The sequence below is a fragment of the Paraburkholderia guartelaensis genome (genome assembly GCF_004353905.1).
GTDB classification, from domain to species: domain Bacteria; phylum Pseudomonadota; class Gammaproteobacteria; order Burkholderiales; family Burkholderiaceae; genus Paraburkholderia; species Paraburkholderia guartelaensis.
The window spans coordinates 1-57,671 of record NZ_SMOD01000025.1; the positions used below are offsets into that span (position 1 = coordinate 1).

General features: G+C 65.7%; 46 protein-coding genes, 3 tRNA genes and 1 pseudogene. 30 read left to right on the forward strand and 20 right to left on the reverse strand.

All coding sequences use genetic code 11. From position 1 onward, the window contains the following. The 3 genes from E1N52_RS27770 to phaR all read left to right on the forward strand — a co-directional run. Positions 1-553: acetyl-CoA C-acyltransferase (locus E1N52_RS27770; RefSeq protein WP_133186006.1), on the forward strand; the 553-nt coding region annotated here is incomplete at its 5' end. Positions 554-661: 108 nt separating this feature from the next. After that, entirely contained in the window at positions 662-1,402 is a 741-nt protein-coding gene (locus E1N52_RS27775; protein WP_028206947.1) for a 3-ketoacyl-ACP reductase, read from the forward strand. Positions 1,403-1,549: 147 nt separating this feature from the next. Then, a complete protein-coding gene (gene phaR / locus E1N52_RS27780; protein WP_133186007.1) occupies positions 1,550-2,155 on the forward strand; it encodes a polyhydroxyalkanoate synthesis repressor PhaR in 606 nt (201 codons plus the stop codon). Positions 2,156-2,311: 156 nt separating this feature from the next. Here phaR and E1N52_RS27785 read toward each other — a convergent pair whose 3' ends face one another. Next, positions 2,312-2,611, reverse strand: coding sequence for a helix-turn-helix domain-containing protein (locus E1N52_RS27785; RefSeq protein WP_133186008.1), 300 nt, complete (start codon positions 2,609-2,611; stop codon positions 2,312-2,314). Between the two features lie 317 nt (positions 2,612-2,928). On the opposite strand from E1N52_RS27785, the gene rimO reads away from it, so the two are divergent. The 5 genes from rimO to E1N52_RS27810 all read left to right on the forward strand — a co-directional run bounded on the left by rimO (position 2,929) and on the right by E1N52_RS27810 (position 8,416). Further along, positions 2,929-4,266 carry a 30S ribosomal protein S12 methylthiotransferase RimO gene (rimO, locus tag E1N52_RS27790; RefSeq protein WP_205965675.1) on the forward strand — a complete coding sequence of 446 codons (1,338 nt, stop codon included), beginning with the start codon at positions 2,929-2,931 and terminating at the stop codon, positions 4,264-4,266. 5 nt (positions 4,267-4,271) lie between these two features. After that, positions 4,272-5,222 carry a sugar kinase gene (locus E1N52_RS27795; RefSeq protein ID WP_133186010.1) on the forward strand — a complete coding sequence of 317 codons (951 nt, stop codon included), beginning with the start codon at positions 4,272-4,274 and terminating at the stop codon, positions 5,220-5,222. Between the two features lie 37 nt (positions 5,223-5,259). Next, the gene (gene bktB / locus E1N52_RS27800) at positions 5,260-6,444 is read left to right on the forward strand and encodes a beta-ketothiolase BktB (RefSeq protein WP_133186011.1); all 1,185 of its coding nucleotides are present in this window, start codon (positions 5,260-5,262) and stop codon (positions 6,442-6,444) included. 59 nt (positions 6,445-6,503) lie between these two features. Next, a complete protein-coding gene (locus E1N52_RS27805) occupies positions 6,504-7,109 on the forward strand; it encodes a hypothetical protein (protein WP_133186012.1) in 606 nt (201 codons plus the stop codon). A gap of 101 nt (positions 7,110-7,210) precedes the next feature. After that, a complete protein-coding gene (locus E1N52_RS27810; RefSeq protein ID WP_133186013.1) occupies positions 7,211-8,416 on the forward strand; it encodes a cystathionine beta-lyase in 1,206 nt (401 codons plus the stop codon). 81 nt (positions 8,417-8,497) lie between these two features. Here E1N52_RS27810 and serB read toward each other — a convergent pair whose 3' ends face one another. Then, on the reverse strand, positions 8,498-9,337 hold the full coding sequence (gene serB / locus E1N52_RS27815; protein WP_133186014.1) for a phosphoserine phosphatase SerB: 840 nt from the start codon (positions 9,335-9,337) through the stop codon (positions 8,498-8,500). A gap of 364 nt (positions 9,338-9,701) precedes the next feature. On the opposite strand from serB, the gene ligD reads away from it, so the two are divergent. Both ligD and E1N52_RS27825 read left to right on the forward strand, forming a co-directional pair. Beyond that, on the forward strand, positions 9,702-10,754 hold the full coding sequence (ligD, locus tag E1N52_RS27820; protein WP_133186015.1) for a non-homologous end-joining DNA ligase: 1,053 nt from the start codon (positions 9,702-9,704) through the stop codon (positions 10,752-10,754). A 302-nt stretch (positions 10,755-11,056) separates the two neighbouring features. Beyond that, positions 11,057-11,626 carry a DUF6013 family protein gene (locus tag E1N52_RS27825; RefSeq protein WP_133186016.1) on the forward strand — a complete coding sequence of 190 codons (570 nt, stop codon included), beginning with the start codon at positions 11,057-11,059 and terminating at the stop codon, positions 11,624-11,626. Between the two features lie 54 nt (positions 11,627-11,680). Here the strand turns inward: E1N52_RS27825 and E1N52_RS27830 are convergent, their stop codons facing one another. Both E1N52_RS27830 and E1N52_RS27835 read right to left on the reverse strand, forming a co-directional pair. Then, positions 11,681-12,493 (reverse strand): ABC transporter permease, encoded by an 813-nt coding sequence (locus E1N52_RS27830; protein WP_133186017.1) that lies wholly within the window; start codon positions 12,491-12,493, stop codon positions 11,681-11,683. Further along, a complete protein-coding gene (locus tag E1N52_RS27835; protein ID WP_133186018.1) occupies positions 12,490-13,236 on the reverse strand; it encodes an ABC transporter ATP-binding protein in 747 nt (248 codons plus the stop codon). Before E1N52_RS27835 ends, E1N52_RS27830 begins: the two co-directional genes overlap by 4 nt. 128 nt (positions 13,237-13,364) lie before the next feature. Between E1N52_RS27835 and E1N52_RS27840 the strand changes: the two genes are divergently transcribed. Then, positions 13,365-15,902: an AsmA family protein gene (locus E1N52_RS27840; RefSeq protein ID WP_133186019.1), complete on the forward strand. Its 2,538-nt coding sequence runs from the start codon at positions 13,365-13,367 to the stop codon at positions 15,900-15,902. 83 nt (positions 15,903-15,985) lie between these two features. On the opposite strand, the gene E1N52_RS27845 is transcribed toward E1N52_RS27840, so the two are convergent. Then, positions 15,986-16,486 (reverse strand): hypothetical protein, encoded by a 501-nt coding sequence (locus E1N52_RS27845; RefSeq protein WP_028206958.1) that lies wholly within the window; start codon positions 16,484-16,486, stop codon positions 15,986-15,988. Positions 16,487-16,965: 479 nt separating this feature from the next. Here E1N52_RS27845 and E1N52_RS27850 point away from each other — a divergent pair, with 479 nt between their 5' ends. The 3 genes from E1N52_RS27850 to E1N52_RS27860 all read left to right on the forward strand — a co-directional run bounded on the left by E1N52_RS27850 (position 16,966) and on the right by E1N52_RS27860 (position 21,304). Then, positions 16,966-18,618 (forward strand): sensor histidine kinase, encoded by a 1,653-nt coding sequence (locus tag E1N52_RS27850; protein WP_133186020.1) that lies wholly within the window; start codon positions 16,966-16,968, stop codon positions 18,616-18,618. A 77-nt stretch (positions 18,619-18,695) separates the two neighbouring features. After that, on the forward strand, positions 18,696-19,196 hold the full coding sequence (locus E1N52_RS27855; RefSeq protein WP_133186021.1) for a response regulator: 501 nt from the start codon (positions 18,696-18,698) through the stop codon (positions 19,194-19,196). A 110-nt stretch (positions 19,197-19,306) separates the two neighbouring features. After that, positions 19,307-21,304, forward strand: coding sequence for a hybrid sensor histidine kinase/response regulator (locus tag E1N52_RS27860; protein ID WP_133186022.1), 1,998 nt, complete (start codon positions 19,307-19,309; stop codon positions 21,302-21,304). Positions 21,305-21,382: 78 nt separating this feature from the next. On the opposite strand, the gene mscL is transcribed toward E1N52_RS27860, so the two are convergent. The 4 genes from mscL to mfd form a co-directional block, all read right to left on the reverse strand. After that, on the reverse strand, positions 21,383-21,829 hold the full coding sequence (gene mscL / locus E1N52_RS27865) for a large conductance mechanosensitive channel protein MscL (RefSeq protein ID WP_069268109.1): 447 nt from the start codon (positions 21,827-21,829) through the stop codon (positions 21,383-21,385). Between the two features lie 188 nt (positions 21,830-22,017). Further along, positions 22,018-23,028: a threonine/serine dehydratase family protein gene (locus E1N52_RS27870; protein ID WP_133186023.1), complete on the reverse strand. Its 1,011-nt coding sequence runs from the start codon at positions 23,026-23,028 to the stop codon at positions 22,018-22,020. A gap of 24 nt (positions 23,029-23,052) precedes the next feature. Continuing rightward, positions 23,053-24,273: an acetylornithine deacetylase gene (gene argE / locus E1N52_RS27875; protein WP_133186024.1), complete on the reverse strand. Its 1,221-nt coding sequence runs from the start codon at positions 24,271-24,273 to the stop codon at positions 23,053-23,055. 183 nt (positions 24,274-24,456) lie between these two features. Next, complete coding sequence (mfd, locus tag E1N52_RS27880; RefSeq protein ID WP_133186025.1) at positions 24,457-27,936, reverse strand: transcription-repair coupling factor; 3,480 nt, start codon at positions 27,934-27,936, stop codon at positions 24,457-24,459. A 237-nt stretch (positions 27,937-28,173) separates the two neighbouring features. Between mfd and ispD the strand changes: the two genes are divergently transcribed. The 3 genes from ispD (at position 28,174) to E1N52_RS27895 (ending at position 30,724) form a co-directional block, all read left to right on the forward strand. Next, positions 28,174-28,893 carry a 2-C-methyl-D-erythritol 4-phosphate cytidylyltransferase gene (gene ispD, locus E1N52_RS27885; RefSeq protein WP_133186026.1) on the forward strand — a complete coding sequence of 240 codons (720 nt, stop codon included), beginning with the start codon at positions 28,174-28,176 and terminating at the stop codon, positions 28,891-28,893. A gap of 34 nt (positions 28,894-28,927) precedes the next feature. Then, a complete protein-coding gene (gene ispF, locus E1N52_RS27890; RefSeq protein ID WP_069268105.1) occupies positions 28,928-29,407 on the forward strand; it encodes a 2-C-methyl-D-erythritol 2,4-cyclodiphosphate synthase in 480 nt (159 codons plus the stop codon). A gap of 171 nt (positions 29,408-29,578) precedes the next feature. After that, on the forward strand, positions 29,579-30,724 hold the full coding sequence (locus tag E1N52_RS27895; protein WP_133186027.1) for an acyltransferase family protein: 1,146 nt from the start codon (positions 29,579-29,581) through the stop codon (positions 30,722-30,724). An 18-nt stretch (positions 30,725-30,742) separates the two neighbouring features. On the opposite strand, the gene E1N52_RS27900 is transcribed toward E1N52_RS27895, so the two are convergent. The 3 genes from E1N52_RS27900 to ompR form a co-directional block, all read right to left on the reverse strand. Beyond that, the gene (locus E1N52_RS27900; RefSeq protein WP_133186028.1) at positions 30,743-31,291 is read right to left on the reverse strand and encodes a peroxiredoxin; all 549 of its coding nucleotides are present in this window, start codon (positions 31,289-31,291) and stop codon (positions 30,743-30,745) included. Positions 31,292-31,446: 155 nt separating this feature from the next. Further along, on the reverse strand, positions 31,447-32,796 hold the full coding sequence (locus tag E1N52_RS27905; RefSeq protein ID WP_133186029.1) for an ATP-binding protein: 1,350 nt from the start codon (positions 32,794-32,796) through the stop codon (positions 31,447-31,449). A 53-nt stretch (positions 32,797-32,849) separates the two neighbouring features. Further along, complete coding sequence (gene ompR / locus E1N52_RS27910) at positions 32,850-33,584, reverse strand: osmolarity response regulator transcription factor OmpR (RefSeq protein WP_027814652.1); 735 nt, start codon at positions 33,582-33,584, stop codon at positions 32,850-32,852. A 251-nt stretch (positions 33,585-33,835) separates the two neighbouring features. Here ompR and E1N52_RS27915 point away from each other — a divergent pair, with 251 nt between their 5' ends. From E1N52_RS27915 to E1N52_RS27925, 3 genes are all read left to right on the forward strand, one after another. After that, positions 33,836-34,150, forward strand: coding sequence for a hypothetical protein (locus E1N52_RS27915; RefSeq protein ID WP_133186030.1), 315 nt, complete (start codon positions 33,836-33,838; stop codon positions 34,148-34,150). Between the two features lie 275 nt (positions 34,151-34,425). Next, positions 34,426-35,925, forward strand: a complete 1,500-nt coding sequence (locus E1N52_RS27920) for a DUF1800 domain-containing protein (RefSeq protein ID WP_133186031.1) — start codon at positions 34,426-34,428, stop codon at positions 35,923-35,925. A 68-nt stretch (positions 35,926-35,993) separates the two neighbouring features. Further along, positions 35,994-37,226 carry a DUF1501 domain-containing protein gene (locus E1N52_RS27925; protein ID WP_133186032.1) on the forward strand — a complete coding sequence of 411 codons (1,233 nt, stop codon included), beginning with the start codon at positions 35,994-35,996 and terminating at the stop codon, positions 37,224-37,226. Positions 37,227-37,240: 14 nt separating this feature from the next. On the opposite strand, the gene E1N52_RS27930 is transcribed toward E1N52_RS27925, so the two are convergent. Next, positions 37,241-38,083, reverse strand: coding sequence for a squalene/phytoene synthase family protein (locus E1N52_RS27930; protein WP_133186133.1), 843 nt, complete (start codon positions 38,081-38,083; stop codon positions 37,241-37,243). Positions 38,084-38,519: 436 nt separating this feature from the next. Between E1N52_RS27930 and E1N52_RS27935 the strand changes: the two genes are divergently transcribed. Further along, a tRNA-Leu gene (locus E1N52_RS27935) sits at positions 38,520-38,606 on the forward strand. 141 nt (positions 38,607-38,747) lie between these two features. Here the strand turns inward: E1N52_RS27935 and E1N52_RS27940 are convergent. Then, the gene (locus tag E1N52_RS27940; protein ID WP_133186033.1) at positions 38,748-39,194 is read right to left on the reverse strand and encodes a MarR family winged helix-turn-helix transcriptional regulator; all 447 of its coding nucleotides are present in this window, start codon (positions 39,192-39,194) and stop codon (positions 38,748-38,750) included. A gap of 257 nt (positions 39,195-39,451) precedes the next feature. After that, positions 39,452-40,609, reverse strand: a complete 1,158-nt coding sequence (locus E1N52_RS27945; protein WP_133186034.1) for a glycerate kinase — start codon at positions 40,607-40,609, stop codon at positions 39,452-39,454. A 406-nt stretch (positions 40,610-41,015) separates the two neighbouring features. Between E1N52_RS27945 and tig the strand changes: the two genes are divergently transcribed. The 8 genes and pseudogenes from tig (at position 41,016) to E1N52_RS27985 (ending at position 50,235) form a co-directional block, all read left to right on the forward strand. After that, on the forward strand, positions 41,016-42,362 hold the full coding sequence (tig, locus tag E1N52_RS27950) for a trigger factor (RefSeq protein ID WP_133186035.1): 1,347 nt from the start codon (positions 41,016-41,018) through the stop codon (positions 42,360-42,362). 160 nt (positions 42,363-42,522) lie between these two features. Then, the gene (gene clpP, locus E1N52_RS27955) at positions 42,523-43,176 is read left to right on the forward strand and encodes an ATP-dependent Clp endopeptidase proteolytic subunit ClpP (protein WP_028206978.1); all 654 of its coding nucleotides are present in this window, start codon (positions 42,523-42,525) and stop codon (positions 43,174-43,176) included. A 256-nt stretch (positions 43,177-43,432) separates the two neighbouring features. Continuing rightward, complete coding sequence (gene clpX, locus E1N52_RS27960) at positions 43,433-44,704, forward strand: ATP-dependent Clp protease ATP-binding subunit ClpX (protein ID WP_028216418.1); 1,272 nt, start codon at positions 43,433-43,435, stop codon at positions 44,702-44,704. 191 nt (positions 44,705-44,895) lie between these two features. Further along, a complete protein-coding gene (gene lon / locus E1N52_RS27965) occupies positions 44,896-47,322 on the forward strand; it encodes an endopeptidase La (RefSeq protein ID WP_069268095.1) in 2,427 nt (808 codons plus the stop codon). A 315-nt stretch (positions 47,323-47,637) separates the two neighbouring features. Continuing rightward, positions 47,638-47,928 (forward strand): annotated as a pseudogene (locus E1N52_RS27970) (HU family DNA-binding protein); the annotation flags it as partial. Positions 47,929-47,999: 71 nt separating this feature from the next. Then, positions 48,000-48,075, forward strand: a tRNA-Val gene (locus E1N52_RS27975). A 33-nt stretch (positions 48,076-48,108) separates the two neighbouring features. Beyond that, positions 48,109-48,185, forward strand: a tRNA-Asp gene (locus E1N52_RS27980). Between the two features lie 103 nt (positions 48,186-48,288). Continuing rightward, positions 48,289-50,235 carry a SurA N-terminal domain-containing protein gene (locus E1N52_RS27985; RefSeq protein ID WP_133186037.1) on the forward strand — a complete coding sequence of 649 codons (1,947 nt, stop codon included), beginning with the start codon at positions 48,289-48,291 and terminating at the stop codon, positions 50,233-50,235. A gap of 92 nt (positions 50,236-50,327) precedes the next feature. On the opposite strand, the gene E1N52_RS27990 is transcribed toward E1N52_RS27985, so the two are convergent. Beyond that, positions 50,328-50,675, reverse strand: coding sequence for a hypothetical protein (locus tag E1N52_RS27990; RefSeq protein WP_028206982.1), 348 nt, complete (start codon positions 50,673-50,675; stop codon positions 50,328-50,330). Positions 50,676-50,879: 204 nt separating this feature from the next. Then, a complete protein-coding gene (locus E1N52_RS27995; RefSeq protein WP_425468145.1) occupies positions 50,880-51,533 on the reverse strand; it encodes an arylesterase in 654 nt (217 codons plus the stop codon). 123 nt (positions 51,534-51,656) lie between these two features. On the opposite strand from E1N52_RS27995, the gene E1N52_RS28000 reads away from it, so the two are divergent. Next, complete coding sequence (locus E1N52_RS28000; protein ID WP_133186038.1) at positions 51,657-52,397, forward strand: ABC transporter ATP-binding protein; 741 nt, start codon at positions 51,657-51,659, stop codon at positions 52,395-52,397. Positions 52,398-52,451: 54 nt separating this feature from the next. On the opposite strand, the gene pgi is transcribed toward E1N52_RS28000, so the two are convergent. The 3 genes from pgi to E1N52_RS28015 all read right to left on the reverse strand — a co-directional run bounded on the left by pgi (position 52,452) and on the right by E1N52_RS28015 (position 57,346). Next, complete coding sequence (gene pgi / locus E1N52_RS28005; RefSeq protein WP_133186039.1) at positions 52,452-54,071, reverse strand: glucose-6-phosphate isomerase; 1,620 nt, start codon at positions 54,069-54,071, stop codon at positions 52,452-52,454. 260 nt (positions 54,072-54,331) lie between these two features. Continuing rightward, positions 54,332-55,924: an NAD(P)H-hydrate dehydratase gene (locus E1N52_RS28010; RefSeq protein ID WP_133186040.1), complete on the reverse strand. Its 1,593-nt coding sequence runs from the start codon at positions 55,922-55,924 to the stop codon at positions 54,332-54,334. Between the two features lie 126 nt (positions 55,925-56,050). Next, on the reverse strand, positions 56,051-57,346 hold the full coding sequence (locus tag E1N52_RS28015) for an FAD-dependent oxidoreductase (RefSeq protein ID WP_133186041.1): 1,296 nt from the start codon (positions 57,344-57,346) through the stop codon (positions 56,051-56,053). Between the last annotated feature and the right edge of the window lie 325 nt (positions 57,347-57,671).

The window sequence follows — 57,671 nt, forward strand, 5'->3', positions numbered from 1 at the left end:
GCCGCTGCAGTTCAGGACCGACGAATTCGTGCGTCACGGCGTGACGGCGGAATCGCTCGCGGGCCTGAAGCCGGCGTTCAACAAGGAAGGCACGGTGACGGCGGCGAACGCGTCGGGCATCAACGACGGCGCGGCTGCGGTCGTGGTGATGTCGGCGAAGAAGGCCGAGGCGCTGGGCCTGAAGCCGCTCGCACGCATCAAGGCGTACGCCAGCGGCGGCGTGGACCCGAAGGTGATGGGCATGGGCCCGGTGCCGGCGTCGAAGCGTGCGCTGGAGCGCGCGGGCTGGTCGGTAAACGACCTCGATCTCATGGAGATCAACGAGGCATTTGCTGCGCAGGCGCTGGCCGTGAACAAGCAGATGGGCTGGGACACGTCGAAGATCAACGTGAATGGCGGGGCGATTGCGATCGGTCACCCGATCGGCGCGTCGGGCTGCCGGATTCTCGTGACGCTGCTGCACGAAATGCAGCGGCGCGACGCGAAGCGCGGTCTTGCCTCGCTGTGCATCGGCGGCGGCATGGGCGTGGCGCTCGCGCTCGAACGCGCTTGATGTCACTGCCGCAGCGGACCGCTACCGGTCCGCTCCGGCGCTCGTGACCAGCGGGGCGACCAATAACCGCGAACGGCGCAGCCGGAAAACGATAATGGAGTGTGGTTTATGTCAGAGCGTATTGCGTATGTAACGGGCGGGATGGGCGGCATCGGAACTGGCATTTGCCAGCGCCTTGCCAAGCAGGGTTTCACGGTGGTCGCAGGCTGCGGCCCGCATTCGCCGCGCCGCGTGAAGTGGCTGGAAGATCAGAAGGCGCTCGGTTTCGACTTCGTGGCCTCGGAAGGCAACGTGGGCGACTGGGATTCGACGCGCCAGGCGTTCGACAAGGTCAAGGCCGAGGTCGGTGAAATCGACGTGCTCGTGAACAACGCTGGCATTACGCGCGACGTCGTTTTCCGCAAGATGACGCGCGAAGACTGGACGGCTGTGATCGACACCAATCTCACGAGCCTCTTCAACGTCACGAAGCAGGTGATCGACGGCATGGTCGAGCGCGGCTGGGGCCGCATCATCAATATCTCGTCGGTGAACGGCCAGAAGGGCCAGTTCGGACAGACCAACTATTCCACGGCCAAGGCCGGCATTCATGGCTTCACCATGGCGCTGGCCCAGGAAGTGGCGACCAAGGGCGTGACGGTCAATACCGTTTCGCCGGGCTATATCGGCACGGACATGGTGAAGTCGATCCGTCCCGACGTGCTGGAAAAGATCGTCGCGACGATTCCCGTGCGCCGTCTCGGCGCGCCCGAGGAAATCGCGTCGATCGTGGCGTGGCTCGCGTCCGACGAGTCAGGCTTTGCAACCGGTGCTGACTTCTCGCTGAATGGCGGGTTGCACATGGGCTGATCTCAGCGCAGCGCGCCTGCAGGGGACGCGCGAAGCTGGGATCGAGGACGGCAGCGGGCCTGTTTGCTCACCGGGGCAGGCCGTTTCCGGGTAGACCAACGCGCGACGGCAGCGGCCGCCGCGCGTTGGCGCTAACAAGGGCGACACATGACGACTACAAAGAAAACCGCCGAACGTCTCATCAAGAAATATCCGAATCGTCGGCTGTACGACACGGAGACGAGCACGTACATCACGTTGACGGACGTGAAGCAACTCGTGCTGGAGCAGGAGGAGTTCAAGGTCATCGACGCGAAGACCAACGAGGATCTGACGCGCAGCATCCTGCTGCAGATCATTCTCGAAGAGGAAAGCGGCGGTCTGCCGATGTTCTCGTCGTCGATGCTGTCGCAGATCATCCGTTTCTATGGTCATGCGATGCAGGGCATGATGGGCACCTACCTGGAAAAGAACATCCAGGCGTTCATCGACATCCAGAACAAGCTCGCGGACCAGTCGAAGAGCCTCTACGAAGGCAACGCGATGAACCCCGAGGTCTGGTCGCAGTTCATGAACATGCAGGCGCCGATGATGCAAGGCATGATGACGAGCTACATCGAGCAGTCGAAGAACATGTTCGTGCAGATGCAGGAGCAGATGCAGAACCAGGCGAAGAACATGTTCAGCAGCTTCCCGTTCAAGCCCGTGACGCCGGGCGGCGCAGCGGCGCCGGCGCAGGGCGCGCCCGAGGGCGGCGAGGAAGAGAAGAAGTAAGCGGCGCGGCGCACTCGGCGGGTGGCGCGCGCTGCGGCAAATCGCGGTGCGCTGTCGCTTTCCCGGCGCGCCGTGGCGGCGCGTTGCCGCGCGAGCGTTGTGTTTCGCTTTGCGAGGCGGCTGGCGCGGGCGCAATGCCGCCGCCCTCATTTTCCCTCAAACGCTTTGCAGGTCCCGCAAGGCTTCAGGGTGCGCCACGGCCACCCGCAAGAGGGTTTGCGCGGCGCCGGTCGGCTTGCGGCGGCCTTGCTCCCAGTCCTGTAGCGTGCGCGTGGAAACGCCCAGCAATGCCGCGAACGCGCTTTGCGATAGGCCGGCCCCAGCACGTGCGAGCGCGGCGGCGGTGGGCTTGTGGCCGGTGACGCGCAACGCGCCACTCGAAACGCGGCGGCACGCTTTCAACTCGCGCAGCGGCTTTAGCAGTTCGGCCTGAAGCGGCTCTATTTTCTCGTTCATGTTTTCGCTCTCTCCGCGCAACCGGTTGAGGTTGCGTTTGACCGTGCGCCGGACGCACGCGGCGAAATTATCCGGATGCGCAGATCGCAAGCGAGCGATAGCTGAACAAAGTTTGATTCTGTCCATATTCCATCCGACCCCGGCGCTACGAGGCGCGCACTCACCATGCTGCGCCGCACGATACGCCAAACGGGTAAAATGGCGGATTGGCTTGACCCCGCGCGGCGCTACCTTCGCTCTGCGCCCCACATCCGGACGTACACGTGAAAAACCCTGTTGAATCAACCACCTCCCGCAATCCTGCTCCGCGCGTCGGGATGGTTTCCCTCGGCTGCCCGAAGGCGCTTGTCGACTCCGAGCAGATCATTACCCAGCTGCGTGCCGAGGGCTACGAAATCTCGGGGTCTTACGACGGTGCGGATCTCGTGGTCGTCAATACCTGCGGCTTCATCGACGAAGCCGTGCAGGAAAGTCTCGACGCCATCGGCGAAGCGCTTTCCGAGAACGGCAAGGTGATCGTCACCGGGTGTCTGGGCAAGAAGGCGAGCGCGAGCGGCTCGAACCTGATCGAGGAAGTGCATCCGAAAGTGCTCGCCGTGACGGGCCCGCACGCCGTGGGCGAGGTCATGCAGGCCGTGCACAGCCACCTGCCCAAGCCGCACGATCCGTTCGTCGACCTCGTGCCGGCGGCGGGCATCAAGCTCACGCCGCGCCATTACGCGTACCTGAAGATCTCCGAAGGCTGCAATCACCGCTGCACGTTCTGCATCATCCCGTCGATGCGCGGCGACCTCGTGTCGCGCCCCGTCGCCGAGGTCATGCTCGAAGCAGAAAACCTCTTCAAGTCCGGCGTGAAGGAACTGCTCGTCATTTCGCAGGACACGAGCGCCTACGGCGTGGACGTGAAGTACCGCACCGGCTTCTGGAACGGCAAGCCGATCAAGACGCGCATGACCGACCTCGTCGCCGCACTGGGCGAGCTGGCCGCGCAATATGGCGCCTGGGTGCGCCTGCACTACGTCTACCCGTATCCGAGCGTGGACGAAGTCATTCCGATGATGGCCGAAGGTCCGTTCAAGGGCCACGTGCTGCCGTATCTCGATGTGCCGTTCCAGCACGCGCATCCTGAAGTGCTCAAGCGCATGAAGCGTCCGGCGAACGCGGAGAAGGTCATGGAGCGCGTGAAGGCATGGCGCGAAATGTGCCCGGATCTCACGATCCGCAGCACGTTCATCGCCGGCTTCCCCGGCGAGACCGAAGAGCAGTTCGAAACGCTGCTCGACTTCATCCGCGAGGCCGAACTGGACCGCGTGGGCTGCTTCGCCTATTCGCCGGTCGAAGGCGCAACGGCGAACGAGCTCGACGGCGCGCTGCCCGACGAAGTGCGCGAGGAACGCCGCGCGCGCTTCATGGAAGTGGCGGAGCAGGTCTCGGCCAAGCGCATCCAGCGCAAGGTGGGCAAGACCCTCAAGGTGCTGATCGACGAGATCAACGTCGATGGCGGCATTGGCCGCACCGCGGCGGATGCGCCCGAGATCGACGGCGTGGTGTATGTCGCGCCTGCGACCAAGGCGTCGAAGCGCTACAAGGTCGGCGATTTCGTTTCGGTGAAGATCACCGGCGCGGATGGCCACGATCTGTGGGGCGAGGTCTGAGCGGCATGACGAGCGTCGCCCCGCAAGTCCTCGCTTATGGCGAGGCCATGGTCGAGTTCAACCAGGCGTCGAAAGACCGTCCGGAGTATTTGCAGGGCTTTGGCGGCGACACCTCGAACTTCGCTATCGCAGCGGCTCGCCAGGGCGCACGCACGGGCTTCGTCTCGGCCGTCGGCGACGATCATTTCGGACGCCTCCTGATCGACCTGTGGACGCGCGAAGGCGTCGACACCTCGACGGTGCGTGTGGACGCTTCGGCGCCCACGGGCGTCTACTTCGTCTCGCATGGCCCGAGCGGCCACGCCTTCGACTATCTGCGCAAGGGCTCGGCCGCCAGCCGGTACACGCCGCGCGATCTGCCGCTCGACATCATCGCGGCTGCGCGCGTGCTGCATCTTTCCGGCATCAGCGTGGCGATCAGCGATAGCGCCTGCGACGCGGCACTCGCCGCCCTCGAGCATGCGCGCGCCAACGGCGTGCGCGTGAGCTTCGACACCAACTTGCGCCTGAAACTGTGGCCGCTCGCGCGTGCACGCGCCGTGATGAACGAGGTGCTGCGCTTGACCGATATCTGCCTGCCCAGCTGGGACGACGTGGCGGTGCTCACGAGTCTCGAAGACCGCGATGCGATCGTCGACTACCTGCTCGCGCGCGGCGCCCGCGTCGTCGCGTTGAAGCTTGGCAAGGACGGCGCCTATGTGGCGACGCCCGACGAACGGCGCGTCGTGCCGGGCCACGTGGTCGCGGCTGTGGATGCCACGGGCGCGGGCGACTGTTTCGGCGGCGCATTCGTCGCGCGGCTCGCGGCCGGCGACGATCCGTTCGCGGCCGCGCGCTATGCGAACGCGGCCGCCGCGCTTTCGACACTCGGTTTTGGCGCGGTTGCGCCGATCCCATATCGCGAGGATGTCGAGCGTTTGCTGGCAAATCAGCCTGCAAACGCAGCACACGAATAACAAGATTCATCCATCCAGGAAGACGAGGAGCAAGACTATGGAACGCGAAGTAGTGGTGGCAAGTGGCGTGCGCACGGCAGTCGGCGACTTCGGCGGCAGCCTGAAGGACTTCTCGCCGACGGATCTCGGCGCGCGCGTGGTGCGCGAAGTGCTCTCGCGCGCGAACGTCGAAGGCGACGCGGTGGGTCACGTGGTGTTCGGCAACGTCGTGCACACGGAGCCGAAGGACATGTATCTTGCGCGCGTGGCCGCGATCAACGGCGGCGTTGCCCAGCACGCGCCGGCACTGACCGTGAACCGTCTGTGCGGCTCGGGCCTGCAGGCGATCGTTTCGGCGGCGCAAACCATTCTGCTCGGCGACGCCGACATCGCGATCGGTGGCGGCGCGGAAAACATGAGCCGCGCGCCGTACTCGATGCCGGCCGCGCGTTTCGGCCAGCGCATGGGCGACACGCAGCTCGTCGACATGATGATCGGCGCGCTGCACGACCCGTTCCAGACGATCCACATGGGCGTGACGGCGGAAAACGTCGCGAAGAAGTTCGGCATCACGCGCGAGGCGCAGGACGCGCTCGCGCTCGAATCGCATCGCCGCGCCGAGCGTGCGATTGCCGAAGGCCGCTTCAAGGATCAGATCCTGCCCATCTCGATCAAGTCGAAGAAGGGCGAAGTGCTGTTCGAAGCCGACGAGCACGTGCGCCACGGCGCGACGCTCGAGGACTTCTCCAAGCTCAAGCCGGTGTTCGCGAAGGAGAACGGCACGGTCACGGCGGGCAACGCGTCGGGCATCAACGACGCGGCCGCCGCGGTGCTGCTGATGAGCGCGGACGCTGCCCGCGCGCGCGGCGTGAAGCCGCTCGCGCGCCTCGTCTCGTACGCGCATGCGGGCGTCGATCCGGCGTACATGGGCATCGGCCCTGTGCCGGCCACGCAGAAGGCGCTCGAGCGCGCGGGTCTAAAGGTCAGCGACCTCGACGTGATCGAAGCCAACGAAGCCTTCGCGGCGCAGGCCTGCGCGGTGTCGCAGGAGCTCGGGCTCGATCCGGCCAAGGTCAATCCGAACGGCTCGGGCATCTCGCTCGGCCATCCGATCGGCGCGACCGGTGCGCTGATCACCGTGAAAGCGCTTTATGAACTGCAGCGTGTCGGCGGGCGCTACGCGCTCGTGACGATGTGCATCGGCGGCGGCCAGGGTATTGCGGCCATCTTCGAACGGATTTGACGCCGGCTCGTGACGCGCGGCTCGCGCAAGGCCGCTGTGCAAGTGAAGGAAGGATGCAGATGGAAGTATTGACGCAAGCACAGCGGCCGCCGCGCGCGGCCGCCCGACAGGGCAACGCCAGCAAGGCGCGCGGCTGGATCGTGGCCGCGGCAGCTGCGGCCATGGTCCTCGCGCTGCCGCTCGCGGCGCACGCGCAGGACGCAGGCACGCAGCCGCCGCTCAAATCCACGCTCAAGCCGAACCCCGAGTTCGCGAAGCTGCCGCAATACGTCGGCACGCTCGGCAAGCGCCAGATTGTCATGCGTCTCGGCGCGAAGGCCGGCGACGACGACCCGACCGGCGTGCATGGCGAATACCAGTTCACGGACACTGGCGAAGTGATCCTGATCGCCGGCGACCGCGCCGACGCCACGCTCGAAGCCGAGGACTCGAACGACGGCACGCATATCACCGGCAACTGGGTGGGCACGTTCGCCGAGGACGGCTCGCTTTCGGGCGACCGCATGGACCCGGACGATTCCCATCCGGTGCCGTTCGATCTGAAGCCGCTCGCGGCGGGCGCTGCTGCTCCGGCCGTGTCGACCGGCGCGGCGAGCGCGCCCGCGTCGACGCCGAACGGCGCGCATGTCGTGAACGGCGTGAGCAATCTCATCATCGGGCAATAAGCGCCGCTGCGGGTGTTACTCTTCGGTATGCGGCGTTGCGCGCGCCCCTGCGCAAGCCGCGCGCCGCAACGGCATCGCGCCTCAACCGAATACGCTCCGACATGACCAAATCCGACTCCAGCCGCGCATTGCAGACGCGCATCGTTCACCCGCAAGACGACCTCACGCCCGGCTTCGAGTCGTTCGCCGCGCCAGTCACGCGGGCGTCGACCGTGGTGTTTCCCGACCTCGCTTCGGTTCGCGCGCTCGACTGGCGCAACGACGCGCAATGGCGCTACGGCCTGCACGCCACGCCCACCTCGGCCATGCTGCAAAAGCGCATCGCCGAGATCGAAGGCGGCCAGCATGCGCTGCTGCAACCCTCGGGCCTCTCGGCCATCTCGAACGTCTACTTCGGACTGCTGAAGTCGGGCGACGACGTGCTGATCCCCGATAACGTCTATTCGCCGAACCGCGACCACGGCGACTGGCTCGCGCGAGATTTCGGCCTCACGGTGCGCTATTACGATCCGATGATCGGCGCGGGCATCGCCGATCTGATCCAGCCGAACACGAAACTGATCTGGCTGGAAGCGCCCGGCTCGGTGACGATGGAAGTGCCCGACGTGCGTGCGATCACGGCGGCGGCGCGCGCGCGCAACGTCGTGACGGCGATCGACAATACGTGGTCGGCGGGCCTCGCCTTCAAGCCGTTCGAGCACGGCATCGACATCTCGGTGCAGGCGCTCACGAAGTATCAGTCGGGCGGCAGCGACGTGCTGATGGGCGCGACCATCACCGCGGACCGCGATCTCTATCTCAAGCTCAAGGCCGCGCGCATGCGGCTTGGCATTGGTGTGTCGGTCGACGACTGCTCGCTCGTGCTGCGCGCACTGCCGAGCATGAAGGCGCGCTTCGAGGCGCACGATCGCACCGCGCTCGGACTCGCGAGCTGGCTCAAGACGCGCCCCGAAATCGCGGCGATGCTGCATCCGGCGTTCGAAGACTGCCCGGGCCACGAGTTCTACAAGCGCGACTTCACGGGCGCGGGCGGACTCTTTTCCGTGGTGTTCGACGAGCGCTACAGCGCGGCGCAGATCGACACGTTCTGCGAGTCGCTCGAACTCTTCGCGCTGGGCTGGAGCTGGGGCGGGGCGCATAGCCTCGCGATGCCGTACGACGTCGGTTCGATGCGCACGGCTGCGAGCTGGCCGCATCGCGGCACGCTGGTGCGTTTCTACATCGGCCTCGAAGACGAAGCCGATCTGCGCGCCGATATCGAGCGCTCGCTCGCAAGGCTTGCGGAAAAAACAAGCACCCCTGAATAACCGGCGCAATACAACAACGGCCGCTCGCGTCCACCAGGACACGAGCGGCCGTTGGCGTGTCTGACCGCTGCGAAACCCGAATCAGAACAGACGCAGCAACCCGTCGAGCCCGACGAAGTTGAACGCGACGCTCGCGGCCTCGCGCACCACCGGCTTCGCGCGGAACGCGACCGACAAACCCGCCACGCCCATCATCTTGAGGTCGTTCGAGCCGTCGCCCATCGCGATTGCGCGGCGCGGATCGATGCCGATCTCTGCACAGGTTTCGGCGAGCGTACGCGCCTTCACGTCGGCATTGACGATCTCGCCCGTCACGCGGCCCGTGAGCTTGCCGTCGATGATTTCGAGCGTGTTCGCACGCGTGTAGTCGAGCCCGAGCCGCGCTTTCAGGCGCTCGGTGAAGAACGTGAAGCCCCCGGAAACGAGCAGCGTCTTCAGTCCCGCGGCCTTCGCGCCCGCGAGCATCTGCTCGGCGCCCGGCGAGAGCTGCAGGCGTTCCTCGTACACGCGCTCCAGGGCGCTCGCGTCGAGCCCCTCGAGCAGCGCCACGCGGCGCTTGAGGCTTTCGTTGAAGTCCTTGATCTCGCCGCGCATCGAGGCTTCGGTAATCGCCGCGACCTCGGCCTTCAGGCCGCAGAAGTCGGCGATTTCGTCGATGCATTCGATCGTGATGAGCGTCGAGTCCATGTCCATCGCCACGAGGCCGAAATCGGCCAGCTTGCGGCCGGCGTCGACGAACGCATAGTCGAGTTGATGCGTGCCGCAATAGACCTCGAGGTCGGCGCGCTGGGCCGGCTCGGCGTTCTCGATACGCAGCGCGTGGGCGTCGATGGGCGCGAGGCGGCTGCCGCGGGCGAGGCCGAGGAGCGGCTTGTGATGGACGGTGTCGAGCGGGGCGGGACTCTGGATGACGAGGTTCATGGCAGGACGGGCAAAGCCGACGCACGGCGTCGTCGGATCGATCGGATGAATAAGGGCGCAGTCGCGCGTGTGCGTGCAAGACCTCGCAGTGCTCCCTGCAGTGCGCGGCAAAGCCCGTTATTGTAACGTCCCGCCGACTGCTGCGGTCGCATGCGCCATCCGTCTCGCTTGTCCGCATGGCGGATGCTTCCCCGTTTTTGGCGTGCGTTTGCGAACACCTTACAGCGACGAAAGCGCCCATTCGAGGCACAATGAAAGCTCGTGCGGCGATCCGACGGGGGCGGCCGCCGCGTGCGTCAACCGAACGTGTCGCGACTCGCGTCGCGCGACGCGTCATGTGCGCCAAGGCGCCAGGGGAACCGGTATGCAGGACGCTCGCAAGGCCCCAACCACGAAATCTGCCCGAACGCCGCGCGGCGAGCGGGCCCCGACATCGGACGCCGCCGCACCGGCCACGCCTGGCGCGTTCGTGCACCGCTTGCCTCGTAGCGCCCGGCGCCGGCGCGACGACTCCGCCGACAGCGAAATCGACGGCATACGCATCACGAGCGCACGGCGCGTCATCGATGCGGACAGCGGCACGCACAAGCTCGAACTCGTGCGCTACTACGAGCGCGCCGCGCGCTGGATTTTGCCGCACCTGCGCGATCGCCCTGTGTCGCTCGTGCGTGCACCGCGCGGCTTGAGCGGCGAAATGTTCTTCCAGCGCCATCGCGCTCGCGCGCCGCTGCCCGAGCTCACCGAACACGAAGGGCTCGACCCGGGCCATCCGCCGTTGCTCACGATCGATACGGCGCGAGCGCTGATCAGCGCCGCGCAGATGGATGTCATCGAGCTGCACACCTGGAACGCCTGCGTCCACGACATCGAACGGCCCGATCGGGTCGTGTTCGACCTCGACCCCGATCCGGCACTGGGCTGGGACCGCATGATCGAGGTGGCGCAGTCCACGCGCGCCTTGCTTGCGGAACTCAGGCTGGAATCGTTTTGCAAGACGAGCGGCGGCAAGGGGCTGCATATCGTCGTGCCGCTCACGCCGGAGGCGGGCTGGGATGACGCGAAGGCGTTCGCCCGTGCGGTTGCACAGCATCTGGCCTCCGTCTGGCCCACGCAGATCACGGCCACCATGGGCCCCGAACACCGCAAGAAGAAGATCTTCGTCGACTATCTGCGCAACGCGCGCGGCGCGAGCACGGCGCTCGCGTACGGCGTGCGGGCGCGGCCGGGCATGGGCGTGTCGGTGCCGATCGGTTGGGACGAACTGGAGGCGACGACGGGCGGTGCGCAATGGACGCTTGCGACGATCGACGCGCGCCTCGCCCAGGTCGAGCAAGCCGACCCCTGGGCGGCCTATGCGAGCGTGCGCCAGACGTTGACGGCGGAGCTGACGTTGAGTCTCGAAACAGCCGGCAAGTAGCGGTGCGTTGTGAGGTTTGCGTGCCGTGTATGCACGGCGAGTCGGCAATGCAGGCGCCGCGCGGGCGCATCACCGCGCGCTCTCGCACGGCAAGCAAATTGCTCGCGATGACAAGCAGGATAAAACCTGGTCCGTTCGATGCATGTGCTCGGCGCAAGGCAGCGCGCAGCGCGCTAGACTGCTAACAGACCATCCGCCGCACGGGAGCGGAGCGTCGTACCTGGCGGTTCGCGGCTCGCCGCGTTCGTTGCGTACACCGCTTTTCGCTCGTGGGCGCGGCCGTTCCCGCCAGGAGGTGACGCATGCCTTGCCGCAGCTCCCGCCACACTCGCCGCCGCCACGCGGCGCTCGTCCAGTTTGTCCTCGCCGCTTCCTGCGCGATCGCGCTGCCGGCACTCGCGGCCACGCCGATCACGGTCACTTCGAAAGCCGCAACCGACGGGCCGATCCGCTATACGGTTCGGGTCGCGTCGAAGGCGTTCGGCGACGCCCAGGAGACCCGCACGCTGCGCTCGGGCGATACCGACGACTTCACCTGGCGCACCACGCCGCCGGGCGGCGCGGTCGCGACGCCGCAAGGCTGCCCGGACTACGCCTCGTTGCCGCTCGACGCGAACGGCGCGATGGTCCGGCAGACCCAGGTGCGTCTCGCGCCTATCGTCGCGAGCAACGGCACGGCCACCGTGCAGGTGAGCTTCCGCGCCCAGGCGCCGCACGGCACGCAGTCGGTGTCGAGCAACGGCGCTTCGATCACGTGCCCCGCCGTGGTCGCGCATAGCGAAGTCGCCCACCTTACGATGCCCACAAACGGCACCGCGAAGACGCTCAAGCTCAGCGACGGCACGCAAATCACGATCTCGGCGCAGCGCTAGGGCGCGCCGCGAGCGCGATGGCCGGCGGGGCGCACAAGGTGCGCCGCTCAGGCTTTAAACGCGTGCCTTGCGCTCGATGAGCCGGGCAACGAGAAAGCGATGCTCCGACGAGAAGAGGCGCTGGTACGCGAGCAGCACCGCGCCTACGGTGCCGAGCGCCGACGAAGCCGCGATCAGGAACATGATCACGATCTGATAGCGCACGGCCTGTAGCGGCGATTGTCCCGCGAGCACCTGGCCCGTCATCATGCCGGGCAGGCTTACCACGCCGACCACGGCCATCTGGTTGAGCGTCGGGATCATGCCGGCGCGCACGGCTTCGCGGGCGCTCGCCTGCGCGGCTTCCCAGCGTGTCGCGCCCAGCGCGAGCGCGCTCTCCACACGGTCGCGCCGCGCGGTCAGTTCCTGCATCATGCGCTCCACGCCGAGCGACACCCCTGTCAGCGTGTTGCCGAGAATCATGCCGAGGATCGGAATCGCATATTGCGGCTCGTACCATGGCCGGATGCGGATCACCACGAAGAGCCCGACTGCCGCGACGAGCCACGCGCTCACCCAGATCGACACGATGCTGTCCGCACGCTGGCCGCCATAGGTGCGCGCGCCGCGCTGCGCCCCCGCAAAGCCCGCGATCAGCGTCATGAGTACCATGAGCGGCAGCACGACGTACCAGCGGTTGAACGCGAACACCCAGCCGAGCACGTAACCGATCGCGAGCAGCTGCACGACGGTGCGCACGGCGGCCCACGCCAGCTTGCGCTCGAGGTCGAGCTTGAGCAGCACGGAGACCGCGCCGTTGACGAACACGAGCAGTGCCGCAATGGCGACGTCGCCGATGCCGAGGTTCTGCAGCACGCCCGGGCTCATTGTGCGGCTCCCTGTGTGAATGCCGCGTGCGTGGCCGGTTCTTCGAGCACACCCGTGCGCATCGTCAGATGCCGTGCGCCTACGCGCTGCGCCTGGGCGGGATCGTGCGAGACCCAGACCGTGGCGCGCGCCGTACGCGCCTCATCGAACCAGCCCGCGACGAGCGCTTCGACGGCGCGCGCCGATTCGGGGTCGAGAGACGCGGTCGGCTCGTCGAGCAGGAGCGCTTCGGGATCGAGCTGGAGCACGCGCACGAGCGCCACGATCTGCGCTTCGCCGCCAGAAAGCTCCGAGGTGTCGCGGGCGAGGAAGTCGCTGGAGCGGCCGATGGCGGCGAAGAGCGTGCCGGCGCGCGCGGCGTCGAATCGCACGTCGCGGTATGCCGCTAGCGTATAGGGGTAGCGCAGATTGTCCTCGACGCTGCCGTCCAGCAGCGCGGGCCGCTGCCGCAGGTACGCAATATGCCGCCGATAGTGGACAATGCGCCCGCGCGTGACCGGTTCGCCATGCCAGCGCACGTCGCCGCCGTCGAGCGGGTCGAGCAGCGCTAGCGCGCGCAGGAACACACTCTTGCCGGAGCCGGACGGTCCCGTCAGCACGGCGCGCTCGCCCGCCTGCAGGGCGAAGTCGGTGGGGTGCAGCAGCCACTGGCCGCGTTGCGCGTCGCGCCGCGCGATCTGGCGCGCTTCGACGAGGGGCGCTGTCGCCGCGTGGGGTGGGGAGGAATGATGGTGCTTGAGCATCGAAGATTGCAAACAAGGCTAGCGTACAGGTCGCCGGAGGCAGTCAGGCCGTGTAACCGGGCACGCTGACTGCTCTTGCGGTATTGCAACATAGCAGGCCAAACAACAATGCATAACGTGGAGTACGCATGACGTCAACGCAGCCCAAGCCCTTCCGCCTCGGCCGCACGCTCGCCAGGATCATCGCATGGCTCGTCGCGGTTGTGGTCGTGTTGATAGCCGTGCTTGTCGTCTTCATTCTGACTTTCGACTGGAACCGCGCCAAACCCTACGTCAACGAGAAGGTCACCGAGGCCATTGGGCGGCCGTTCGCGATCGAAGGCGACCTCAAGGTGGGCTGGCAAAGGCCGCCCGGCGAAACGGGCTGGCGCGCATGGGTGCCCTGGCCGCGGTTTTCGGCCACCCAGATCGAGATTGCCAATCCCGACTGGACGAAGTCCCCGCACTTCGCCACGCTCGACGAAATCGACTTCGAGGTGGCCGTGCTGCCGCTTCTCGCACACGACATCGTGATCCCGGCGATCAATCTCGTGAATCCGTCCATCGACGTCGAGCGTCTTGTCGACGGACGCAACAACTGGACCTTCAAGCTGCCCGCCTCGAGCGGGCCGTCGACGTGGCGGCTCGATCTGCACGACATCACGTTCGCGAGCGGTAATATCGCCGTGAGCGACCAGCAGACGAAAACCGACGTGAAAATCGGGGTGAGCCTGCTTGGTCATGGCATCCCGATCGGCAAGGTGATGGAGGAGCAGGAAGCGGCGTCGCGCCAGGGCTCCGCACAGGTCATCGGGCGCGCGGGCGCGAACCGGCTGACGCAGCAGGTCAACAAGGAGCAGGCGTCGGAGGCGGCGGCCGCCAGCGCTGCAAGCGAGGCGAGCGGGGCGGCAGCTTCGGGCGTGCCAGCGGCCTCGAGTGTTGCCGGCACAACGACGGGCGCGATGGGCACGGCTGCCGCAACTAGCGCGCCCGCAGCCGGCTCGCAGACGCTCGCCGCGAGCGGAGCCAGCGGCGCCGTCGCGGGCTCGGGCGCGGCGCCCGCGCAGCCGCCCATGAAACAGCCGTTCTACGCGATCGGCTGGACGATCAAGGGCACGTACGGCAAGACGGCGCTTTCGGGCGACGGCAAGCTCGGCGGCGTGCTCGCCCTGCAGGACGCGAAGCGTCCGTTCCCGATCCAGGCCGACGTGCGCGTGGGCGACATGCACATCGCGCTGGTCGGCACGGTCACCGACCCGATGCATCTGGCCGCCGTCGATCTGCGCCTGTGGCTGCAGGGGCAAAGCCTGGCGCACCTTTACAACCTCACCGGCGTGACGTTGCCCGAAACGCCGCCGTATGCTACCGAAGGCCGCTTCGTCGGCAATTTCAGGCGCGGCGCGAGCGTGTTCCGCTATGAGAACTTCACGGGCCGTGTGGGCGGCAGCGATCTGAACGGCACGGTGGTCTACGAGCAACGCACGCCACGGCCGCTCCTGTCCGGCGAGCTGGTCTCGAACCTGCTGCAGTTCTCGGACCTCGCGCCGATCATCGGTGCCGACAGCAAGGCTAGCAAGGAAAAGCGCGGCGACACCGTGACGCAACCGGCCGATCGCGTGATCCCGGTCGAGCAGTTCCGCACCGACCGCTGGAACGCCATCGACGCCGACGTCAAGTTCACGGGCCGGCGCATCATCAAGCAGGGCAGCCTGCCGGTTCAGGACCTCTACACGCACGTCGTGATGACCAACGGCGTGCTCGTGCTCGACCCGTTGCAGTTTGGCGTGGCAGGCGGCACGCTTGGCACGCGTCTGAACCTGGACGGCAGCGCCGCGCCGCTCAAGGCGCGCGGCACGCTCGAGGCGCGCCACTTGAAGCTCAAAGAGCTATTCCCGAACTTCAAGACGATGCAGTCGGCGCTCGGCGAAATCAACGGCGACGCTTCGCTCACGGCGACCGGCAACTCGCCGGCGGCGCTCGCGGCGACCTCGAACGGCGAAGTGAAACTGCTCGTCACGCAGGGCACGATCAGTATGCTGCTCATGGAGGCGGCGGGCCTGAACGTGGCGAACGTGGTCTACGAAAAGCTGTTCGGTTCGCGCGACGTGAAAATCAATTGCGCGGCGGCCGACTTCGTCGCGACCAACGGCGTGCTCGATCCACGCGTGTTCGCGCTCGACACCGACGACGCCGTGATCAATATCGACGGCCCGATCGATCTGCGCGACGAATCGATGAACATGAAGATTCATCCGCATACGAAGGGCTTTCGCATTTTCACGCTGCGCTCGCCGCTCTACGTGAAGGGCACCTTCAAGAACCCGCACGTGGGCGTGGACGCAACGGCGCTCGCGCTGCGCGGCGGCGCGATGATCGGGCTCGGGCTGATCAACCCATTCGCCGCGCTGATTCCGCTGATCGCGCCGAGCAACAACAAGCCGCTGCCGTGTGACACGCTGTTCGCGCAGATGCATCAGCATCCCGTGGCGCCGCCGCCGGGCCAGAAAATGCACGCGCTGCCAAAGCCCGACCTCGGAAGCGCAGGCGCGAGCGCGCCTGCTGCGGCTGGTAAGGGCGATAAGGGGGATAAAGGCGCGAAAGCGGGCCCGGCATCGCGCAACGCGCCGTCGCCGGCCTCCGGCGGCAAGCCGACGGAAGGGCAAGAGCCGCTCTACAAGGGAAGCTGATTCGGGAAGTCGAGGCGGCAAAACCACTGCGCCGGGTCAATCGGCCCGGCGCAGTGTGCAGAAAAGCTGGTTGAAAGCGCGAACTAGCGCAACGAGCGCGGCGCCGTGTCGCCGGCGGCGTCCTGGCGGCGCGTGACGCGCCGGGTGGTCATGGTCGGACGCGCTGCGCCGAACTCGGGCAGGACCCGGCCGCGCGCGCGGCTCGCGAAGACGAGAAAGCCGAAGCCGTCCGCCTCGTACCAGTAACCGCCGTTCTCGAGGCCTTCGATCGGCTGCTCGAGCGCGTGAGCGATCGATTCGATGCAGCGTTTGCGCAACTCGCTCGTGCCAGGATAGGGCGGCTGCGCACCGCGCACGCTGCACAGGAGCACGTCGAGCCCCGGCAGGATATGCGCATAGAGCACGGGCTCGTCCTGCGCGCGCGCACGCGCGATCTTGGTATCAAGTTGGCCGAACGGTTTGAAGTGGCTCAGCACGGCGAGAAATGACTCATCGCCGTCTGCCTTGACGCGTTTGCGCTTTTTCGGGAAGGACATAAAAATTCGCCTGAAAAAGGTGGATTGCAGTACACGCAGCGTTCCCATGCGACCACTCCCGGACTGGTGCGCCGCACGTCGATCCTTTATAGCACACGGATTTGCTGTCTTCATGAGGATAGAGATGGGGACGGTCCGCTTAAACGATCCGGCCTTGCTGCCCCTGTTTCAAAACCCTCATTGCGTTCGCAAACGCCATGCCGGATCGCACGTCGCGCTCATGTAGATATCCCGGCGCTCTCTCGCTTGTCTCCGTCTCAATAATAGACCTGTGTGTGCGCTCGGTGTGGCGAATTGCCGCAAAAAAGCGGGTTTTCCACGAGGCAACGTGTGTGATGTCACATACATTGTCATCCTGAAAAATCGCGCAGATAATGTTGCGGTTCTGGTGCACGCGGCAGCTCCAGGCGCCTCAACTGTCAGGCGTCGCGAGGGCGCACGCGGCGCGAGATCTTGCAAAACGCATTGCAGAAAAGCATGGCGAAAAGCACGGCGCGCCGCCCAGACCGCCACCGGACCAGACCGACATGAAACTCTTCGCCAAGGGGCTCTTGCTGATCGCGATTCCGAGCGCCGTCGAACTGGCGCTGCTCGGCGTCGTGTTCGACACGCAGGGGGAGGCCGCGCTCGCGGCCAAACGCGCCGAGAACACGCAGCAAATCCTGTGGCAAGCCAATAGTCTCGTCGACCCGTTGCTGCGCGAAGCCGCGCGCGTGCGCACCGGTATCGTGCTAGAAGACCCTTCCTTCATCGATCGCCACGCCGTCTGGACCGAGTTCTCCGACCGCATCACGCTGCTCGCGCGCATGGTCGCCGACAATCCGCCCCAGCTCGCGCGCGTCGAGCGCATGCGTAATGCCGCCTATGCATGGCGCAAGGAAGCGGGCGATATTGCCGATGCGCTGCGCACGGGGCATAGCGCGCCGTTCGCGCGCGCGGCGGGCAACGGCATGCCGCCCGAGATCGAGACGGTGCGCGAAGTGCTGGGCGAGTTCATCGCCGAGGAAACGCGGCTCGACGAGGTCCGAGCGGCGATGCTGCGCGAGACGCGCGAGCGCCAGCAGGACGCGCTTATTTTTGCCGTGGTGGGCTCGATGCTGATCTGGGGCTTCACGGCCATGGCGTTTGCGCGCAACGTGGGCGTGCGCCTCGCTGCGCTCGGCGCGAACGCCGAGCGTCTGGGCGATGGGGCGCCGCTCGCGCCGCCGCTCTCGGGTAACGATGAAATCGCCGCGCTCGATACGGTGCTGCATCAGACAAGCGCGCGGCTGCGCGTGGCCGAGCGCGAGCAGGCTGCGCTGAAGGCGCAGTTGCAGGCGCGCGCGGCGGATCTGGCGAGCGCCAACGAGCATTTGCGCCAGGAGAGTCAGGACAACGAGATGTTCATCTACAGCGTGTCGCACGATTTGCGCTCGCCGCTCGTGAACCTGCAGGGTTTTTCGAAGGAACTGCAGGTATCGTGCGACGACTTGCGCGCGCAGGTCGACGCGGCGGGTCTGCCGGAAAACGAATATCGCGCGATGGCCGAAGTGCTCGACGGCGATGTCGACGAATCGCTGAAATTCCTGCGTCAGGCGGTGGCGCGCGCGGCGGCCATCATCGACGCGCTGCTGCGCATTTCGCGCGCCGGCCGCCTCGAATACCGCTGGCAGCGCGTCAACGTCGCACGGCTCGTCGAGCGCGTGCTCGGTGGCCTCACCGAGGAACATGCGAAGGCCGCGCGCATCGAGGTGGGCGAATTGCCGCCCGCGTGGGGCGATCCGGCAGCACTCGAGCAGATCTTCGGCAACCTCATCGAGAACGCGCTGCACCATCTCGATCCAGCGCGGCCGGGCCGCGTCGAGATCGGTGCGCTGATGCACGGCGGCGAACCCGCGGGCGAACCCGGTAACAGCGCGGGAAAAGACCCGGGAAAATCAGAAGCCGGAGAGCCTGGCGAGCGTACGCGGACTTATTTTGTGCGCGACAATGGCGTTGGTATCGCGCAAGCGTATCTGCCCAAGCTGTTCCGCGCTTTTCAGCGGCTGCACGGCGGCGAGTCGCCGGGGCAGGGCACCGGCCTCGCGCTCGCCAAGCGTATTGCGGAGCGGCACGGCGGGCGCATCTGGGTCGAATCGACCGCGGGCGCGGGCTCGACGTTTTTCGTCGCGCTGCCGGACCAGCCGATGCGTACCACATAGCGGGTATGCTGGCGCGCGCTGCGCGGCAAGCTTTCAACAAGCCTTAAAAAGTTCATGCAGGACGTAGGAGAGTCGAGATGACGAACGGGGAACAGGTCAGCATCGTGCTGATCGAAGACGACGACGGGCATGCCACGCTGGTCGAGCGTAACCTGCGGCGTTCGGGGATCTCGAACGGTTTTCTGCGTTTTCGCGACGGCCAGGAGGCGCTCGATTACTTTTTCGGCACGCCGGGCGATAACCCGGCTGCAGCCGCGCACTGGCCTTCGCGCGACGCGCTCGGCAATTTTGTCGTGCTGCTCGACCTGCGTATGCCGCGCGTGGACGGCTTCGAGGTGCTGCGGCGCCTGAAGGCGGAGCCCGCCACGGCGTCGGTGCCGGTGATCGTGCTGACGACGACCGACGACCCTCGCGAAATCGAACGCTGCTATGAACTCGGCTGCAACGTGTACATCACGAAACCGGTCGAATATGACGCGTTCATCGAGGCCGTTCGCCGGCTCGGCTTCTTTCTCCAGGTCGTCAAGCTGCCGCCCGGACATCGCTTCGTCCAGGCGCGGCCGGCCGGCGCCCAATAACGCTTCACGTACGCATCACGCATGGAATCATCACGCATTGGCAACCGAATGGAACGACGGCGGGAAGAACGACGGCAAACCGGACCCGTGCCCGCAGGGATGCTTCGCGCATGACTGAGGAACACACGATGCTGGACGGTGCACGCGTGCTCGTCGTCGACGACGACGAAGGCATCCTGCGCCTCGCCCGCAAATCGCTTCTGCGCGCCGGTGCGCGTGTGGACACCTGCACGGGCGTCGGGGAGGCGCGCGCGTTGCTCGCCGTGCAGACGCCCGACGTGCTCGTGCTCGACTACCAGCTCGACGGCGCGGAAACGGGCCTCGACTTCTTCCGCCGCCTGCGTGCCGACGAAGTGCGCGTGCCTGCCATCCTCGTGACCGGCTTCACCGACGAATCCCGCGTGATCGCCGCGTTGCGCGCGGGCGTTTCGGATGTGGTGCCGAAATCGGGCGACTATCTCGACTATCTGCCTGAAGCCGTCGCGCGCGTGCTCTCGCAAGTGGCGTTGCAGCGCGCCTCGGACGAAGCGCTGCTTCTGCGCGACCGCGAAGAGCACTACCGCACGCTCTCCGAAGCATTGCCGCACCTCGTGCTCACCTGCGGCGCGGACGGCAATTGCGACTTTGTTTCGAAGCAGTGGCTCGACTACACGGGTCTCGACGCGGGCCAGTCGCACGGTCTCGCGTGGCTCGACGCCGTGCATGCCGACGATCGCGAAGAGATTCGCCACACCTGGCTCAAGGCCGTGAGCAGCGGCGCCGCCGATTATCGCCACGAGTTGCGGATTCGCCGCCACGATGGCGTTTATCGATGGTTTGATGTCCGAATCGTTCCGATGCGCGACCCGCGCGGCGGCGTGAACAAATGGTTCGGCAGTTGCACCGACATCGACGCACAGCGCGAAGCGACCCAGGAGCGCGAGCGCCTGCTCGCTTCAGAGCAGGCCGCACGGCAAACCGCCGAAGAAGCCAACCGCGCGAAAGACCGCTTCCTCGCCATGCTCTCGCACGAACTGCGTACGCCGCTCACGCCGGTGCTCGCGGGCACGCGTCTGTTGGAGCAGATCCCGGGCCTGCCCGATGCGGCGCGCGCGGGCGTGCTGATGATTCGCCGCAATATCGAGCTCGAGGCGCGTCTGATCGACGATCTGCTCGATCTCACGCGCGTGGCCAATGGCAAGCTGAGCCTTGCGCTCGAGACCGTCGACGTGCACGAGGTGATCGAGGCCGTGCTCGAGCTCTTCCATAGCGAAATCCAGATCAAGCAGCAGGACGTGCATGTGGATCTGCGCGCGCAGCAGCACTATGTGCGCGGCGACCGTGCGCGCCTGCAGCAGATGCTCTGGAACCTCGTGCGCAACGCCGCGAAATTCACGCCCGACGGCGGCCACATTTACGTGCGCACGCGCGACGAGCGCATGCAGGTAGAGATCGAGGTCGAGGATACGGGCATCGGTATTGCGCCCGAGCAGATCGGCAAGCTCTTTCATGCCTTCGAGCAGGGCAGCCACAATCTCACGCGCCAGTTCGGCGGGCTCGGTTTAGGTCTTGCCGTGACGCGGGCGCTGACCGAGGCGCATGGCGGCAACGTGGGCGCGAAGAGCCCCGGCGCGCATTGTGGCTCGACCTTCACCATCGTCCTGCCGACGGCGGCGCGGGGCGAAGGGGCGGCCGTGACCGCCGAGCTGCGCGGGCCGCAGCGGGTGGGCGCGCTGAACATCCTGCTGATCGAGGATCACGAGGACACCGCCGAAGTGATGTCGCAGCTGATGCGTGCGGGCGGCCACGAGGTGGCGGTGGCGGGCAGCGTGGCCGGCGCGCTCGCGCTCACGGCCAGCATGGCCTTCGACCTCGTCGTGAGCGACATCGGCCTGCCGGATGGCTCGGGCATCGACTTCATCCGGGCGTTTCGTGCGCAATCAACGGCGCCCGCCGTTGCGCTTACCGGCTTCGGCACCGACGACGACGTGCGCCGCAGTGTCGAAGCGGGCTTTACCGCGCATCTCACGAAACCCGTCAATTTCGAGCAGCTCGAACGGCTCATTGAAGAGGCCGCAGCCTCGCGCAGCACGGCGGCCGAGCGCGATTCCGCCGTGCCTCGTCCCTGACTCTGCCTGTATCCGGGCATAAAAAAGCCCGCGCGGCCTTGCGGCGGCGCGGGCTTTTATCTGAGCGCTCCGAGCGGATCAGCGCGGATTGTTCTGCAACGAATCGCGGATCTCGCGCAGCAGCAGCACGTCTTCGGGCGTGGGCGGCGGCTCGGCGGGCGCAGCCGCTTGCGGCTGGCGCAGCTTGTTGATGAACTTCACCATCAAAAAGATGATGAACGCGAGAATGACGAAGTTGATCACCGCGGTGATGAACGAGCCATAGCCGAACACGGCCACGCCCGCGGTCTGCAGGTCCTTGTACGACTCGGGGTTGCCTTTATAGCTGGCCGGAATGTGGCCGAGCCGCACGAACATGTTCGAGAAGTCGAGGCCGCCCGTGATCACGCCGATGACCGGCATGATGAGGTCTTTCACGATCGAGTTGACAATGCTCGAAAACGCGCCACCGATAATCACACCGACGGCGAGATCCATGACGTTGCCTTTGACGGCGAATTCCTTGAACTCCTGGACGATACTCATGAGCGGGCTCTCCCTGAATGGCGCGGCACGGGGCTGGGGTCAATACGGCGTATTGGCGCAATCATAGCGAACGCATCCGTATCGCGGTAGCAATTTGACATTCCCTGACGTTTTGCTGGGGACCATGACGAAGTCCCGGAGAACGCACGCAGCGTGCCCACCGCGCTCGATTTGGGCCGCCTCTGGACTCAGCGCGCGAGCGAGATCTGCTGGTGAAAGGTCGCCGGATCGGTGTTGGTGCCACACAGCAGCACGCCCACGCGTTTGCCTTGCAGCGTGTCGCGCAGCGGCCCGAGCAACCCCGCCGTGGCCGTGGCGCAAGCGGGCTCAACGGCGAGCTTGAGTTGTTCGAAGAGCACCCGCATCGCGCTGCGCAAGGCGTCGTCGGTGACCGTGACGACGCGCTCGAGATGACGACGGCACAGCGTATAGCTGTATTGCTCGGCATGCGGCGACATGAGCGAGTCGGCGATCGAGTGCATGTGAGTCAGGCGCACCGTGTGGTTCGCGGCGAAGCTGCGGCTCATCACGTCCGAGCCCTCGGGCTCGACGCCATAGACGCGCACGCGCGGATTCGCGAGTCGCAGCGCAGTGGCGACGCCTGCAGCGAGCCCGCCGCCGCCAATGGGCACGACGACTGCGTCGAGATCGGGCGCCTGGGTGGCCCATTCGTAGCCAAGCGTGGCCGTGCCGAGCACCGTGCGATAGCCGTTGAAGGGATGCACGAAATAGCGTCCCTCGTCGGTCTCGATACGGCGCACGATCTCGAACGCCTCGCTGCTGTTGCCCGCCACGACGATTTCCGCGCCAAAGCGCTTGCACTGCGCGACGCGCGCCGCGCTCGCGGTCCGAAAGAGCACGACCTTCGCGCTGATGCCAAGGCGCATCGCCGCGTAGGCCACTGCAATGGCGTGATTGCCGCCCGAAACGCACGTGACGCCGGCGCTGCGTTGCGCGGCGTCGAGTGCGAGCAGATGCGTGAACGCGCCGCGCACCTTGAAGCTGCCGCTCGACTGCAGCAACTCGAACTTGAAGTTCACGAGCGTCGCTTCGAGCGTTGACAGATCGTGGCGATCGAACACCGGCGTGCGCAGCACCCATGGCGCGAGCGCGAAATGCTGCGAGGCGATCTCGTCGAGCGTGGGGATCGCCTCACCGTCGATCGTGTGACTGGTGGGCAGCGGCGCGGCAGTGGACATGATGGTGCGCGTGCGGCGTGGTTACTATGCCAGGGCTTCGACGGACATGCCGTGCACGAGCTTGCGCAGGAAACCTTCGCAGGCCGCGAGCTGTTCGAGCGAGACGTATTCGTTCGGCTTATGCGCCTGCTGGATGTCGCCGGGTCCGCACACCACGCTCGGAATGCCCGCGCGCGCGAAGAGGCCCGCTTCGGTGCCATAGGCCACCTTGCGTCGCGCCTGGTCGGCGGTGAGCGCGCGCACGAGCTGCGTGATCGCAGCCTGCTCGGTGGCGTCGAGGCCAGGTGCCGCGGCGATCTTCGTGAACTCGATCGCGCCCACGGCGTGCTCGCGCTGCATCTTCGGCACGAGCGTTTCGCGCGCGTATTGCTCGATGCGCGCGAAGATCGTGTCGGGGTCGAGCGTAGGCAGATTGCGGAACTCGAACGCGAAGCGGCATTCGGCCGGCACCGTGTTGATGGCGTTGCCGCCTTCGATCGTGCTCGTCTGCGCGGTCGTGAACGGCACGTCGTAGAGCTCGTCGAACGGACCGTTCGCGCGGAACTCGTCGGCCATGTCGCGGATATAGCAGATGAGGCGCGCCGCATACTCAATCGCGTTCAGGCCGCGCGGCGTGAGCGACGAATGTGCAGCCTGGCCGCGCACGCAGCACTGGTACGCGTTGATGCCCTTGTGCGCGACGATGGGGCGCATGCTCGTGGGCTCGCCCACGATGCAGCCTTCAGGCTTCACGCCGCGCTTCACGAGTTCTTCGATCATGAGCGGCGCGCCTACACAGCCCACTTCCTCGTCGAACGAGAGCGCGAGGTGCAGGGGCTTCGCCAGTTTCGTCTGCTGGATCTCGGGCAGGAGCGTGAGCGCCGCGCCGATGAAACCCTTCATGTCACAGGTGCCGCGGCCATAGAGCAGGCCGTCGCGAATCTCGGGCTTGAACGGGTCGCTGTCCCACTTCTGGCCGTCCACGGGTACCACGTCGGTGTGGCCCGAGAGCACGATGCCGCCGTTCGTCTCGCCGTCGTACGCGGGAATCGTGGCGAACAGGTTGGCCCATTTGCCGTCGCGGCCATAGGTGAGCGTCGATTCGATGCCGCGGGCGCGCAGATCGTCACGCACAGTCTCGATCAGGCCGAGATTCGGATGGCGGCTGACCGTATCCATCGAAACCAGGCGGGTGACCCAGGGGAGCGAGGCGGGAAGGGAGGCGGAAGGCGTGGACGACTGCGCTGTTTCAGCGGCGAGGGACATGTTGGACTCCAGCTTGCTCGTATTCTTCATCTTACCCAAAAAGAATGCGGCAAGCCAAAGCCGCGAGCCGTGCGGTGTCCCACGCAGCGGTCGACTGCGCGGGGCATGGCGCGCTGCAGCATGACGTGAAAACGCCCGCGCAGAAGGCAATCCGCGCGGGCGTTCGAAGAAGTGAAAAGGCGTTCAGCGCGACGCGCTAGCGCGATTGGGCGCACCGAGCGCGCGCAACGTCTCCTTCACGGTCGCCACGCGCACTGCGAGATCGGGGCTGCGCGTTTCGATGCGCAGCTTGTCCTGCCCCGCGAGCTTGATGTGCTTGTGCTTCTGCACCATCTCGATGATGCGCATGGCGTCCACGGGCGGATTCGGCACGAACTGCAAGCCGATGACCGCTTCGCCCGCATCGATCTTCGTAATGCCGAGCGGCTTGGCCGCCAGACGCAGACGGTGCGTTTCGATCAGCGCATGCGCCTGCGCCGGCATCTTGCCGAAGCGGTCGATCAGCTCTTCCTGAATGCCGTCGATCGAATCGTCGTGCTCGCAGTTCGCGAGCCGCTTGTAGAGCGACAGGCGCTCCTGCACGTCGCCGCAATAGTCGGCGGGCAGGATGGCGGGCGCGTGCAGGTTGATCTCGGTGGTCGCCGCGAGCGGCGCGTTGAGATCGGGTTCGCGGCCGTCTTTCAGCGCCTTCACGGCGTCGTTGAGCATGTCCGTATACAGCTGGAAGCCGATCTCCTGGATCTCGCCCGACTGCTTGTCGCCGAGCACTTCGCCCGTGCCGCGAATCTCGAGGTCGTGCATCGCCAGATAGAAGCCGGAACCGAGTTCCTCCATCTGCTGGATGGCTTCGAGCCGGCGTTGCGCCTGCTTCGTGAGCCCTTGCGGATCGTGCACGAGCAAATACGCGTACGCCTGGTGGTGCGAACGCCCGACGCGGCCGCGCAACTGGTGCAGCTGTGCGAGACCGAACTTGTCGGAACGGTGGATGAGGATCGTGTTCGCGGTCGGCACGTCGATGCCGGTCTCGATGATCGTCGTACAGAGCAGCACGTTCGCGCGCTGCGCCACGAAATCGCGCATCACGGCTTCGAGTTCGCGCTCGTGCATCTGGCCGTGCGCCACGGCGATACGCGCTTCCGGCACGAGCGCTTCGAGCATCGCACGGCGGTTCTCGATGGTCTCGACCTCGTTGTGCAGGAAGTACACTTGGCCGCCGCGCTTGAGTTCGCGCAGCATGGCCTCGCGAATCACGCTGTCTTCCTCGCGGCGCACGAACGTCTTGATGGCGAGGCGCTTTTGCGGCGCGGTCGCGATCACGGAGAAGTCGCGCAGGCCTTCGAGCGCCATGCCGAGCGTACGCGGAATCGGCGTAGCGGTGAGCGTGAGCACGTCCACTTCCGCGCGCAGCGCCTTGAGCGCCTCTTTCTGACGCACGCCGAAACGGTGCTCCTCGTCGATGATCACGAGCCCGAGGCGTTTGAACTGAACATCGGACGAAAGCAGCTTGTGCGTGCCGATCACGATATCGACGCTGCCGTCGTTGATCTGCTGGATCGCGCCGCTCACTTCCTTCGCGGTCTTGAAGCGCGAAAGCTCGGCGATGCGCACGGGCCATTCAGAAAAACGGTCCGTGAAGGTTTGCGTGTGCTGCTCGGCGAGCAGCGTGGTGGGCGAGAGAATCGCCACCTGCTTGCCGCCCATCACGGCGATGAACGCCGCGCGCAATGCTACTTCGGTCTTGCCGAAGCCCACGTCGCCGCACACGAGGCGGTCCATCGGCTTGCCGCTCGTCATGTCGCCGATCACGGCGGCGATCGCTGCGGCCTGGTCAGGCGTTTCCTCGAAGCCGAAACTCTCCGCGAACTTGACGTAATCGCGCGGTTCGAGCGCGAACGCGTGGCCCTCGCGCGCGGCGCGGCGTGCGTAGAGATTCAAAAGTTCGGCTGCGGTGTCGCGGATCTGCTGCGCGGCCTTGCGGCGCGCCTTTTCCCACTGGCCCGAGCCGAGCGCATGCAGCGGGGCGCTATCGGGATCGGCGCCGCTGTAGCGCGAAATCACATGCAGTTGCGACACCGGCACGTAGAGCTTGCTGCCGTTCGCGTATTCGAGGTGCAGGAACTCGGTATCGCCTTCGCCGAGGTCCATCGTCACGAGGCCGTGATAGCGGCCGATGCCGTGCTGCGCATGGACCACCGGATCGCCCACTTTCAGCTCGGAGAGGTCGCGCACCATCGAATCGACGTTGCTCGCCTGTTCCTGGCGGCGGCGCCCGGCGCGGCGCGCGAGCGGGCCGTAAAGCTCGGTCTCGGTGATGACCGCGAGTTCCTCGCCCGGCAGCGAGAAGCCCGTGGAAAGGGGCGCGACGCCCATCGCGAAACGTTCGTCGCCGGTGAGCCAGTCCTCGAAGCTGTCCGCGCCCGTGGGGCGCAGATGGTTGTCGGCGAGCAGCTGCGCGATGGTTTCGCGCCGGCCCGCCGATTCCACCGCGAACAGCACGCGGTTCTTCGTCGTCTCGAGGTACGTGCGCAACGAAGCGAGCGGGTCGTCGGCGTGGCGGTCGATCGCGAGGTTCGGCAGCGCCGTGGCCCAGCCGCCCGCGCTCGTGGCGGGCAGCACGAGGCGCGCGAACGGCTTCGCAAACGTGAAGAAGTCCTCGTCGGTCAGGAAGAGGCGCTGCGGCTCCAGGATCGGCCGCTCGCGGTCGTGCGAGAGGAAGTTGTGGCGCTGCTTCGTGTCGTTCGTGAAGCGGCGGATCGAGGCGTCGAGGTCGCCCGAGAACACCAGCTGGGCGTTTTCCGGCAGATAGTGGAAAAGCGTGGCCGTCTCTTCGAAAAAGAGCGGCAGGTAGTATTCGATGCCGGCCGAGGGCACGCCGTTGCCCATGTCCTTGTAGATCGTCGCGCGGCTCGGGTCGCCCTCGAACACCTCTCGCCAGCGGCTGCGAAACGCCGTGCGCGCGGCTTCGTCGAACGGGAACTCGCGGCCGGGCAGCAGGCGCACATCCTTCACGGGATAGAGGCTGCGCTGGCTGTCCGGATCGAACGCGCGGATCGAGTCGACCTGGTCGTCGAAGAGGTCGATGCGGTAGGGCAGCGGCGAGCCCATCGGAAAGAGGTCGATGAGCGAGCCGCGCACGCAGTATTCGCCCGGGCGCACCACCTGGCTTACGTGCTCGTAGCCCGCGAGCGTGAGCTGCGACTTGAGCTTCGCTTCGTCGAGGCGCTCGCCCTGCGAGAACGAGAACGTATAGGCCGCGAGGAACGAGGCCGGCGGCATGCGGTAGAGCGCCGTGGTGGCCGGCACGATGAGAATGTCGCAGCGGCCCTCGCCGAGATCGTGCAGCGTGGCGAGGCGCTCGGAAACGAGGTCCTGGTGCGGCGAGAACGTGTCGTACGGCAGCGTTTCCCAGTCGGGCAACAGGCGCACGCGCGCCTCGGGCGCGAAGAACGGAATCTCCTGGGCGAGGCGCTGCGCGTCCACGGCGCTTGCGCAGATCACGGCCAGCAGCGGCGCACGGGCGGCGCTGGCGCGCGCGGCCTCGCGGTAGCGGGCGATCAGGAGCGCGTCGGACGAGCCGTGCGTGCCGTCGAACGCGTAGCGCTGCCCCGGCTTGACGACGGCAACGGGGGACGGGGATTGCGAGGAAGCGGCGATATCGGACATGGGCAACAGGGTGGCCGACGAGTGTGTCGGCGCGTGTGTCGGTATGGTGGCCAGTTCAATTCCGGCAGGGTGCAACACCGGAATATAAGGGCCGGTTTCTGGTCTTCAAGTGAATTCGGCGCGCTTTTCCTTACATTGCGCGGGCATTCTATGGCCGTTTTGCGGGCGTCCGGCGTGCGGGTAAGGGACCTATTATAAAATCCGTCCTTTACTTTGACTCATGCGGCTCGCGACACCGTGACTTCACGCCTCTTTGCCCTGATTCCGTGCGCCGGCACCGGCAGCCGGTCGGGCTCGGCCATGCCGAAACAATATCGAATCGTTGCCGGACGCGACCTCCTGCACTATACGCTTGCCGCTTTTGACGCCTGCAACGAATTCTCGCAGACGCTCGTGGTGATTTCCCCCGACGATACCCACTTCGACGCCCGGCGCTTCGGCGGCTTGCGCTTTGCCGTGCGCCGCTGCGGCGGCGCCTCGCGCCAGGCTACGGTCTACAACGGCCTCGCCGCGCTTGCTGAATTCGGCGCGACCGACGACGACTGGGTGCTCGTGCACGACGCCGCGCGCCCCGGCATCACGCCCGCGCTGATCCGCACGCTCGTCCAGTCGCTCAAGGACGACCCGGTGGGCGGCATCATGGCGCTGCCGGTGGCCGACACGCTCAAGCGCGTCGCGCCGAAGGATCCCGCGGCGCCCGGCGTGCATATCGCGCGTACCGAATCGCGCGACGGACTCTGGCAGGCCCAGACCCCGCAGATGTTCCGCATCGGCATGCTGCGCACGGCCATCGAGCGCGCACATCAAGACGGCCACGATCTCACGGATGAAGCGAGTGCAATCGAATGGCTCGGTCACGCGCCGCGACTCGTGCAGGGCAGCCTGCGCAACTTCAAGGTGACGTACCCCGAAGATTTCGCGCTCGCCGAAGCGATCCTCAGCCGGCCCGCAGAGTAAGCGCGCCGCAATCCCTCTACCCGGAATCCCAAACATGGACATCAGAATCGGACAAGGCTACGACGTGCACGCGCTGGTGCCCGGCCGCCCGCTCGTGCTCGGCGGCGTGACGATCCCCTACGATCGCGGCCTGCTCGGCCACTCGGACGCCGACGTGCTGCTGCACGCCATCACCGACGCGCTGTTCGGCGCCGCCGCGCTCGGCGACATCGGCCGCCATTTCCCCGACACGGACAAGCAGTTCTACGGCGCGAACAGCCGCGTGCTGCTGCGCGAATGTCTGCGCCGCGTGCAGGAGGCGGGCTTCACGCTCATGAACGTCGATACCACGGTGATCGCGCAGGCGCCCAAGCTCGCGCCGCACATCGAATCGATGCGCAAGACGATCGCCGAAGACCTGAACCTGCCGGTCGAGCGCGTCAACGTGAAGGCGAAGACGAATGAAAAGCTCGGCTATCTCGGCCGCAGCGAAGGGATCGAAGCGCAGGCGGCGGTACTCCTGCTGCGCGCGTGACCGGTTATTCAACCCTCGTATTGAAGGGTTGAACGGCGCGAGCAGGGCGCGTGCCTGCTCCGCAGCTTACGGCGATGATTGCAGCTGCAATCATCGCCGTTGCTTTTCTTGCGGATTAATTTTCGTTTTTTTCGTCCCATACTGAACCGGTAACCGGAAGTGGGGAGGACGATGGCGGGAGTTGAAAGACGCGTGAAAGGCCTCGACGGCCTGCGGGCGCTGGCAGTGGTGCTCGTATTCCTCTCGCACAAGGCCCACGTCGATGCGATCGATGCGGGTAAGATCGGCGTCTGGCTGTTCTTTCTGATCAGCGGCTATCTGATCATCGGTGAGTTGCATCGCAATCGGGTCCGCATCGAGCAGCACGGCGCGCGTACGGCCGCGCTGCTGTATGTCTTTTTCATGAAGCGCACGCTGCGCATTTTTCCCGTGTATTACCTGCTGCTCGTCGCGCTCACCATCGCGCATGCGAGCTTCTATCAGCGCGATGTCGATCTCGGGCTCGCCTGGCATTTCGTATTCCTCTCCAATTACTGGATCGGCGTGGTGCACGACGGTTGGCCCGGCACCGTTTCGCATTTCTGGAGCCTCGCGGTCGAGCAGCAGTTCTATCTCGTCGCGCCGTTTGCGCTGCTGTTCGTGCGTGCGTCGCGCCATCTCACGCTCTGCGCGGTGGTCGTCGCGGCGGCTGGGCTCGCGCATCTCGCGCTTTACGAGGAAGGGGCAATCGCGCCGCTCATCTACGCATTCTCGCCGTGGAATTTCGCCATGCTTGCGCTCGGCGGCGCGCTGGCGATTGGCGGCGCGCGCGCGCCATTGCGCCCGGGGGCGTTGAGCGCGGGTTGGTTCGTTGGGGCATGTGCGGCGGTCGCCGGCTTCGCGCTCGCACGCGCCGATTGTGCCGGGTGCGCCGAAGGCGTGACGAGCGCGACGATGCTGCCGGGCTTCTGCGATATCGGGCTCGCGCTCTCGCTCGGCGCGCTTTTCCTGTGGCTCGTGCGCCGTCAGGACAGCGTACTGGTCGCGGCGCTGGAACTGCGGCCGCTGGCGTATCTCGGCACGATCAGCTACGGCTTCTATCTGTTTCACAACCTCGTGCCCGCGCGTCTTGGCGTGGCGCCGGGGCTCTATGCGAGGTTTCATTTGCCCGAGATGGCGCAGCTGGCCCTCGCGCTCGTGCTGCAGTTCGCACTGTCCGTGCTGCTCGCGCATCTGTCGTGGCAGGTGCTGGAAAAGCGCGTGCTCGAGTGGAAACGGCCGCTCGAAATGGCGATACGCAACCGCTTGCCCACACGCGCCGCAGCGAGTCAGACGTGATGCGCGACGGCGCGAGGTCTAGAGCGTCACGCCGCCGACTTCGCGGCCGTCCGGACACAGCTCGCCGGTCTGTAGCCCATCGAGCACGCGCAGCACTTCTTCGGCGCTGCGCCCCACGTTCAGGTTGTTCACCGTGACGTGCTGGATCGTGTTGTCGGGATCGACGATGAACGTCGCGCGCAACGCCACGCCCGCTTCCTTGTCGCGTATGCCGAGCTGATCGATCAGTTCGCCCTTCACGTCGCCGAACGAATAGTGATTGAGGCGATCGAGACTCTTGTCCTCGCGACGCCACGCGAGCTTCACATATTCGTTGTCGCAACTGCCGCCCATCACGACCGTTTCGCGGTCATCGAATTCCTTGATGAGCCGTGCGAACGCGACGATCTCGGTGGGGCAAACGAGCGTGAAATCCTTGGGGTAGAAATAGATGACCTTCCACTTGTTGGCGAAGGTCTGCTCGGTGATCTCGGTGAACGCCGATTCGCCGTTTTCTTCGGGATGGTTGAAGCCGGGCTTCGCGGCCGTGACGGTAAAGGCTGCGAGTTTGTCGCCGACGGTTTTCATGGCGGAGGTCCTCAGACGAGAGACGGGCCGGGCGGCCCGCTTTGACGCCGCGCGCTGCGCTGCGCGGCGTGCCCATGAAAACGATTGTCGCAGTTGCGGGCGGCGCGTGGTGCGACGGTGCGCCGCCGCCGGTTTTCGGTCGGAAGGGGAGAGACTCAGGCGCCCTTGGCGAGCGGGAACTCGATCGTCACTTCGAGGCCGGGGCCCGGCAGCCGGTTGCGCAGGCGCAGCGCGCCGCGATAGCGGCCCACGAGGCGCTGCACGATGGCCATGCCGAGCCCGGTGCCGTTTGCCTGCGTACGGGCCGTATCGACGCGGTAAAACGGCCGCGTGACGAGCGGAAGCTGATCCTCGGGAATGCCCGGGCCTTCGTCGACCACCGAAAGCTCGACGCGCGAATGCGAGACGCGCGTTTCGAGCATGATGTGAGGAATGCCGTCGGTTTCGCTCGCGCCGTACTTGCGCGCGTTCTCGATCAGGTTGCCCACGACGCGGCGCATGTCGGTGTCGTCGGCTTCGATCATGGCCGAAGGCGCGAGCCGTGTGATGAGACGCACGCCATCCTCGCTCGCCATGCGCGCGGCCATCTCGCCGGCAATGACCGAGAGGTCGACACGCTCGGGCATGCGCTGGGTGGGCCGCGCGTAATCGAGGAAGCGGCCGATGATCATGTCCATCTGCTCGATGTCGTCGATCATTGCGTCCTTGGTGGCCTGGTCGGACGGACTCATCTCCGTCTCGAGCCGCAGGCGCGCGAGCGGCGTGCGCAAATCGTGCGAGATGCCCGCAAGCATCAGCGCGCGGTCGGCCTCTAGCTGCTCGAGGTCGCGCACCATCTGGTTGAACGAGCGATTCGTTTCTGCCGCGACGCCCATGCCGCTCTCGGGCAACGGCGCGGGCGGCTGCCCGGAGCCCAGCATGCGCGCCGACATGGCGAGGCGCGCGAATGGCCGGTTCACGAGACTCGTGATGAAGGCCGCCCCGAAGAGCGATAGCGCAAGCGCCGAGACACCCCATCCGACCCACTGCAAGCCTGTGACGTTGTCGAGCTGGTCGCGGTCGAGCGCGACCCAGTAGTCGTCATCGTCGATCTTGAAGCTGATCCACACGCCCGGAATGTCGTTCACGGACTGCGCGATCACGGTGTCGTCGCCAAGACGCCCACGAATGTCATGCTCGATCAGGCGATTGAGCGACTCGTCGGGCTGGAGCTTGTATTTGTCGGTGGTTTCGCGCGGGTACACGCGCACGCCCTCGTTGCTCTCGAGATCCTGCAGCAGCGCGCGGCGCAGATCGGGATCGGAGTAGAGGAGCGCGGTGCGCGTGAGCTTCACGATCGCGACGAGCTGGAGCGCCACGCGCTGCGCGCGCGGCTCCCGCTCGATCACACGAAAGCTCTGGAACCACGCGGCGAGACTGACCGCGATGAGAAGGGCGATCAACAGGAAGGTGCGCCAGAACAGATCGCCGAACGCGAGCGTAAGCAAACGCCGGTCAATCCGCATGGACCCTTCCCGTTTCAACAGAGGCAGTGCAGACAACGAGACACCATCCAGGATCAGGCGGCGCCGTCGGGAATGAACACGTAGCCGAGGCCCCACACCGTTTGAATGAAACGCGGGCTGCCCGGATCGGGTTCGATGAGCTTGCGCAGGCGCGAGATTTGCACGTCGAGGCTACGGTCGAACACTTCGTATTCACGGCCGCGCGCAAGCTCCATGAGCTTTTCGCGCGAGAGCGGCTGGCGCGGATGACGCGCGAACACCTTGAGCACCGAGAACTCGCCCGTGGTGAGCGGAATTTCCTGGCCAGCCTTGGTGAGCGTACGCGTGGCGAGATTCAGGGCGAATTCGCCGAACTCGAACACCTCGGTGGTTTCCGAGGGTGCGCCCGGCAGTTCGGACGGCGCCTGACGGCGCAGCACCGCGTGAATGCGCGCGACGAGTTCGCGCGGGTTGAAAGGCTTGGGCAGATAGTCGTCAGCGCCCATTTCGAGGCCGACGATACGATCCACGTCCTCGCCCTTGGCGGTGAGCATGATGATGGGCGTGCGGTCGTTGCTGCCGCGCAGACGCCGGCAGATCGACAGGCCGTCTTCGCCTGGCAGCATGAGATCGAGCACCAGCAGGTCGAAACGCTCGCGCACCCACAGCTTGTTCATGGCGGGGGCGTTTTCGGCCACGTAGACGTTGAAGCCCTGCTCGCCGAGGTAGCGGCGCAACAGGTCCCGCAGTCGGGGATCGTCATCGACAACGAGAATTTTGGACGGGTTTTTGGTTTCCATGCCTGGCATCTTAGCGCGATTGGATACTGATGCGAGTTTGCACCAATTATCAGGTTACAGTCAGTTACAAAATTTACCCGTGCTGTGCCACGACCGCAAGCACTGACAGATAGACTTCTTTACGTAAAGCGGCAGTTCGGTAGATACTTCATTCGACTTTAAAATTCATGCCCGCGCCGAGCCGGGTTCGCACATGTATTCGAGGTAGCCGTTTGCCGCGTCAAGAAGGGAACAAAACGATGGGAGGGGTCAGGCCGACAATGCGCCACACCATGCTTGCACTGGCGCTAGCCGGTGGCGTGGCGGCTGCACTGGAGTCGGTGCCGGCCCGGGCCCAGCCCTCCGCAGACCGCTACGAGAACTCGCAGTCCTCCGCTCGCTCGCCAGGCGGCAAACCGTCAATGCGGCGCGTACGCAGCGACACGATTCCGCGCCCCGCTTCGGACATCAACCAGCGTCCCGCGGTTCCCCCCGATCTCGATCAGCGCCGCCGCGACGGCCATATGACGCCCGAAGAGCGGCGCCTCTTGCGTCAGCATATCGAAGACGCCGTGCGCGAACTGTACAAACGCTGATACCGCAGCGGTGCGTGTAAATGCCGCTCTGTTGCGATCACGATGCGATTGCGCCGCGATAACGTTTACACGATTTTCTCTTCGCGCCTCGCGCACGCCTTTCTCGCGCCTTTCATGATTTTATCGGCATCGAATCGCGCATTCGCGCACTCGCGCCGCCGAAACGCGCTGAAAAATACCGTAGCAATTCCGTCGTCAACATCCGTTACGCCAAAGCCGTTAAGCCGGTACATTTTATTGATTGCGCCGGCGGTTTCGTCGTGCGCCCATTCATCATGAGCGACTCCAGACGGTCGAGGCCAAACGCGCAGTCCGCCGCCCACGCATCGGCGCCCGACGACGACGCGGACGCGTTGCTCGACGCCGACGACGCCCGCCATCTTCTCGTGCGCGCGGGCTTTGCGCCGCGCGAGAGCGAAGTTGCGCCTTATGTCGGACTCACGCGGGAGCAGGCTGTCACGCGGCTCGTCGGTGGCGCGCGCAGCGAGGCGCTCACGCCGCTGCCTGCATGGACCGCCGAAGTGCCGCCGAGCCGGGCACAGCGCAGCGCGTGGACCCCCGAAGAACGCCAGCAAGCGCAGCGCCAACGTGGTGCGCGCTATGACGAATTGCGCGCGTGGTGGCTGCGCGAGATGCTCGTCACGCCTTCGCCGCTGACCGAGCGCATGACGCTCTTCTGGCACAACCACTTCACCTCGGGGCAGGACAAAGTCGGCGAGCCGCAGTTGATGGCCGCGCAAAACGTGCTGTTGCGGCGCGACGCGCTGGGCAGTTTCGCGAACATGCTGCACGCAGTCGCGAAGGACCCCGCGATGCTGCTTTACCTCGACGGCGCGAGCAATCGCAAGGGCAGGCCCAACGAGAATTTCGCGCGTGAAGTGATGGAACTGTTCACGCTCGGCGAAGGGCAGTACTCGCAGCGCGACGTCACCGAAGCGGCGCGCGCCTATACGGGTTGGAGTCTCGATCCCGACACCCAGGCGTTCGCCTGGCGCGCCGACTTGCACGACGACGGCGAAAAGACCGTGCTTGGACGCAGCGGTGCGTTCGACGGCGACGAGGTGCTCGACATCCTGCTCGCGCAGCCGCAAACTGCCCGGTATGTGTCGGCCAGACTATGGCGCGAGTTCATCTCCGCAACGCCCGACGATGCGCAGCTCGCAAACATCGCCGATCGTTTTCGCACAAGCGGTTATGACATCGGCGCGGCGCTTCGCGCGCTCTTCGTCACGCCCGCGTTCTGGGATGAACGCAATCGGGGCGTGCTCGTGAGTTCGCCGGTCGAGTTCATCGTCGGCACGATGCGGCGCTTCGACGTGGCGTATGGCGACACGCTGCCGTTCGCGCGCCGCTCGGCCGCGTTAGGCGAGAACCTGTTCTATCCGCCGAACGTGAAGGGGTGGCCCGGCGGGGCGTCGTGGATCAATAGCTCGACGCTGCTCGCACGCAAGCAGTTCGTCGAGCAGCTGTTTCGTGCGACGGAAGCAGGGCGGCCGCATGCTGCGGCTGCACCGACGAAGATCGCGGCGAGCATGCCGCAAAACGCGCAGAACGCGATGCGGCGTGATGCTTTGCAAGGCGGCATGCGCTTCGATCTGGATGGCTGGCTCTCGCGCTACGGTCTCACTGCCGATGCCACGCCCGGCCTTTCCGCGCAGTTGCAAATGCAGCATGCAGTCCTGCCGCTTGCGCCTGTCGATGCGATTGCGGTTGGCAGTACTTCGGGATCATATCTCCAGGCACTGCTGATGGATCCGGTGTATCAGTTGAAGTGAAGCATGAATACGAATAGCCGAATCCCTGGCGGCAATGTGCGCCGCCGCACTGACGAGCGAGGCAAGCCATGAAGCGACGCGACTTTCTTGCAGCCGGTGCGACGGCCGCCGCGGTGGCGGGCACGACGCTATGGCTGCCTCGCACTGCGCGCGCGCAAAGCGCGGCGCCCATGCACCCCGGCACGGCGAGCGGCTACGAGAACCTGCTGATTCTCGTCGAGCTGAAGGGCGGCAACGACGGCCTGAACACTGTCGTGCCGTTTGCCGATCCGCTCTACTACAGCTACCGGCAGACGATTGGCGTGCCGCGCGCACAGGCGATACAACTGGACGAGCGCACGGCATTGCATCCGGCGCTCGCGCCGCTCATGCCGATGTGGCGCGCGCACGAGCTTGCAATCGTGCAGGGCGTGAGCTACCCGCAGCCCAACCTTTCGCACTTTCGATCGATCGAGATCTGGGACACGGCTTCGCGCTCCAACGAATATCTGCGCGAGGGCTGGCTCACGCGCGCGTTCGCAGGCGAGCCGGTGCCGCCCGGTTTCGCCGCCGATGCGCTCGTGCTCGGCAGCGCCGAGATGGGGCCGCTCTCGAACGGCGCGCGCGCCATCGCACTCGTGAATCCGGCGCAGTTCGCGCGCGCTTCGCGCCTCGTCACACCGGTCTCGCTCAAGGAACGTAATCCTGCGCTCGCGCATATCCTCGACGTCGAGAACGACATCGTGCATGCCGCCGATGCGCTGCGGCCGCGCCCGGGCAATTACGCGCTGAAGACTGCATTTCCGGCCGGCGCGTTCGGCGCCTCGATCAAAACGGCCATGCAGGCGCTCGCCTCGAGCGACACGCCGCAAGGCGCGCCGGTACCAGGCCGCGGCGTTGCGGTGATTCGTCTGACGCTGAATGGCTTCGACACGCACCAGAACCAGCCGCAGCGTCACGCCGACTTGCTGCGCCAGTTCGCTTCGGGCATGGCGGCGATGCGCTCGGCGCTCGTGGAGCTTGGGCGTTGGGACCGCACGCTCATCGTGACGTATGCGGAATTCGGGCGGCGCGTACGCGAGAATCAAAGCCGCGGCACCGATCACGGTACGGCTTCGGCGCACTTCGTCGCGGGCGGCCGGGTGGCGGGCGGGCTCTATGGCCAGGCGCCGCAACTCGCGCGGCTCGACGGCAACGGCAATCTGCCGGTGAGCGTCGATTTCAGGCAGATCTATGCGACCGTGCTAGGCCCCTGGTGGGGCCTCGACACGCAGGCCGTGCTGCAGCAGCGCTTCGAGCCGCTGCCGTTGCTGCGCGCGTAGCACGGGCACGAACGTCAACCGCGCCGCGCGGCGCGCCAGGCGATCCACAGCTTGCGCACCGGCGTGAGCACGATCTGCTGATGCAGCACCTGGTAGCCTTCGCGCTCGACTTCGTCGAGCAGCGCAAGTTCGAGCGCCGCGAGCGCACGCAGGGTGCGCTGCTCGCGGCGCGCCGAAGCGGGAATCGCGTCGAGCGCGGCCTGGACCGATTCGCGCGCACGCGAGGTCTGGAACTGCATCAGCTCCGTGAACTCTGCGCTGTAGCGACGGTTGATGAGATCGGCGGCGGTGACGTTGTAGCGCTGCAATTCGTCGATGGGCACGTAGATGCGGCCATGGCGCGCATCGTTGCCGATTTCCGGCACGAACTGCGCGAGCATCAGCGCGTTGCCAAGCGGTGCGGCCCAGCTTGCGGCGTCCTGGCGATCCTCGTCGGTGCGCGCACTGAGTTGCGCGACGAGCGAGGCGAACGTGCCGCCCACGCCCTGCATATAGCGGCGCAGATTCGGCAGATCGAGATAACGCGCCTGCTCGAAGTCCATCTCGAAGCCGGCGAGCAGCGCCTGCAGATCGGGATAGACGGCGCTGGCATCGCCGAGATGCGCGGCGAGCGCCTGCGTGACCGGATGCGCGGGTTTGCCCGCGGCGAGTGCGGCCAGTTCCTTTTGCCACCAGGCGAGCTTGGTGCGGCCGACGGTGGGATCGCTCGTTTCTTTCGCGGTTTCCTCGAGCTCGCGGCGCAGCGCGAAGAGGGCGGTCAAGAGCGGCTGGCGCGTAGCGCGGGCCTGACGCAGCGCATAGTAAGTGCTCGAACCAGGGGGAGCCGCCTTTTGCAGGCAGTAGTCGTCGAAGTTCACGGCGTTCGGAGATGTGGGGCGATGCGGCTCGCGCGGCGGCCAGGGCGCGCCGCGACGGTAGAGCCGCGATTCTAGCATCGGCGTGGCTTTCGGCCGGCCCGGCAGGGCGGCCCGGGGCGCGGGTCGATGCACTGGGCTGATGCGCCGCCACGCCCCGTCGTGCACTGTTTTCAGGATGCAGACAAGCGCCAGTCAATCGGTTAGAATCTCGCGCTTGCGCTTTCTGACGCTTAGCTGGAAGCGCGCAGCCGGCACATAATGAAGCATCGCTGCCGGTGGGCGCAGTCAGAAAGCAGGCTGGATTGCGGGCGAGGTGGTCAACACCGCGCCCGGCGTCTCACGAGGACTCGATCAGTCGGCATGTCGCACAGGGTTGTATCGCGCGAGTGATTCGCAGCGGTCCTGCCGGGCGCAAGAAGAGAAGCGCAAAGAATTCGCGTGAGTGGCGAAATTGGTAGACGCACCAGGTTTAGGTCCTGACGCCCGCAAGGGTGTGCCGGTTCGAGTCCGGCCTCACGCACCACAGTAAAAAGGCCATGTACCTTCCGGTACATGGCCTTTTTGTTTGTGCGCTGCTTGCGCTGTTTGCGCGACGCACTCGCGATAGCGGCTCGATCCCGGCCGCCATCTGTTTCGCTTATTGCCTCTGTTCGTGCGTACTGCCTTACAGTTCGGTCTGCATGGCGTCGATCACCTTGTCGAGCGCGCGCGCGAGCGCGTCGCGTTCCTTGTCGTCGAGGCTCGCGAAGAGGTCGACATTCCACTTGCGCGCGATGGGCATGACCTTGCGATACAGCGCGCGTCCGTCGGTTGTGAGCGAAACGAGCACGAGGCGTCCGTCCTCCTCGCTCGTGTCGCGCTGCATGAGGCCGCGGCGCATCAGCGCCTCGGCTGCACGGCTTGCCTGACTCTTGTCGAGATTTGCGTGACGCGCAAGCTCCATCACGGAAAACGGGCCGAACGCCCCCACTGCTGCAATGAGCCGAGCTTCCGGAAGTGTGATGCCGAGCTTCGCCTGGTAGCGTTCGCTCGCGCCACGTTCGGAGAGTTTGTTCAGGACATGCAGCCGATAGGTGAGGAATTGTTCGAGTCCGGCTTTGCTTGCCTTCATGGGAGTCCTGGTCTGGTCGCTTGGGAAGGGCGCGATCGTGTCGCGATTCCATGATTGTTGCCCCATCTTGCGCGCGGGTCAACGCATCCTAACCCTTGTCCAGCACATCCAGTGCAGTGCACGAATCTATTAATCGCTTACTGCGGAATGCGTGGCGCGCCGAGGTCATCGCCTGGGTCACGAGTCTGGCCGCGATCCTGCCGCCCGGATTCGCGCAACGAGGCCGGGGCGGCTGCCCCAGCCTGTCTCGCTGGACCTTAGTTGGATGTACGCGCAGCGTATTTGAGGCGGGTGAGCTGCTCCGCTTCGTTGGCGAGCAGGCGCGCGGCGTCGCGAATCGCCGTTTCGAGCGTGATGGGGCCCGGGGCGGGCGAGAAGCAGCCGCTGAAATGCTCCGCGAGCCGCGGCAGGGCGGCTGCATCGACGGCGCCCGAGAGCAGCGTGGCCGGCACGCCCACGGCCGCGGCGTGGCGGCAGGCGATGAACGGCGCCTTACCGTGCAGCGTTTGCACGTCGGAGCGGCCTTCGCCGGTGATGAGCCAGTCTGCGCGATCGAGCGCTTCGTCCAGACCGATGGTGCGCGCAACGACTTCGGCGCCGGGCTCGAAGCTCGCGCCGAGCATGCGCAGCGCGAAACCCAGGCCGCCGGCCGCGCCGGAACCTGCTTCGTCGCGCACGCGACGGCCCAGCGCCGCTTCGAGCAGATCGGCGAAACGCCCGAGTGCCGCGTCGATCGGCGCGACCTGCTCGGGCGTCACGCCTTTTTGCGGGCCGAACACGGCGGTCGCGCCATGCTCGCCCGTGAGCGGATTGTCCACGTCCGACATGCCGACGAACGATGCCTCACCAAGTCGCGTGTCGAGCCCGGAAACGTCCACGCGTGCGACTTGCGCGAGCGCTTGCGGCGTGGGTTCGAGGGGCTTGCCGGCGGCGTCGAAGAGCTGCAGACCGAGGCCAGCGAGCAAGCCCGCGCCGGCGTCGTTGGTGCTGCTGCCGCCGAGCGCCACGTAAAAGCGCCGCACGCCTTCGTCGAGCAGCGCGCGGATCGCTTCGCCCATGCCGCGCGTGCTGCGCGCGTCCACCGGCACGCCCATGCCCAACGGGTCCGTGATGCCGACGATCTCAGCGGTTTCGACGATCGCGCTGCCGTCGTGCAAGAGGCCCACAGCGGCGTCGCGCCTCGCGCCCGCTGCGCCTTCCACGGTCAGGACGCGGCGCTCGCCGCCCATCGACAGCATCGCGTCGAGCGTGCCTTCGCCGCCGTCGGCCATGGGGCGAATGCGGATGTCGGCGTCGGCGCGCACGCGGCGGATGCCCTCGGCGATCGCAGCGGCGACCCCGTCCGCGCTGAGCGAGCCTTTGAAAGAGTCAGGAGCAATGACGATAACGGGAGCGTCAGTCGACGAATTCGGCATGGTGTCTCTGCTGGAAGAATTGTGTTGGGAGCGGCTGCGGCCGGCGGGGCGTCCGGCGCGTGCGTAAGCTTAACAGTCTCGCTACGTGCTCTGGATACCGGCGTTGCGATAGCGCGCATCGGGGCGCGTTTGCGGCTCGTAGCGGCTCAAAAGCAGGCCAAAACGGGGCTCTTAGCACAGTCAAACGGCAATTCCGTTGGGACCGGGAAATAGTTTGCTAAAATACTTGGCTCTTTTGACGGAACCGCACCGCAAGCCGCCCGTTTCGGCGCTGTTGAGCGGCGCACGAGGCGCCTGCATTCAGCTCCAAAGCGGGTTGCTGGACCACATCGGATCCAGGCGGACCGCGGCTCGCAAAGACCACAGATTACTGATTCGCTCGAACAATTTTAGGACGATTGAAGCCATGGCTAACGTTGTTGAAAACCTCGGCAAGCTAGAACGCCGCGTGACGATTTCCCTGCCGAAGGACGCCGTGCAGAAAGAAATCGATTCGCGCATCCGTAAACTCGCGAAGAACGTGCGCATGCCGGGTTTCCGCCCGGGCAAGGTGCCGCTCAAGATGGTCACGCAGCAGTATTCGGGCCAGGTCGAAGCCGAAGTTCTGAGCGACAAGGTCGGCAAGGAATTCTTCGACATCAGCCGCGCCGAGAACCTGCGCGTCGCAGGCCAGCCGAGCTTCGCACCGAAGTCGGAAGCCGCTGAAGGCGACTACGCGTTCGACGCAACCTTCGAGGTCTACCCGGAAGTGAAGCTCGGCGACGTCGCAACGGCCGAAATCGAGCGCACGACGACGACCATCACCGAAGCTGAAATCGACCGCACGCTCGACATCCTGCGCAAGCAGCGCGTGCATTTCCACGCTCGCGGCGAAGCCGGCGAGCACGGTGACGGCGGCGCCGACACCGCAGCGAAGGAAGGCGACCGCGTGACGGTCGACTTCGTCGGCAAGATCGACGACGTCGCATTCCCGGGCGGCACCGCTGAAGGCTTCGCGTTCGTGCTCGGCGAAGGCCGCATGCTGCCGGAGTTCGAAAAGGCGGCAATCGGCCTGAAGAAGGGCGAGTCGCGCGAATTCGACCTCGCGTTCCCCGAGGACTATCACGGCAAGGACGTCGCCGGCAAGACGGCGAAGTTCACGATCACGATGCAGCAGATCGAGTGGCCGCACCTGCCGGAAATCGACGGTGAATTCGCCAAGTCGCTCGGCATCGCCGACGGCGACCTCGTGAAGATGCGCGGCGAAATCAAGGACAACCTCGAGCGTGAAGCGAAGCGCCGCACGCAGTCGATCGTCAAGAACCAGGTGATGGATGCACTCCTGAAGATCGCCGAACTCGACGTGCCGAACGCACTCGTCGAGCAGGATCAGGAACGCCTCGTCGAAATGGCACGTGCCGACCTCGCGCAGCGTGGCGTGCCCAACGCCAAGGACGCACCGATCCCGGCCGAAATGTTCAAGGAACAAGCCGAGCGCCGCGTGAAGCTCGGCCTCGTGCTCGCCGAACTCGTGAAGGCCAACAGCCTCGAGGCGAAGCCGGAGCAGATCCGTGCTGAAGTCGACGAATTCGCGAAAAGCTACGAAGACCCGAAGGAGGTCGTGCGCTGGTATTATTCCAACCAGCAGCGTCTGGCCGAAATGGAAGCCTATGTCGTCGAATCGAACGTCGTCGACTTCGTGCTCGGCAAGGCCAAGGTGACGGACAAGCAAGTTAGCTTCGAAGAACTGGCAAGCGCGACGGCGCAGGCTTAAATCTGCCCGCTACGGCGTGCCGGCTGTCGGAGCGACCGACGGCCAGCACGCCGTTTTTGTATCCGCAGGTTTTAGCCATGCTGTCCGTGTGGTTGATTTAACCGGGGTCCGTCGCCATACGGGTATATCAGAAGAACTTTTCCAGACAAGGATGCACCGCATGACCATTCGCGCTCAATCGCTGGATACGTTGACCTCCCACTCGTCGCGGGACTTCGACCCGCAGGCGCTCGGCCTCGTGCCGATCGTCGTCGAAACGAGCGGCCGTGGCGAACGTTCCTACGACATTTACTCGCGCCTGCTCAAGGAGCGCGTGGTGTTCCTGGTCGGCGAAGTGAACGACCAGACGGCGAACCTCGTGGTCGCCCAGCTGTTGTTCCTCGAAAGCGAAAACCCGGACAAGGACATCAGCCTGTACATCAACAGCCCGGGCGGTTCGGTGTCGGCCGGCATGGCGATTTACGACACGATGCAGTTCATCAAGCCGGACGTTTCGACCCTTTGCATGGGCCTCGCGGCCAGCATGGGCGCGTTCCTGCTGGCGTCGGGCGCCAAGGGCAAGCGTTTCGCGCTGCCGAATTCGCGCGTGATGATTCACCAGCCGCTCGGCGGCGCGCGCGGCCAGGCGTCGGACATCGAAATCCAGGCCCGCGAAATCCTGTACCTGAAGGAGCGCCTGAACCAGTTGCTCGCGCACCATACGGGTCAGCCGGTCGAGCGCATTGCGCGCGATACGGATCGCGACAATTTCATGTCGGGTGACGACGCCCAGGCATACGGCCTCGTCGACCAGGTCCTGCACAAGCGTCCTTAAGCTGCGCAAGCGGTTTTGCGCGTCCGACCCTGCGAAGGGCGGCGCGCAAACAGCGAAAAAGGCAATGTAAAGGAACAGCTCGGCCCCCGTACAAAAGGGGATAGCCGACGCCGCGCAGACCTTGTGAAATAATCGGCAAACGCGCTTCGCGGCCTGCGGCCCCCAACGCCGTCACAGCAAGCGGTTCACGCACCCTCCGGCCTCGCCGGGGGAAACGGCGTATCATGTAACAGAGTGTCCGGAGGCTCATTTATCCATGGCGGACAAGAAAGGTTCTAACAGCGAGAAGCTGTTGTATTGCTCGTTCTGCGGCAAGAGCCAGCATGAGGTGAAAAAGCTCATCGCTGGTCCGTCGGTATTCATCTGCGATGAATGCATCGACTTGTGCAACGAGATCATTCGCGACGAGGCTGCCGGTGCGGGCGTCGACGCGGCGCTGTCGCGCTCGGACCTGCCGAGCCCGCAGGAGATCCGCGACATCCTCGACCAGTACGTGATCGGGCAGGAACGCGCGAAGAAGATTCTCGCGGTGGCGGTGTACAACCACTACAAGCGTCTGAAGCACCTCGACAAGAAGGACGACGTCGAACTCTCCAAGAGCAACATTCTCCTGATCGGGCCCACGGGCTCGGGCAAGACGCTGCTCGCGCAGACGCTCGCGCGCCTTCTGAACGTGCCGTTCGTGATCGCCGACGCCACCACGCTGACCGAAGCCGGTTACGTGGGCGAAGACGTCGAGAACATCATTCAGAAGCTGCTGCAGAACTGCAATTACGAGGTCGACAAGGCCCAGCGCGGCATCGTCTATATCGACGAAATCGACAAGATCAGCCGCAAGTCGGACAACCCGTCGATTACGCGCGATGTTTCCGGCGAGGGCGTGCAGCAGGCGCTGCTCAAGCTCGTCGAGGGCACGATGGCTTCGGTGCCGCCGCAGGGTGGCCGCAAGCATCCGAACCAGGATTTCATCCAGGTCGACACGACCAATATTCTGTTCATTTGCGGCGGGGCGTTCGACGGTCTGGAGAAGGTCATCACCGACCGTACGGAAAAGACCGGCATTGGCTTCGGCGCGAGCGTGAAGAGCAAGCAGGAGCGCGACACTGGCGAAGTGCTGCGCGAAACGGAACCGGAAGACCTGATCAAGTTCGGCCTGATCCCTGAACTGATTGGTCGTCTGCCCGTGGTCGCTACGCTCGGCAAGCTCGACGAAGCCGCGCTGATGAAGATTCTGGTCGAGCCGAAGAATGCGCTCGTCAAGCAGTATCACAAGCTCTTCAACATGGAGCGCGTGGAGCTGGAAATTCGCCCGGCCGCGCTGCAGGCCGTCGCCCGCAAGGCGATCCGCCGCAAGACCGGGGCTCGTGGTTTGCGCTCGATCCTGGAACAGGCATTGCTCGACGTGATGTACGAGTTGCCGGCCATGAAGGGCGTGAGCAAGGTCATCATCGACGACAACGTGATCGACGGCGACGGCAAGCCGCTGTTGATCTACGAAGACGCTCCGAAGGTTGCAGGGTCGAACTGATGGTGGTGATCGGCTAAAGAGTTCCGGAAAAGGGCCGTTCATACAATGGGATGAACGGCTTTTTCGTTTAATCTTGTGGTCGATGGCGCACTATTTTGGAGTCACTGAACTTTTCCCACACGCGCGAGGCTTGCAATCGGTATCTCAGGCCTCAATTACCGAACAATTGATTCCACTCATGGGGAAATGAAATGTCAGGAACCCAACTCCTCCCGCCGGAACGCACCACGCTCCCGCTGCTGCCGCTGCGAGACGTCGTAGTCTTCCCGCATATGGTGATTCCCCTTTTCGTGGGCCGGCCGAAATCGATCAAGGCCCTCGAAGCGGCAATGGAAGGCGGCAAGCACATCATGCTCGTCGCGCAGAAAACCGCCGCGAAGGACGAGCCGACCGAAAAAGACATGTATGAAGTAGGGTGTGTCGCGAACATCCTGCAAATGCTCAAGCTGCCCGACGGCACCGTGAAGGTGCTCGTGGAAGGCCTGCAGCGTGCGAAGACGCTTTCCATCGAAGAACAGGAAACGCAGTTCTCGTGCGAAGTGATGCCGCTCGAACCGGACCACGCCGACAGCGCAGAAACCGAAGCGCTGCGCCGCGCGATCGTCTCGCAGTTCGACCAGTACGTGAAGCTCAACAAGAAGATCCCGCCGGAGATCCTGACGTCGCTGTCGGGCATCGACGAGGCCGGTCGTCTTGCTGACACCATCGCCGCGCACCTGCCGCTCAAGCTCGACCAGAAGCAGCACATCCTCGAGATGTTCCCGGTCGTGGAGCGTCTGGAGCATCTGCTCGCGCAACTCGAAGCCGAAATCGACATTCTCCAGGTGGAGAAGCGCATTCGCGGCCGCGTGAAGCGCCAGATGGAAAAGAGCCAGCGCGAGTACTACCTGAACGAACAGGTCAAGGCTATCCAGAAGGAACTGGGCGAAGGCGAAGAGGGTGCGGATCTCGAAGAACTCGAGAAGCGCATCACGGCTGCGCGCATGCCGAAGGAAGCCAAGAAGAAAGCCGACGCCGAGCTCAAGAAGCTCAAGCTGATGTCGCCGATGTCGGCGGAAGCCACGGTCGTGCGCAACTACATCGACACGCTGATCGGCCTGCCGTGGCGCAAGAAGAGCAAGGTCAACAACGACCTCTCGAACGCCGAAGCCGTGCTCGACGAAGACCACTTCGGTCTCGAGAAGGTGAAGGAACGCATTCTCGAGTATCTCGCAGTGCAACAGCGCGTGGACAAGGTCAAGGCGCCGATCCTGTGCCTCGTCGGGCCTCCGGGTGTCGGCAAGACCTCGCTCGGGCAGTCGATTGCGCGCGCAACGAACCGCAAGTTCGTGCGTATGGCGCTGGGCGGCGTGCGTGACGAAGCCGAGATCCGCGGCCACCGTCGTACGTACATCGGTTCGATGCCGGGCAAGATCCTGCAGAGCCTGACCAAGGTCGGCGTGCGCAATCCGCTCTTCCTGCTCGACGAAGTCGACAAGATGGGCATGGATTTCCGCGGCGATCCGTCGTCGGCCCTGCTCGAAGTGCTCGATCCGGAACAGAACCACACGTTCGCCGACCACTACATCGAAGTCGATTTCGACCTCTCCGATGTGATGTTCGTCGCCACGTCGAACTCGCTGAACATCCCGCCGCCGCTGCTCGACCGGATGGAAGTCATCCGCCTGTCGGGTTACACGGAAGACGAGAAGGTCAGCATCGCCCAGCGTTATCTCCTGCCGAAGCAGAAGAAGAACAATGGGCTTAAGCCGGGCGAGATCGAAGTGACCGAAGGCGCGATCCGCGACATCATTCGCTACTACACGCGTGAAGCGGGCGTGCGTTCGCTCGAGCGCGAAGTGTCGAAGATCTGCCGCAAGGTCGTGAAGATGCTGCTGCTGAAGAAGGCCGACAAGGCCGTCACGGTGGACAGCGCCAACCTCGACACCTTCCTCGGCGTGCGCAAGTACGACTTCGGTCTGGCCGCGAAGGAAAACCAGATCGGTCAGGTCACGGGCCTCGCGTGGACGGAAGTCGGCGGCGATCTGCTGACGATCGAAGCGGCGGTCATGCCCGGCAAGGGCAACGTGATCCGCACGGGTTCGCTCGGCGACGTCATGAAGGAATCGGTCGAAGCGGCACGCTCGGTGGTGCGTTCGCGTTCGCGTCGTCTCGGTATCAAGGACGAAGCGTTCGAGAAGCAGGACATCCACATCCACGTGCCGGAAGGCGCGACGCCGAAGGATGGTCCGTCCGCAGGCGGTGCGATGACGACGGCGCTCGTGTCGGTGCTCACGGGCATTCCGGTGCGTGCTGACGTTGCGATGACGGGCGAGATCACGCTGCGCGGCGAAGTGCTGCCGATCGGCGGGCTGAAGGAGAAACTGCTCGCGGCGCATCGCGGCGGCATCAAGCTCGTGCTGATTCCGGAAGAGAACGTCAAGGATCTGACCGAGATTCCGGACAACGTGAAGAACTCGATCGAGATCGTACCGGTCCGCTGGATCGACAAGGTGCTCGAACTCGCGCTCGAACGTGTGCCGCAGCCGCTGCCGGAAGAGGAAGTGAAGGCCGAGGACGCCAAGGCGCCCGTGGCCGAATCGAAGGATGCCGGCGCGACGGAAGTCGTCAAGCACTAAGCCTTCGGTACACCTTCAGTACGCCTTCAACAAGCCGCGCTCATTCGCGGCGCGTTGGAACCCAAAAAGCCCGCGGCATGGTCCGCGGGCTTTTTATTTGTGTCACGATTTTGACGTTGCGATGACAACGAGCGGCCTTTTCTGCCATTTCCCACTTATTCGAATACTCCCTCGAATCATCCCTCGAATCCCGCGCCGAATCAGGCTCAACCCCGCTTGACACGGCACTATCGGCCCCGTTAAATGAGCGGGCCCCGCGCCATGCGGGGGCCGTCTATCCAATAAGTTGAACTTCTTTCTTACGTTTACCCAAACACATTCTCGGGGGCTGGAATGAATAAAACGGAACTGATTGACCATATCGCACAGCAAGCCGACCTTTCGAAAGCGGCTGCGGGACGCGCACTCGACGCTGTGATCGGCGGCGTCAAAGGGACGCTCAAGAAGGGCGGCTCGGTCACGCTCGTCGGTTTTGGTACGTTCGCCGTCGGCAAGCGTACGGCGCGCACGGGCCGCAATCCGCGTACTGGCGACGCGATCAAGATCAAGGCGGCGAAGGTGCCCAAATTTAGGCCTGGTAAAGCGCTGAAGGATGCGCTAAACTAGCGGGCTCGCTACCTGATGGGTGGCGCAGCAGAAGTCGCAGTACTGGAAGCAGCGCAGGAAAGCATGAAGCTGGGTGCTTAGCTCAGTTGGTAGAGCGGCGCCCTTACAAGGCGTAGGTCGGGAGTTCGAGCCTCTCAGCACCCACCACAGCTTCGGTTCCAGTACGTAGCGCACCCGCACGGAGCGGTAGTTCAGTTGGTTAGAATACCGGCCTGTCACGCCGGGGGTCGCGGGTTCGAGTCCCGTCCGCTCCGCCAAGGATATCTCGACAAGAAGGCGAACTACGGTTCGCCTTTTTTGTTGGCCGCTGTTGTAATATCGGGCGTTCCATTTTTTGGCGCCCTCAACGTCTGGTCACGAATGCTCGACTTTTTCCGCAATCACAAACGCCTGATGATGTTCATGCTGCTCCTGGTCATCCTGCCAGGGCTGGGCTTCGTCGGTATTCAAGGTTTCCGCGGCTTCTTCGATGAAAGCGCAAACGTCGCGAGCGTCAACGGACACAAGATCACGCGTGTCGAATACGACAACGCCGCGCGCCAGCAGCTCGACCAGGCCCGCCAGGTTCTCGGCGCGCAATTCGACGCGAGCATGTTCGACACGCCCCAGCACCGCAAGGACATACTCGACGGTCTGATCCAGCAGCGCGTGCTCGTGGACGAAACCCAGCGACTGCACCTCACCGCCTCGGACGACGCCGTGCGCCGCGCGCTGCTCTCCGACCCGGTGATCTCGTCGCTCAAGAATCCTGACGGTTCGATCAATCTCGACCAGTACAAGCAGCTGCTCGCCATGCAGGGCATGACGCCCGAGCAGTACGACGAGCGCGTGCGCTATAGCCTCTCCATGCAGCAACTGCCGGCGTCGATCATCAGCAGCGCGTTCACGCCGAAGGCGCTTGCGCAGCAGTTGACAGGCCTCTCGGAGCAGCAGCGCGACGTGCAGGGCCTTGCGTTCCACGCGAGCGACTATGCGCCCAAGGTCCAGCCGACCGACGCGCAGCTGCAGGCGTACTACGACGCGAACAAGAACGCATTCGCCACGCCGGCCACGGCGCAGATCCAGTATCTCGTGCTCTCGGCGGCAACGGTTGCCGCCGGCGTGCAGCCGAGCGATGCCGATCTCAAGAAGTACTACGACGACAACATCGCGCACTACCGCACGCAGGAAGAAGTGCGCGCGAGCCACATCCTGATCACGGTGCCGAAGGACGCGAGCGCCGATGTGCGCAACGCCGCGAAGCAAAAGGCCGAATCGATCCTCGCCGAAGTGAAGGCGCATCCGGACCAGTTCGCGCAGATTGCGCAGAAGGAGTCGCAGGATCCGGGTTCGGCCTCGAAGGGCGGCGATCTCGGCTACTTCGGCCCCGGCATGATTGCGGGTGGTCAGGCATTCGACGCCGCGGTCTTCAAGCTCAAGAAGGACGAGATCAGCGACGTGATCCAGTCGGACTTCGGCTACCACATCGTCAAGGTCACGGACGTGAAGCCGGCGGTCACGAAGCCGTTCGACGACGTGAAGGCGCAGATCACGAACGACGTGAAGGCACAGCAAGCCGCGAAGCTGCTTGCCGACGCGACCGATGGCTTCACGTCGGTGGTCTACGAGCAGGCCAAGAGCCTGCAGCCGGCCGCGGACAAGTACAAGCTGACGATCCAGACGGCCACGGTCACGCCGAAGCCGAATGCAGCGCTGCCGCCGGACAGCCCGCTGAACAACCAGAAGTTCCTCGATGCCGTATTCGCGAGCGACTCGGTGAGCCAGCACAACAACACCCAGGCGATCGACGTCGGCAACAGCACGCTGATCTCGGCGCACGTGACGAACTATCAGCCGGCCGCCGTGCCCGCGTTCGCCGCCGTCAAGGATGCCGTGCGCCAGAAGGTGGTCGCGCAGCAGGCTGCCGACATGGCGCGCAAGGACGGCGAGGCCAAGCTCGCGGAACTCGAGAAGTCGAAGTCGACCGATGGTTTCTCGTCGGCGCTCAAGGTGTCGCGCAACGACGCCCAGGGCCTGCCGCCCAGCGCGCTTTCCGCCGTCTTCAAGGCCGATTCGCAGAAGCTGCCCGCTTACGTGGGCGTGGACCTCGGCAACGACGGCTATGCGATCTATCGCGTGAACAGCGTGACCAACGGTCCGGCCGCAGAAGGCCCGCGTCTGGCTGCCGCGCAGCAGCAGCTGGCCCAGGTGGACGGCCAGTCGCAGGTGCAGGCGTACCTCGACGCGCTGCGCGAGCGCTCGAAGGTGAAGCTCTACGGCTCGCTCAGCGCAGCCGGCCAGTCGGGCGACGGTGACGGCGGCCAGTAAGCGACCCGCATCAGCCTGCCGGTGTCCAGAGCCGGCACAAAAAAAGCCCCGCGAAACATCGCGGGGCTTTTTGCTTTCTGGCGAGCGCGAAATCAGAGGCAGGCGCTGATGTCGCTGGTGGCGTCTCCACCCGCGCCGCCGCCGGAGCGGAAGCCGACCCACGTCTTCGCGCTGGCGCTCCACGCTGGGCGCACCGTCGCCGCTGCGCCGTTAGGCGGTTGCTGGCCAGGGACGTAGACGTCGACAGCCTGGCCGTTCGCGAGCACGGACTGCGAGACGACTTGCTGCTGCGACTTGTCTGCCCATTTTTGAGCGATGCATTGCGCAACCGTTGCAGGCGGTTGCTGGCTCGTGCCGACGGACTGCGCTCCGCTCGGCATTGGCTGATTGGCGCAGGCAGCAAGTGCTGCCGTAACGACAATGAGAGGTAAATATTTCACGCTTCTTCCCTCCAGTCAGGGTCGGTCGGATTCAGACAGCGAAGCTTCTCGGGCTCGCGTGTCTGACGCAAAGGTGGCCAAAGGCGAGACGCGGTTGCCCGCCGTCACGCCGCTTCGGAGGCTCGAGCCGCTTGAATGCGCCGGCGGCGGGGGCTAAGAAAGGGCGCCTGGTGAGGACGCCCGCTCGTATGCCCGGTTACCGCCTCAGCGCCGCACGCGGTTGCCGAGCAGCGGCTTGAGCGTTGGCCACACGTTGTCGAGGAGCAATGGCTGTGCCTGCTGGGTGGGATGGATCTGGTCGGCCTGGAAGAGTTCGGGCTTGTCGGCGAGACCGGCGAGCAAAAAGGGCACGAGCGGCACGTTCAGTTCCTTCGCAAGCCGCTCGTAGATGGCGTGGAAGTCCCGCGTGTAATCGGCCCCGTAGTTGGGGGGCACGTACATGCCGATGAGTACGGGTTTCGCGCCGCCCTTGCGGATCTGCGCGACGATGGCGCGCAGATTGCTGTCCGTTGTCGTGAGCGGCACGCCGCGCAGTGCGTCGTTCGCGCCCAGTTCGATGATTACGATCGAGGGTTGCATGCGCTGCATGACGAGCGGCAGGCGCGTGAGTCCACCGCTGGTCGTGTCTCCGCTGATGCTCGCATTCGCAACGTTATAATCGATCCGCTCGCTGGCGAGCCGCTGGCGCAGCAGGGCCACCCAGCCCGTATCGCGCGGCAGGCCGTATTCGGCGGAAAGGCTGTCGCCGAGCACGACGATCTTCGGTTTTGCCGTGGCGGCGGGGTTCGTCGCCGCGTTGGCTGTGGGAACTGGCGTGGCCGCGAGAGCGGTGCCGGTGCCACATAAGGTGCCAAGCAAGGCAGCAGCCGTTAAGGTGGCGATGGAGGCAAACGCGCTGAAGCGGGACCAAGCGCGGGAAAGGGTGGCGCGCCGCGCGGCGCGCTTCTGGTTCACGGCTAACCTGTGCGTCATCATGTGCGAATGAATAGCGATCCAGTCATCGAAGTACGGGGTTTGAGCAAGCGGGTCACCGACGCCACCGGCGAGCTGACGATCCTCGACGGCATCGACCTCACCGTGCAGGCGGGCGGGAGCGTGGCGATCGTCGGCGCTTCCGGCTCCGGCAAGTCGACGCTGCTCGGCCTGCTGGCCGGCCTCGACAGCGCGAGCGCGGGTTCGGTGCGCCTGCTAGGCCATGAGCTTACCGGTATGGCCGAAGACCAGCGCGCCGCGCTGCGCAATGGCTCGGTGGGCTTCGTGTTCCAGTCGTTCCAGTTGATGCCGCATCTGACCGCATTGGAGAACGTCGCGCTGCCGCTCGAACTGCAGGGCGGGATGTCGACGCGTGATGCTTTCGCCCGCGCCCGCACGCTGCTCGAGCGCGTGGGTCTTGCCGAGCGCACGGGCCACTACCCGAAGCTGCTCTCGGGCGGCGAGCAGCAGCGCGTGGCCCTCGCCCGCGCGTTCGTGACGCGCCCCGCCGTGCTGTTCGCCGACGAGCCCACCGGCAGCCTCGACGCTGCCACCGGCCACGCCGTCATCGACTTGATGTTCGAACTGAATCGCGCCAACGGAGCGACGCTCGTGCTCGTCACCCACGACGTCGATCTCGCGCAGCGTTGCGACGCCATCATCACGATCGAAGCGGGCCGCCGCGTGCCCAATGCGCCGCATGGCGCGGCAGCCTCGCGCAACGCGAGCAATGTCGAGGCCGGGCGCTAGCGACTGACCGGCGAACGGCGTGCGCAGTGCATGCGCACGCCAGTTCCGCCCCAGTTAACGCTTGAGCGCCGCACGGGCGCGCGCGATCAGCGCGGCGGTGGACGAATCGTGCGGCTTCACATCGGCGCTCGCCGCGTTCAAGTCGGCTTCGACCACCTTGCCGAGGATCTTGCCGAGTTCCACGCCCCACTGGTCGAACGGATTGATGTCCCACACGGAAGCCTGCACGAGCACCTTGTGCTCATAGAGCGCGATGAGCGCGCCGAGCGAGCGGGCCGTGAGCGCATCGACGAGCAGCGTCGTGGTCGGGCGGTTGCCGGGGAACATGATGTGCGGCACGAGTTCGGGCTTGTCCGGGCCGGCAATCTTCTTCGCCTCTTCCTCGGTGCGGCCAAGCATCATCGCCTCGCTCTGCGCAAAGCAGTTCGCGAGCAGCTTCGGGTGATGGTCGGCCAGCGGATGCTCGGGCGTGAGCACGGCGATGAAGTCGATCGGCACGATCGTCGTGCCCTGGTGCAGCATCTGGAAGAACGCGTGCTGGCCGTTCGTGCCGGGCTCGCCCCAGGTGATTGCCGAGGTCGCGTAATCGACGAACTTGCCGTCGAGGCGCGCGGACTTGCCGTTGCTCTCCATTTCGAGTTGCTGGAGATACGAAGGCAGGAAGTGCAGCGCTTCGGAGTAGGGCGCAACGAGATAGCTCTGCGAGCCGAAAAAGTTGCGATACCAGATGCCGATCATGCCGAGCAGCACGGGCAGGTTCTTTTCCAGCGGTGCTTCGCGGAAGTGCTTGTCCATGTCGTGCGCGCCGGCGAGCAGTTCGTCGAACTGCTGCGGTCCGATGGCGATCATGATCGAGAGGCCCACCGCCGACCACAACGAATAGCGGCCGCCCACCCAGTCCCACATCTCGAACACGTTTTCTTTGGCGATACCGAACTTCACGACTTCGGCCGGATTGGCCGAGACGCCCACGAAGTGCTTCGCGAGTTCGCCTTGCGGGCAGCCGTGCTTGACGAACCAGTCGCGCATCGACAGCGCGTTGGTCATGGTTTCGAGCGTCGTGAAGGTCTTCGAAACGATGATCGCCAGCGTCTCTTCCGGATCGATGTTTTCGATCGTGCGCCACAGGTCCGCGCCGTCGACGTTCGAGACGAAGTGCGAGGTGATCTCGGGCAGTTCGAGATGCTGTAGCGCGTGCACGACCATCTTCGGCCCGAGGTCCGAGCCGCCGATGCCGATATTCACGACATGGCGGATGCGCTTGCCCGTGTAGCCGGTCCATGCGCCGCTGCGCACGGCGTCGGCGAACTTAGCCATCTTCGCGCGCTCGGCTGCGATCTGGGCGTGGAACGGGGCGTCGGCTTCGGTCGCGCGCAAGGCGGTGTGCAGCGCCGCGCGGCCTTCAGTCGGGTTGACGACTTCGCCCTTGAACATCGCATCGCGGCGCGCTTCCACGCCGGCTTCGCGAGCAAGCTGCACGAGCAGCTTGAGCGTGGCGTCGGTGATGCGGTTCTTCGAGAAGTCGGCGCCGAGACCGGCACCTGCGAACGTGAAGCGTTCGGCGCGCGTCGGCGCAGGGTCGTTGGCGGGAGCGAACCAGTCGCGCAGCTTTTCGTCGCGGATCTGTTCGTAATGCGTCTGTAGCGCGGACCAGGCGGGGAGCGGATTCGTCATGTTCGTCCAGCGAGGGATCACGAATGGAGGGCGGCAGGTGCGGTTCGCCGGTCTGGCCGAACACGCGCTTCGCGCGCCGCGGGGAAGCACGGGCCGCCTCGGGTGGAAGACGGCGTGCGGAGGATCAGTATAGCGGCCTCGCGCGACACTGCGCAGCGTTGTGGCGCTTGCGGCGGGAATGCGCGCGAGAGGTGAGCAAACATCGTTGTGAAGCAAGCTGCATGCCGCGCGAGCGAGACCCCTGGCGCGGCCGAGGCGCCTCAGGCTGCGTAGTCCGGCGCGTAAAAGAGGCGGTTCATGAGCTTGCGCACCACTGGCGCGAGTTCGCCGGCCGTGAGGCCTGCGGGGCCGTCGCCTTGCGCGCACAGCGTGTCGGCGGCGAGGCCGTGCAGGTAGACGCCCGCGAGCGCCGCTTCATAGGGCGGCAGGCGCTGGGCCAGCAGCGCGCCGATCATGCCGCCGAGCACGTCGCCGGTGCCGCCCGTGGCGAGGCCCGCGTTGCCGGTGGGATTGACGGCGACGCGGCCGTCGGGCGCGGCGATCACGGTGCCGCTGCCCTTGAGCACGACAACAGCCGCATAGCGGGCGGCAAGCGTTCGCGCTGCGGCGAGGCGGTCGCGCTGCACCGCGGCGGTGTCGCAGCCCAGGAGGCGCGCCGCTTCGAGCGGATGCGGCGTGAGCACGCAAGGCGTCCCGCGCGAGGCGGCTGACTGCGCGACGTGCGCAGCGAGCGCCTCGTCGCGCGCGACGAGATTGAGCGCATCGGCATCGAGGAGCACGGCGGCGTGAAGGCGCAGGATGGCGTCCACGAGCTGGCGCGCCGACGCGCTGCCGCCCATGCCGCAGCCCACTGCGACGGCGTCCATCGCGCCGAGCTCGAGTTTGGCCGCCGCGTGCAGCATGAGTTCGGGGTGCGGGGCGTCGTAGGGCGGCGCGTCGCTGCCGAGAAAGCCCACGTGAACCTTCCCCGAGCCGGTGAGGAGCGCCGCGCGCGCCGCGAGAATCGGGGCGCCGCACATGCCCGTATCACCGCCCACGACGGCGAGCGTGCCGAACGTACCCTTGTGGGTGGCGAAGGCGCGTGCCGGCAGCGCGGCGGCGAAAAGCTCGGGCGCGTTCAGGCGCACGGCGCCCGGCGTGCCTTCGGCGTCGATGCCGATCGGCGCGACCGCGACTGCGCCCGCGTAGTCGCGCCCAACGCCCGTGTACAGGCCGGGCTTGGCGGCAATGAAGGTCACGGTATGGGTCGCGCGCACCGCCGGGCCGCTGCCGACCACGTTGCCGGTGTCGCTGTCGAGGCCGCTCGGCACGTCGAGCGCGAGCACGTGGCCATGGCTGCGCGCGCGTGCCGAGAGAGCTTCGGCGAGTTCGGCGAACACGCCTTCGAGCCCCCGCGCGAGACCGATTCCGAACATCCCGTCGACGAGCCAGCCGTACGCGTCGAACGATGCGGGTACGGTCGCGGCGATGGGCACGCCCGCCGCGCGCGCCTCGGCTAGCGCCCAGCGCGCGTCGTCGGGCTTGACCTCGACTGGCATGCAGACTTCCACTGCGACACCCGCGCGATGCAGTTCGGTGGCGACGACGAGCGCGTCGCCGCCATTGTTGCCGGGCCCGGCGGCGAACCAGACCGGCTTGTCGCTCGCGGACGAGGGCGCGTGCGCGAGTTGCTCGCTCAGAAAATGCGCCGCAGCGGCGCCTGCGCGAGCCATCAGCGCGTGAGCGGGCAGCGCCGACTGCGCAGCGACCTCGGCCTCGCGCAGCTGTTCGACGGTGAGCAGCGGGATTGCACGATCGTGCGGGTAGACGAGCACCGGTTGCCCGGCGCCAGAGGAGTGTGGAGCGTGCGTCATGACGATGCGGTCCTGGGAGGCGACATCGCAACGATACCCGAGCAAGCGCTCAGACGGCACGCGCAGGCAGCGCGGTGGGCCGGCACGGCGGCGCAGCAATGCCGCACACGCGCCTGCCGCTCATGCTCAATCGCGGCCCGGCGAGAGCGCCTTGACGGTATCGGCCGGCAGGTCCGGCGTCTGGCTCGAGATCTGCTGGGCGATGAGACGCGCGGAGCCGAGCGAAAGCGCCCAGCCCGCCGGCCCGTGGCCCGCGTTGACGAAGAGGCGCGGATGGCTCACGTTGCCGACCGCCGGCAGGCCGTCGGCCGAAAGCAGCTTCATGCCCTCCCACGCAAGCGCGGCCGAAATGCGCGCGGCGCCCGGCGCCCAGTCGCGCGACGCCTCGCCCAGCAGCGCGAGGGCGTCTTCGGTGAGCGCTTCGGGCAGCGCGTCATCGACTTCCTGCGCGCGCAACAGCACGGCGGCGCCCGATATGCGCAGCCGGTGATTCATGCGCGCGATGGCGATGCGCTTGCCCGCGTCGACGATCGTGGTGTGCGGCACGCATTCCTCATGCGCCACCGGCGAATTGAGCGTGTGCATGCGCAGCGGATAAAACGGCATCTTGAGGCCGAGCGGCGCGAGGAGGTGCGGCGTTTGCGCGCCCGCGGCGACCACGACGGCATCGCCCGAGATCACCTCGACGTCGCGCGAGCGGCCCGCTTCGTGTGCGGGCGGCGCGAGTTCCACGGCCGCGCGCCGGTCTTCCAGGCGGATCGCATTGACTTCGCGGCTCATCTCGAACTGCACGCCGCCCTGGGCGTCGAGCACCTGCTTGAGCAGCTTCACGAAGAGCGGGCAGTTGGCTACCCGGCCGGTCTCGAAGTGCACGCCGCCCGCAAACGGCGGATCGGCTGGGATGGCATGGTCGAAAGCCACGCATTCCGCGGGCGACAGCGCGTGGTGCGGCGTCTCGAAGCGGCGCAGCAGCTCGAGGGCCGGTTGCGTGAGCGACCATTCGTCGTTGCCGCGTACGAGGTAGAGCAGGCCGTCGCGCTGCTCGTAGTCGAGCTGGAAGCGCGCGTCGATGTCGGCGAGCGCCGCTTGCGCCGAATCGATGAGCGGGCGCAGGAGCGCATAGCGTTCTGCGAACGCCTCGGAACCGTGCAGCGTGGCGAGGCGTTTGACGAAACCGTGTGCCTGGCCGCGCCAACCCGTCTTGCTGATCACGCCGCCGGACGATTGGCGGCCGTTGCGCAGGAACGTGGGGCCGAACCAGACGTCGAGCGGCGTGGGCAGCGCAATGCCGCTATGGCCGTAGGTCGCGCCTTGCGCAACGGTGGCGTGGCGTTCGATTACGCAGACGCGATGCCCGGCCGCGCGCAGCTGCCAGGCGGTAGCGATGCCGGCGATTCCGCCGCCGATGACGATGACATCCATGACGATACGATCTGCAGGCAGGCGGCGCTCGCTCGGGTGAGGGCGTCCTGCCGAAGGTGGGGCGTGCGGCGCGCCGAAGCGATGCCCAGGTGCGCCGATCAGACGAAACGCGCAATCATAGCAGCGAAAGCGTGCGCATCGCCATGCGCGAGGCCGGCTTGCCACACGCGTGTCGCACGGCCACCGGGGCGGTCAGGACAGGCCTTCCGGGTTATAATCGCGGTCTCCCTTCGCCTGACCGTCGCCATCCCCCGCGCGACGCATCGCCACCTTGCGACGTGTTTCGCGCGAGGCGAAGCCGCGACGCAACTCTGACGCAACCTCG

Bases quoted from the DNA above. Each gene is read 5' to 3' on its own strand.
- argE (WP_133186024.1), bottom strand. From the start codon at position 24,273: ATGTCCCTCGCCGCTGAAACAGCGCAGTCGTCCACGCCTTCCGCCTCC.
- E1N52_RS27945 (WP_133186034.1), bottom strand. From the start codon at position 40,609: ATGCCGAATTCGTCGACTGACGCTCCCGTTATCGTCATTGCTCCTGAC.
- E1N52_RS27805 (WP_133186012.1), top strand. From the start codon at position 6,504: ATGGAAGTATTGACGCAAGCACAGCGGCCGCCGCGCGCGGCCGCCCGA.
- phaR (WP_133186007.1), top strand. From the start codon at position 1,550: ATGACGACTACAAAGAAAACCGCCGAACGTCTCATCAAGAAATATCCG.
- E1N52_RS28015 (WP_133186041.1), bottom strand. From the start codon at position 57,346: ATGGATGTCATCGTCATCGGCGGCGGAATCGCCGGCATCGCTACCGCC.
- E1N52_RS27860 (WP_133186022.1), top strand. From the start codon at position 19,307: ATGACTGAGGAACACACGATGCTGGACGGTGCACGCGTGCTCGTCGTC.
- ompR (WP_027814652.1), bottom strand. From the start codon at position 33,584: ATGCCAGGCATGGAAACCAAAAACCCGTCCAAAATTCTCGTTGTCGAT.
- E1N52_RS27845 (WP_028206958.1), bottom strand. From the start codon at position 16,486: ATGGGAACGCTGCGTGTACTGCAATCCACCTTTTTCAGGCGAATTTTT.
- ligD (WP_133186015.1), top strand. From the start codon at position 9,702: ATGCAGGACGCTCGCAAGGCCCCAACCACGAAATCTGCCCGAACGCCG.
- E1N52_RS27785 (WP_133186008.1), bottom strand. From the start codon at position 2,611: ATGAACGAGAAAATAGAGCCGCTTCAGGCCGAACTGCTAAAGCCGCTG.
- E1N52_RS27830 (WP_133186017.1), bottom strand. From the start codon at position 12,493: ATGAGCCCGGGCGTGCTGCAGAACCTCGGCATCGGCGACGTCGCCATT.
- clpP (WP_028206978.1), top strand. From the start codon at position 42,523: ATGACCATTCGCGCTCAATCGCTGGATACGTTGACCTCCCACTCGTCG.
- ispF (WP_069268105.1), top strand. From the start codon at position 28,928: ATGGACATCAGAATCGGACAAGGCTACGACGTGCACGCGCTGGTGCCC.
- bktB (WP_133186011.1), top strand. From the start codon at position 5,260: ATGGAACGCGAAGTAGTGGTGGCAAGTGGCGTGCGCACGGCAGTCGGC.
- E1N52_RS28010 (WP_133186040.1), bottom strand. From the start codon at position 55,924: ATGACGCACGCTCCACACTCCTCTGGCGCCGGGCAACCGGTGCTCGTC.
- E1N52_RS27775 (WP_028206947.1), top strand. From the start codon at position 662: ATGTCAGAGCGTATTGCGTATGTAACGGGCGGGATGGGCGGCATCGGA.
- tig (WP_133186035.1), top strand. From the start codon at position 41,016: ATGGCTAACGTTGTTGAAAACCTCGGCAAGCTAGAACGCCGCGTGACG.
- E1N52_RS27920 (WP_133186031.1), top strand. From the start codon at position 34,426: ATGAGCGACTCCAGACGGTCGAGGCCAAACGCGCAGTCCGCCGCCCAC.
- mscL (WP_069268109.1), bottom strand. From the start codon at position 21,829: ATGAGTATCGTCCAGGAGTTCAAGGAATTCGCCGTCAAAGGCAACGTC.
- pgi (WP_133186039.1), bottom strand. From the start codon at position 54,071: ATGACGAATCCGCTCCCCGCCTGGTCCGCGCTACAGACGCATTACGAA.
- rimO (WP_205965675.1), top strand. From the start codon at position 2,929: ATGGTTTCCCTCGGCTGCCCGAAGGCGCTTGTCGACTCCGAGCAGATC.
- E1N52_RS27840 (WP_133186019.1), top strand. From the start codon at position 13,365: ATGACGTCAACGCAGCCCAAGCCCTTCCGCCTCGGCCGCACGCTCGCC.
- mfd (WP_133186025.1), bottom strand. From the start codon at position 27,936: ATGTCCGATATCGCCGCTTCCTCGCAATCCCCGTCCCCCGTTGCCGTC.
- E1N52_RS27870 (WP_133186023.1), bottom strand. From the start codon at position 23,028: ATGTCCACTGCCGCGCCGCTGCCCACCAGTCACACGATCGACGGTGAG.
- E1N52_RS27825 (WP_133186016.1), top strand. From the start codon at position 11,057: ATGCCTTGCCGCAGCTCCCGCCACACTCGCCGCCGCCACGCGGCGCTC.
- E1N52_RS27940 (WP_133186033.1), bottom strand. From the start codon at position 39,194: ATGAAGGCAAGCAAAGCCGGACTCGAACAATTCCTCACCTATCGGCTG.
- E1N52_RS27810 (WP_133186013.1), top strand. From the start codon at position 7,211: ATGACCAAATCCGACTCCAGCCGCGCATTGCAGACGCGCATCGTTCAC.
- E1N52_RS27915 (WP_133186030.1), top strand. From the start codon at position 33,836: ATGCGCCACACCATGCTTGCACTGGCGCTAGCCGGTGGCGTGGCGGCT.
- E1N52_RS27855 (WP_133186021.1), top strand. From the start codon at position 18,696: ATGACGAACGGGGAACAGGTCAGCATCGTGCTGATCGAAGACGACGAC.
- E1N52_RS27900 (WP_133186028.1), bottom strand. From the start codon at position 31,291: ATGAAAACCGTCGGCGACAAACTCGCAGCCTTTACCGTCACGGCCGCG.
- E1N52_RS27985 (WP_133186037.1), top strand. From the start codon at position 48,289: ATGCTCGACTTTTTCCGCAATCACAAACGCCTGATGATGTTCATGCTG.
- E1N52_RS27895 (WP_133186027.1), top strand. From the start codon at position 29,579: ATGGCGGGAGTTGAAAGACGCGTGAAAGGCCTCGACGGCCTGCGGGCG.
- E1N52_RS28000 (WP_133186038.1), top strand. From the start codon at position 51,657: ATGAATAGCGATCCAGTCATCGAAGTACGGGGTTTGAGCAAGCGGGTC.
- E1N52_RS27925 (WP_133186032.1), top strand. From the start codon at position 35,994: ATGAAGCGACGCGACTTTCTTGCAGCCGGTGCGACGGCCGCCGCGGTG.
- serB (WP_133186014.1), bottom strand. From the start codon at position 9,337: ATGAACCTCGTCATCCAGAGTCCCGCCCCGCTCGACACCGTCCATCAC.
- E1N52_RS27795 (WP_133186010.1), top strand. From the start codon at position 4,272: ATGACGAGCGTCGCCCCGCAAGTCCTCGCTTATGGCGAGGCCATGGTC.
- E1N52_RS27905 (WP_133186029.1), bottom strand. From the start codon at position 32,796: ATGCGGATTGACCGGCGTTTGCTTACGCTCGCGTTCGGCGATCTGTTC.
- E1N52_RS27850 (WP_133186020.1), top strand. From the start codon at position 16,966: ATGAAACTCTTCGCCAAGGGGCTCTTGCTGATCGCGATTCCGAGCGCC.
- clpX (WP_028216418.1), top strand. From the start codon at position 43,433: ATGGCGGACAAGAAAGGTTCTAACAGCGAGAAGCTGTTGTATTGCTCG.
- lon (WP_069268095.1), top strand. From the start codon at position 44,896: ATGTCAGGAACCCAACTCCTCCCGCCGGAACGCACCACGCTCCCGCTG.
- E1N52_RS27835 (WP_133186018.1), bottom strand. From the start codon at position 13,236: ATGCTCAAGCACCATCATTCCTCCCCACCCCACGCGGCGACAGCGCCC.